The organism is Nonomuraea sp. NPDC049378 (assembly GCF_055586745.1).
In genome coordinates, this window is sequence record NZ_JBVJHP010000005.1 from 170222 (window position 1) to 226116 (window position 55895).

At 71.4% G+C, this 55895-nt stretch carries 52 protein-coding genes and 1 riboswitch (2 of these 53 running past the window's edge); of the genes, 19 read left to right on the forward strand and 33 right to left on the reverse strand.

Features of this window, described 5'->3' with window-relative positions; all coding sequences use genetic code 11:
• A protein-coding gene (locus tag ACZ6SA_RS12885) for a S1C family serine protease (RefSeq protein WP_465827962.1) crosses the window boundary here: on the forward strand, positions 1–234 show its end. Its footprint begins 987 nt before the window's first position; only the last 234 of its 1221 coding nucleotides appear in the window; its start codon lies beyond the left edge, outside the window; its stop codon occupies positions 232–234.
• Positions 235–300: 66 nt separating this feature from the next.
• Here ACZ6SA_RS12885 and ACZ6SA_RS12890 read toward each other — a convergent pair whose 3' ends face one another.
• The 8 genes from ACZ6SA_RS12890 to ACZ6SA_RS12925 form a co-directional block, all read right to left on the reverse strand.
• Positions 301–1041 (reverse strand): ABC transporter permease, encoded by a 741-nt coding sequence (locus ACZ6SA_RS12890; RefSeq protein ID WP_347643064.1) that lies wholly within the window; start codon positions 1039–1041, stop codon positions 301–303.
• Complete coding sequence (locus ACZ6SA_RS12895; protein ID WP_465827964.1) at positions 1034–1924, reverse strand: ABC transporter ATP-binding protein; 891 nt, start codon at positions 1922–1924, stop codon at positions 1034–1036. Before ACZ6SA_RS12895 ends, ACZ6SA_RS12890 begins: the two co-directional genes overlap by 8 nt.
• Complete coding sequence (locus ACZ6SA_RS12900) at positions 1921–2244, reverse strand: transcriptional regulator (protein WP_347643066.1); 324 nt, start codon at positions 2242–2244, stop codon at positions 1921–1923. The genes ACZ6SA_RS12895 and ACZ6SA_RS12900 overlap by 4 nt, the downstream gene beginning before the upstream one ends.
• Positions 2241–2864 (reverse strand): hypothetical protein, encoded by a 624-nt coding sequence (locus ACZ6SA_RS12905; RefSeq protein ID WP_347643067.1) that lies wholly within the window; start codon positions 2862–2864, stop codon positions 2241–2243. The genes ACZ6SA_RS12900 and ACZ6SA_RS12905 overlap by 4 nt, the downstream gene beginning before the upstream one ends.
• Positions 2865–2959: 95 nt before the next feature.
• Complete coding sequence (gene cydC, locus ACZ6SA_RS12910; protein ID WP_465827966.1) at positions 2960–4744, reverse strand: thiol reductant ABC exporter subunit CydC; 1785 nt, start codon at positions 4742–4744, stop codon at positions 2960–2962.
• Positions 4741–6627 carry a thiol reductant ABC exporter subunit CydD gene (gene cydD, locus ACZ6SA_RS12915; RefSeq protein ID WP_465827968.1) on the reverse strand — a complete coding sequence of 629 codons (1887 nt, stop codon included), beginning with the start codon at positions 6625–6627 and terminating at the stop codon, positions 4741–4743. Before cydD ends, cydC begins: the two co-directional genes overlap by 4 nt.
• A gap of 6 nt (positions 6628–6633) precedes the next feature.
• Entirely contained in the window at positions 6634–7398 is a 765-nt protein-coding gene (locus tag ACZ6SA_RS12920; protein WP_465827970.1) for a cytochrome d ubiquinol oxidase subunit II, read from the reverse strand.
• 14 nt (positions 7399–7412) lie between these two features.
• On the reverse strand, positions 7413–8582 hold the full coding sequence (locus tag ACZ6SA_RS12925) for a cytochrome ubiquinol oxidase subunit I (RefSeq protein ID WP_465827971.1): 1170 nt from the start codon (positions 8580–8582) through the stop codon (positions 7413–7415).
• Between the two features lie 99 nt (positions 8583–8681).
• Here ACZ6SA_RS12925 and ACZ6SA_RS12930 point away from each other — a divergent pair, with 99 nt between their 5' ends.
• Positions 8682–9017, forward strand: a complete 336-nt coding sequence (locus tag ACZ6SA_RS12930; protein WP_465827973.1) for a helix-turn-helix transcriptional regulator — start codon at positions 8682–8684, stop codon at positions 9015–9017.
• A 13-nt stretch (positions 9018–9030) separates the two neighbouring features.
• On the opposite strand, the gene ACZ6SA_RS12935 is transcribed toward ACZ6SA_RS12930, so the two are convergent.
• Positions 9031–9702, reverse strand: coding sequence for a permease prefix domain 1-containing protein (locus ACZ6SA_RS12935; RefSeq protein ID WP_465827974.1), 672 nt, complete (start codon positions 9700–9702; stop codon positions 9031–9033).
• 129 nt (positions 9703–9831) lie between these two features.
• On the opposite strand from ACZ6SA_RS12935, the gene ACZ6SA_RS12940 reads away from it, so the two are divergent.
• Complete coding sequence (locus tag ACZ6SA_RS12940) at positions 9832–10173, forward strand: ArsR/SmtB family transcription factor (RefSeq protein ID WP_347643074.1); 342 nt, start codon at positions 9832–9834, stop codon at positions 10171–10173.
• Positions 10151–10600 (forward strand): SRPBCC family protein, encoded by a 450-nt coding sequence (locus ACZ6SA_RS12945; RefSeq protein ID WP_443151482.1) that lies wholly within the window; start codon positions 10151–10153, stop codon positions 10598–10600. The genes ACZ6SA_RS12940 and ACZ6SA_RS12945 overlap by 23 nt, the downstream gene beginning before the upstream one ends.
• A 12-nt stretch (positions 10601–10612) precedes the next feature.
• On the opposite strand, the gene ACZ6SA_RS12950 is transcribed toward ACZ6SA_RS12945, so the two are convergent.
• Positions 10613–11812, reverse strand: coding sequence for a pentapeptide repeat-containing protein (locus ACZ6SA_RS12950; RefSeq protein WP_347643076.1), 1200 nt, complete (start codon positions 11810–11812; stop codon positions 10613–10615).
• 105 nt (positions 11813–11917) lie between these two features.
• Here ACZ6SA_RS12950 and ACZ6SA_RS12955 point away from each other — a divergent pair, with 105 nt between their 5' ends.
• Positions 11918–13624 carry an ExeM/NucH family extracellular endonuclease gene (locus tag ACZ6SA_RS12955; RefSeq protein WP_465827976.1) on the forward strand — a complete coding sequence of 569 codons (1707 nt, stop codon included), beginning with the start codon at positions 11918–11920 and terminating at the stop codon, positions 13622–13624.
• Positions 13625–13967: 343 nt separating this feature from the next.
• Positions 13968–14438, forward strand: a complete 471-nt coding sequence (locus tag ACZ6SA_RS12960; RefSeq protein ID WP_347643078.1) for a hypothetical protein — start codon at positions 13968–13970, stop codon at positions 14436–14438.
• Positions 14439–14441: 3 nt separating this feature from the next.
• Here ACZ6SA_RS12960 and ACZ6SA_RS12965 read toward each other — a convergent pair whose 3' ends face one another.
• Positions 14442–14798: an AraC family ligand binding domain-containing protein gene (locus tag ACZ6SA_RS12965; RefSeq protein WP_347643079.1), complete on the reverse strand. Its 357-nt coding sequence runs from the start codon at positions 14796–14798 to the stop codon at positions 14442–14444.
• A gap of 124 nt (positions 14799–14922) precedes the next feature.
• Entirely contained in the window at positions 14923–16191 is a 1269-nt protein-coding gene (locus tag ACZ6SA_RS12970; protein ID WP_347643080.1) for a prenyltransferase/squalene oxidase repeat-containing protein, read from the reverse strand.
• Positions 16192–16389: 198 nt separating this feature from the next.
• Here ACZ6SA_RS12970 and ACZ6SA_RS12975 point away from each other — a divergent pair, with 198 nt between their 5' ends.
• Together ACZ6SA_RS12975 and ACZ6SA_RS12980 are read left to right on the forward strand one after the other, a co-directional pair.
• Complete coding sequence (locus ACZ6SA_RS12975) at positions 16390–17091, forward strand: endonuclease/exonuclease/phosphatase family protein (protein ID WP_347643081.1); 702 nt, start codon at positions 16390–16392, stop codon at positions 17089–17091.
• 69 nt (positions 17092–17160) lie between these two features.
• The gene (locus ACZ6SA_RS12980; RefSeq protein ID WP_347618937.1) at positions 17161–17535 is read left to right on the forward strand and encodes a thioredoxin family protein; all 375 of its coding nucleotides are present in this window, start codon (positions 17161–17163) and stop codon (positions 17533–17535) included.
• A 48-nt stretch (positions 17536–17583) separates the two neighbouring features.
• Here the strand turns inward: ACZ6SA_RS12980 and ACZ6SA_RS12985 are convergent, their stop codons facing one another.
• The 3 genes from ACZ6SA_RS12985 to ACZ6SA_RS12995 form a co-directional block, all read right to left on the reverse strand.
• Entirely contained in the window at positions 17584–18390 is an 807-nt protein-coding gene (locus ACZ6SA_RS12985) for an SAM-dependent methyltransferase (RefSeq protein WP_443151475.1), read from the reverse strand.
• 183 nt (positions 18391–18573) lie between these two features.
• A complete protein-coding gene (locus tag ACZ6SA_RS12990) occupies positions 18574–19911 on the reverse strand; it encodes a class II 3-deoxy-7-phosphoheptulonate synthase (RefSeq protein ID WP_347643083.1) in 1338 nt (445 codons plus the stop codon).
• Positions 19912–19992: 81 nt separating this feature from the next.
• A complete protein-coding gene (locus tag ACZ6SA_RS12995; protein ID WP_465827981.1) occupies positions 19993–21198 on the reverse strand; it encodes an FAD-dependent oxidoreductase in 1206 nt (401 codons plus the stop codon).
• A gap of 171 nt (positions 21199–21369) precedes the next feature.
• On the opposite strand from ACZ6SA_RS12995, the gene ACZ6SA_RS13000 reads away from it, so the two are divergent.
• Complete coding sequence (locus tag ACZ6SA_RS13000) at positions 21370–22164, forward strand: anti-sigma factor (protein ID WP_465827983.1); 795 nt, start codon at positions 21370–21372, stop codon at positions 22162–22164.
• A 61-nt stretch (positions 22165–22225) separates the two neighbouring features.
• Here ACZ6SA_RS13000 and ACZ6SA_RS13005 read toward each other — a convergent pair whose 3' ends face one another.
• From ACZ6SA_RS13005 to ACZ6SA_RS13040, 8 genes are all read right to left on the reverse strand, one after another.
• Positions 22226–23203, reverse strand: coding sequence for a phosphotransferase family protein (locus ACZ6SA_RS13005; protein WP_347643086.1), 978 nt, complete (start codon positions 23201–23203; stop codon positions 22226–22228).
• A 15-nt stretch (positions 23204–23218) separates the two neighbouring features.
• The gene (locus tag ACZ6SA_RS13010) at positions 23219–24217 is read right to left on the reverse strand and encodes a LacI family DNA-binding transcriptional regulator (protein ID WP_347643087.1); all 999 of its coding nucleotides are present in this window, start codon (positions 24215–24217) and stop codon (positions 23219–23221) included.
• Entirely contained in the window at positions 24198–25607 is a 1410-nt protein-coding gene (locus ACZ6SA_RS13015; RefSeq protein WP_347643088.1) for a GH1 family beta-glucosidase, read from the reverse strand. The genes ACZ6SA_RS13010 and ACZ6SA_RS13015 overlap by 20 nt, the downstream gene beginning before the upstream one ends.
• The gene (locus ACZ6SA_RS13020) at positions 25604–26434 is read right to left on the reverse strand and encodes a carbohydrate ABC transporter permease (RefSeq protein WP_347643089.1); all 831 of its coding nucleotides are present in this window, start codon (positions 26432–26434) and stop codon (positions 25604–25606) included. The genes ACZ6SA_RS13015 and ACZ6SA_RS13020 overlap by 4 nt, the downstream gene beginning before the upstream one ends.
• A complete protein-coding gene (locus tag ACZ6SA_RS13025) occupies positions 26431–27387 on the reverse strand; it encodes a carbohydrate ABC transporter permease (RefSeq protein WP_443151469.1) in 957 nt (318 codons plus the stop codon). The genes ACZ6SA_RS13020 and ACZ6SA_RS13025 overlap by 4 nt, the downstream gene beginning before the upstream one ends.
• A gap of 57 nt (positions 27388–27444) precedes the next feature.
• Positions 27445–28785 carry an ABC transporter substrate-binding protein gene (locus ACZ6SA_RS13030; RefSeq protein WP_347643091.1) on the reverse strand — a complete coding sequence of 447 codons (1341 nt, stop codon included), beginning with the start codon at positions 28783–28785 and terminating at the stop codon, positions 27445–27447.
• 269 nt (positions 28786–29054) lie between these two features.
• On the reverse strand, positions 29055–29738 hold the full coding sequence (locus ACZ6SA_RS13035; protein ID WP_465827987.1) for a YoaK family protein: 684 nt from the start codon (positions 29736–29738) through the stop codon (positions 29055–29057).
• Between the two features lie 121 nt (positions 29739–29859).
• The gene (locus tag ACZ6SA_RS13040; protein WP_465827989.1) at positions 29860–30492 is read right to left on the reverse strand and encodes a TetR/AcrR family transcriptional regulator; all 633 of its coding nucleotides are present in this window, start codon (positions 30490–30492) and stop codon (positions 29860–29862) included.
• Between the two features lie 102 nt (positions 30493–30594).
• Here ACZ6SA_RS13040 and ACZ6SA_RS13045 point away from each other — a divergent pair, with 102 nt between their 5' ends.
• Together ACZ6SA_RS13045 and ACZ6SA_RS13050 are read left to right on the forward strand one after the other, a co-directional pair.
• Positions 30595–32316 (forward strand): ATP-binding cassette domain-containing protein, encoded by a 1722-nt coding sequence (locus tag ACZ6SA_RS13045; RefSeq protein ID WP_465827991.1) that lies wholly within the window; start codon positions 30595–30597, stop codon positions 32314–32316.
• A complete protein-coding gene (locus ACZ6SA_RS13050; protein WP_465827993.1) occupies positions 32313–34160 on the forward strand; it encodes an ABC transporter ATP-binding protein in 1848 nt (615 codons plus the stop codon). Before ACZ6SA_RS13045 ends, ACZ6SA_RS13050 begins: the two co-directional genes overlap by 4 nt.
• An 85-nt stretch (positions 34161–34245) precedes the next feature.
• Here ACZ6SA_RS13050 and ACZ6SA_RS13055 read toward each other — a convergent pair whose 3' ends face one another.
• From ACZ6SA_RS13055 to ACZ6SA_RS13065, 3 genes are all read right to left on the reverse strand, one after another.
• Positions 34246–34932, reverse strand: a complete 687-nt coding sequence (locus ACZ6SA_RS13055; protein WP_465827995.1) for a C40 family peptidase — start codon at positions 34930–34932, stop codon at positions 34246–34248.
• A 12-nt stretch (positions 34933–34944) separates the two neighbouring features.
• A riboswitch (cyclic di-AMP (ydaO/yuaA leader) is annotated at positions 34945–35081 on the reverse strand.
• 117 nt (positions 35082–35198) lie between these two features.
• The gene (locus ACZ6SA_RS13060) at positions 35199–36149 is read right to left on the reverse strand and encodes a Gfo/Idh/MocA family protein (protein ID WP_465827997.1); all 951 of its coding nucleotides are present in this window, start codon (positions 36147–36149) and stop codon (positions 35199–35201) included.
• A 19-nt stretch (positions 36150–36168) separates the two neighbouring features.
• Positions 36169–36990 carry an aldo/keto reductase gene (locus ACZ6SA_RS13065; protein ID WP_465827999.1) on the reverse strand — a complete coding sequence of 274 codons (822 nt, stop codon included), beginning with the start codon at positions 36988–36990 and terminating at the stop codon, positions 36169–36171.
• Between the two features lie 97 nt (positions 36991–37087).
• Between ACZ6SA_RS13065 and ACZ6SA_RS13070 the strand changes: the two genes are divergently transcribed.
• A complete protein-coding gene (locus ACZ6SA_RS13070) occupies positions 37088–38044 on the forward strand; it encodes a hypothetical protein (RefSeq protein ID WP_465828001.1) in 957 nt (318 codons plus the stop codon).
• On the forward strand, positions 38041–39231 hold the full coding sequence (locus tag ACZ6SA_RS13075) for a DUF6716 putative glycosyltransferase (protein ID WP_465828003.1): 1191 nt from the start codon (positions 38041–38043) through the stop codon (positions 39229–39231). Before ACZ6SA_RS13070 ends, ACZ6SA_RS13075 begins: the two co-directional genes overlap by 4 nt.
• Positions 39232–39279: 48 nt before the next feature.
• Here ACZ6SA_RS13075 and ACZ6SA_RS13080 read toward each other — a convergent pair whose 3' ends face one another.
• The 5 genes from ACZ6SA_RS13080 to ACZ6SA_RS13100 all read right to left on the reverse strand — a co-directional run bounded on the left by ACZ6SA_RS13080 (position 39280) and on the right by ACZ6SA_RS13100 (position 46650).
• Positions 39280–40524: a polysialyltransferase family glycosyltransferase gene (locus ACZ6SA_RS13080; RefSeq protein WP_465828005.1), complete on the reverse strand. Its 1245-nt coding sequence runs from the start codon at positions 40522–40524 to the stop codon at positions 39280–39282.
• On the reverse strand, positions 40521–41555 hold the full coding sequence (locus ACZ6SA_RS13085) for a glycosyltransferase family 2 protein (protein ID WP_465828007.1): 1035 nt from the start codon (positions 41553–41555) through the stop codon (positions 40521–40523). Before ACZ6SA_RS13085 ends, ACZ6SA_RS13080 begins: the two co-directional genes overlap by 4 nt.
• Positions 41556–41567: 12 nt before the next feature.
• Complete coding sequence (locus ACZ6SA_RS13090) at positions 41568–43604, reverse strand: N-acetylneuraminate synthase family protein (RefSeq protein WP_465828009.1); 2037 nt, start codon at positions 43602–43604, stop codon at positions 41568–41570.
• A gap of 143 nt (positions 43605–43747) precedes the next feature.
• On the reverse strand, positions 43748–45091 hold the full coding sequence (locus ACZ6SA_RS13095) for a sensor histidine kinase (protein WP_465828011.1): 1344 nt from the start codon (positions 45089–45091) through the stop codon (positions 43748–43750).
• A gap of 53 nt (positions 45092–45144) precedes the next feature.
• Positions 45145–46650, reverse strand: a complete 1506-nt coding sequence (locus tag ACZ6SA_RS13100) for a glycoside hydrolase family 13 protein (protein WP_465828013.1) — start codon at positions 46648–46650, stop codon at positions 45145–45147.
• Positions 46651–46954: 304 nt separating this feature from the next.
• On the opposite strand from ACZ6SA_RS13100, the gene ACZ6SA_RS13105 reads away from it, so the two are divergent.
• Both ACZ6SA_RS13105 and ACZ6SA_RS13110 read left to right on the forward strand, forming a co-directional pair.
• Positions 46955–48202 carry a right-handed parallel beta-helix repeat-containing protein gene (locus tag ACZ6SA_RS13105; protein WP_465828015.1) on the forward strand — a complete coding sequence of 416 codons (1248 nt, stop codon included), beginning with the start codon at positions 46955–46957 and terminating at the stop codon, positions 48200–48202.
• Positions 48203–48237: 35 nt separating this feature from the next.
• A complete protein-coding gene (locus tag ACZ6SA_RS13110; RefSeq protein WP_443155092.1) occupies positions 48238–48537 on the forward strand; it encodes a hypothetical protein in 300 nt (99 codons plus the stop codon).
• Between the two features lie 6 nt (positions 48538–48543).
• On the opposite strand, the gene ACZ6SA_RS13115 is transcribed toward ACZ6SA_RS13110, so the two are convergent.
• Positions 48544–49110, reverse strand: a complete 567-nt coding sequence (locus tag ACZ6SA_RS13115) for a TetR/AcrR family transcriptional regulator (protein WP_465828017.1) — start codon at positions 49108–49110, stop codon at positions 48544–48546.
• Positions 49111–49165: 55 nt separating this feature from the next.
• Here ACZ6SA_RS13115 and ACZ6SA_RS13120 point away from each other — a divergent pair, with 55 nt between their 5' ends.
• Entirely contained in the window at positions 49166–52288 is a 3123-nt protein-coding gene (locus ACZ6SA_RS13120; protein WP_465828019.1) for a bifunctional cytochrome P450/NADPH--P450 reductase, read from the forward strand.
• A gap of 62 nt (positions 52289–52350) precedes the next feature.
• Here the strand turns inward: ACZ6SA_RS13120 and ACZ6SA_RS13125 are convergent, their stop codons facing one another.
• A complete protein-coding gene (locus ACZ6SA_RS13125) occupies positions 52351–53430 on the reverse strand; it encodes a serine hydrolase domain-containing protein (RefSeq protein WP_347647287.1) in 1080 nt (359 codons plus the stop codon).
• Between the two features lie 202 nt (positions 53431–53632).
• Here ACZ6SA_RS13125 and ACZ6SA_RS13130 point away from each other — a divergent pair, with 202 nt between their 5' ends.
• The 3 genes in view from ACZ6SA_RS13130 to ACZ6SA_RS13140 are tightly spaced (at most 50 nt apart) and all read left to right on the forward strand, a layout consistent with a single transcriptional unit that may run on beyond the window.
• Positions 53633–54256 (forward strand): ACT domain-containing protein, encoded by a 624-nt coding sequence (locus ACZ6SA_RS13130; RefSeq protein WP_347647288.1) that lies wholly within the window; start codon positions 53633–53635, stop codon positions 54254–54256.
• A 50-nt stretch (positions 54257–54306) separates the two neighbouring features.
• A complete protein-coding gene (locus ACZ6SA_RS13135) occupies positions 54307–54819 on the forward strand; it encodes a MaoC family dehydratase (RefSeq protein ID WP_443155089.1) in 513 nt (170 codons plus the stop codon).
• Between the two features lie 36 nt (positions 54820–54855).
• Positions 54856–55895 carry the 5' portion of an acyl-CoA dehydrogenase family protein gene (locus ACZ6SA_RS13140; protein WP_347647290.1) on the forward strand. It continues 124 nt past the right edge of the window, so 1040 of the gene's 1164 nt are visible here — the first part of the coding sequence; it begins with the start codon at positions 54856–54858; its stop codon lies off the right edge, out of view.

Below are 55895 nucleotides of genomic sequence, written 5' to 3' on the forward strand. Positions count from 1 at the left end.
ACCGGCGACGTGCCGGGCGCCCTGGTCCGGCAGGTCACGGCGGGCAGCCCGGCGGAGAAGGCCGGTCTGCAGGAGGGCGACCTCATCACCAAGATCGCCGGCAAGGCGGTTGACGGCGGAGATACTGTGGTGGGACAGGTCAGAGGTTTCAAACCCGGCCAAGAGGTCAAGATCACATATATGAGGGACGGCAAGGCCGGCGAGGTCACCGTCACCCTCGAAGAGAAAAAATAACAAGGACCCCCTCATGGACGGGTGTGCCGTTGAGATCGCTGCGGACTCGGCGGCACACCCCCCATATCAGGAGAATCGGCGGCCCTCGTCGCGGCGGTAGGCCCATCCGGCGGCCACCGCCGCGGCCACGGTCCACACGGCCAGCATGACCACCGAGACCAGGTCAGGGCTGGAGCCCGCCGTCACCGCCCACAGCAGCTCGGCCGCGCCCCTCATCGGCGTGTACGGCGAGACGACCCCGATGAAGTCGGGCAGGTAGGCCGGTGGCACCAGCAGCCCGCCGAGGATCGCGAGCGGGAAGAACAGCAGCTGCGACACCGCGATCACGGCCTTCGACGGCAGCACGTAGCCGAGGAACAATCCCATCAGCATGAACGGGATCCCGCAGGCGACCAGCACGCCCAGCCCGGCCAGCAGCCTGAGCGGCGTGATCGTCGCCTCCGTCAGGAACGCCGCCACCAGCAGCACGGGCACCACCGAGGCGAGCATGACGGCCAGCGTCGACACCATCCGCCCGGCGAAGCGCGGGAACGGGCCCGCGGGAAGCGTGCGCAGGTAGGCGTTCCACGGTTGCTCGCGGTCCGTGGCGACGGCGATGCTCAGCCCGATCAGCGCGCCGGACGTCGCGCCGAAGAACATCATCGACGCCGATGCCATCGTGGCCGCCTGGGCGTGGTCGCCCGCCATCGGCACCACGAACGCCACCATGGAGATGGCCGGGAACAGCGCGCTGGCCAGGAGCCCGATGGGCACCCTGATCTGCTCGGTCATGAGATAGCGGGTGTGGGCGGCGACCATGCTAGACATGCGCGGCCTCCTTCGAGGTGATGGCGAGGAACGCCTCTTCGAGCGTGGTGGGCTTGATCTCGAGACCGGTGAACGGCGTGCCGCCCGTCACGAGCTCGACGACCAGCCGGTCGGGGTCGGTGGTCACCAGGCTGACCCGGCCGTCGCCGTCGCGCTCGGCGCCGAGCACACCCGGCAGCCGCGCCACGTCGGGCAGGTCGGCGGTGAAGGAGACGCGCCGCACCCCCACGATGTCGCGTACGGACTCCATCGTGTCGTCGGCCAGCACGCGCCCGTGGCCCACCACGACGACCCGCCTGGCCAGAGCCTCGATCTCCTCGATGTAATGGCTGGTGACGAGCACGGTGCCGCCCTCGTCGTGGAAGGAGGCGATGCCGTCCCACAGGGAGCGCCTGGCCTCGACGTCGAGCCCGGTCGTCGGCTCGTCGAGGAAGACCAGCTCGGGGTTGCCGGTGAAGGCCAGCGCCACGGCCAGGCGCCGCTTCTGGCCGCCGGACAGGCCGCCGACCTGCCGCTTGACCAGGTCGCTCAGGCCGAAGCGGGACAGCAGCTCGTCCTTGTCGCAGGGCTCGGGGAAGTGCGCCGAGACGAAGTCGACGATTTCCCCGACACGTGACGTCTCGGGCAGCCCCGTCTCCTGCGGGGTCACGCCGATGCGGCGCCGCACGGCCGGGTCCTGCGGCGAGCCGCCGAACAGCGTGATCGTGCCGGAGGACGGGCGGCGCAGCCCCACGAACAGGTTGATGAGGGTGGACTTGCCGGCGCCGTTGGGGCCGAGCAGCCCGACCAGCTCGCCCGCGCGGATGTCGAGCGAGACGCGGTCGAGCGCGAGCACGTCTCCGTAGCGGCGGGTGACCTCGGCCGCCTGGGCGAGGACGGTCATGTAACGCCTCCAGCGTTGTCGAGCAGGGCGCGAATCGCCTTGGTGTATTCCTCGAAGGCCAGCCGCCCGCGTCTGGTCAGCGCCACGAACGTGACGGGCGTGCGGCCCTTGTGCGTCTTGGTGATCCGCACGTATCCGGCCTCCTCCAGCTTCGTCAGGTGCACCGACAGGTTGCCGGCGGTCATGCCGAGCAGCTCCTTCATGGAGCCGAAGGCCATCTCGTCGCCGTCGGCGAGCACGTTGAGCGCGGCGACCACCCGCAGCCTGGCCTGCGCGTGGATCACCGGGTCGAGATCGGGCAGTGCCTTGTCCCCGCTCACCTCTCGCGCCGCCGCAGCCAGACGCCCGCCACGATGAATCCGCCCCCGAGCAGCACGGCCGTCAGCAGGGCGTGCCAGCCCGCGCCGAGCAGCACGCCCAGCGCGTTGACGGCGGCGACCCAGGCCCCGACGAAGAACATCGGCCAGTTGAGCCAGATCGCGCCGCCGGCCATGTGCAGCACCGCCACCACCAGCAGCGACGTGCCCGCCCAGAGCAGGCCGGTCTCGTCGGGCGGCAGCAGGGGGCCAAGCCTGGAACAGATGACGACCATGAGCAGCATGCCCGCCATCCACGCGTAGCCGAACATCGCGCCGCGGGCCGAGCTCTCGCCCCGGACGAGGCTGTTCATCCGCACGATGCCGAACGCCGCGATCGCGCCCGCCACCATCTGCGCGGCCATCAGCACCGCCAGCGCCTGCATCTGGGAGATCGGCGCGTACGCCCGCTCGTCGAGCCCGTAGTGCAGGAAGAACGCGGTGAAGCCGATCAGCCAGGCCACGCCCCAGGGCATGTAGAGCAGCAGCGGGTCGCCGGAGAGCCATTTCGTGGTGGCGGTGCGCTGCTCCTCGATGACGCGGAGCATCTCCTCGGGGCTCGGCGCCCGGTCATCGTCTACCAATGCAAACTCCTCGATGTCGCAAACTGGTTTGTAGCTTAAACCAGATTGCCATGCCAACTCCACCCCGGGGAGCGGGCGTTCGGAGCGGTGCCGGCCTAACGCCTGGTCAGGACCTCGGACTCCCACAGATCCCGGTAGTAGCCGGGTACGGAGACGAGCTCGTCATGGCGGCCTCGCTGGATGACGCGGCCCTCGTCGAGCACGACGACCTCGTCGACCGCCTCCAGGCCCTTGAGCCGATGCGTCACGAGCAGCGTGGTGCGGTCCCTGGTCACGTCGAGCAGGTCGGCCATGAGCCGGTCGGCCGTCTCCTCGTCGAGCGCCTCAGCGGGCTCGTCGAGCAGCAGCACGGGAGGGTCGTACAACAACGCCCTGGCCAGGGCCAGCCGCTGCAGCTGCCCGCCGGACACGGTGGTGCCGTCCTCGCCCAGCTCCGTGTCCCAGCCGGTGCGCTCGACCCACGCCTCGAGCCTGGCATCCCGTACGGCGCGCCGCAGGTCCTCGTCGTCCGCCTCGGGGCCCGCGAGACGCAGGTTGTCGCGCAGGCCTGCACGGAAGATGTAGGGGTCCTGGGTGAGCCCCGTCATCAGCGTCCGCACGTCGTCACCGGCGAATTCGCGCAGGTCGGTGCCGTTCACCGTGATCGTGCCCGACTCCGGCTCCGCCAGGCGCATCAGGGCGGCCAGCAACGTGCTCTTCCCTGCCCCGCTCGGCCCGACGACCGCGACCCGCTTGCCGGGCGTGAGCCGCAACGACACCCCGTCCAGCGCCGGCCGGCCGCCGGCGCCGCCCGCCGTGCCCCGGGAACCGGGCGGCCTGGGGGTGTGTTCACCGGCTGCCGGAGCGGCGCCGGGGGACGACGGGACACCGGACGGGGGCGCCTCCCTGGCGGCGTGGCGCACCACCAGATCGTCGATCTCGACGGTCAGGGGTCCGCCGGGCACCGGCGCGGGTGCGGCGGGCTCGCCGACCGCCGGTTCGGCGGAGCGGACCTCGCGCAGCCGCCGCAGCGCGGCCGTGATGCCCGTCATGCGCTCGCCCGCGGCCGCCAGGGGCAGCACCGGCTCGAAGGCCACCAGGGACGTCAGCGCCAGCACCGCCGTCCCGACGGAGCCGGCGCCCGCCCCCTGGGCGAGCAGGACGACGGCCGCCACCGTCAGCCCCTGCACCAGGGTGCCTCCGGCCAGGGCGGCGGCATGGACGCGGGCCTGGCGGCGTTCGAGTGCGGCCAGGGACTCGTCCGCGGCCAGGGCCCTGGCCAGCGCCGCGTCGTCGGCGCCGTAGGCGGCCAGGTCGGCGGCGCCGTGGACGAGGTCCGCCACCCGCCCCGCCAGCGCCGCCCTCGCCGGGGCGATCCTGGCCGACCAGCGGCGCGCGGCGGCGGCCGTGCCCGCGGGCAGGACCACGCCGGCCAGCACCAGGCCGGCCACCAGCACCAGCGCCGCCACCGGCAGGATGGTCAGCCCGATGACGACGGCGGCCAGCCCGGCCATCGCGGCCGCCGCGGCGGGCAGCAGGCAGCGGACCAGCAGGTCCTGCACGGCCTCGGTGTCGTCGACCATGCGGCTGAGCAGGTCGGCGCCGCCGTGCCGGGGGCGCTGCGGCGGGATCAGGGCCCGGTAGAGCCGCTCACGGGTGCCCGCCTGGGCGCGGAGCGCGACGTCGTGACCTGTGAGCCGTTCGGCGTAGCGGAAGACGCCCTTTCCGGTGGCGAACGCCCTGGTCGCCACGATCGCCACGCTCAACGCGGCCAGCGGCGGCTGTTCGGCCGCCCTGGTGATCAGCCACGCGGCGGCGGCGATCAGCCCGAGCCCCGCCAGGTCGGCCGCCGACCCGGCCAGTACGGCCCAGGCGAGCCGCGTCCCCATGCGCCGGTTCATCGCCCGCCCTCCTCGCGCCGCACATCCGCCACCCGCCGGCCACCCCGAGCCGCCTCGTCCGCCCCGCGTCCTGAGGGGACGCCGGTCGCGTCCGCGATCCCGCCCCTTGAGGGGACGCCGGTCGCGTCCGCTGAGGGGACGCCGGCCAGGTCCGCCGCCCCGCCTCCTGAGGGCATGCGGGCCGCGTCCGCCGTCGCGGCGGGGCGGGTGGTGTCGGAGACGACGCGGCCCTCGTGGACGCGCACGACACGGTCGGCGAGGTCGATCATCGCGGGGCGGTGCGCCACGATGACGGCCGTACGGTCCCGGGCCAGGTCCGCGGTGGCCGCCACCACGGCGGCCTCGCTCCGCCCGTCCAGGCGGGCCGTGGGCTCGTCGAGCAGCAGCACGGAGGCGTCAGGACGGCAGAAGGCCCGCGCCAGCGCGATCCGCTGCCGCTGGCCCGCCGAGAAGTCGGCCCCGCGCTCGCCGACCACGGTGTCGAACCCCCTCGGCAGGTCGGCCACGAAGCCGGCGTGCGCGGCCGCGGCGGCCCTGCGCACTTCATCGAGGGAGGCCGACGGCGCGCCGAGCCGGATGTTGCCGGCCACGGTGGTGGCGAACAGGTGCGGCCGCTGCGCCACGAACGCCAGCCGCGCCCGCCAGCTCGCCAGGTCGAGCTCGCGCAGGTCCGTGCCGTCGATGAGCACCCGTCCCTCGGACGGATGGACGAAGCCGAGGATGAGGTGGAGCAGCGTGCTCTTGCCCCCGCCGCTCTCGCCGACGAGGGCGACCCGCTCGCACGGGCCGATGGTGAGGGAGACGTCGTCGAGCGCGGCGCCGTCCCGGCCCGGGTAGCGGACCGTCACGTTCTCCAGCCGGATCTCCGGCGCGCTGGCCGCCGACGGAGCCCCGGACCCGGGCGTGCCCGTCTCCGGGGACGTTGCCGGGCGGCGTACGGGGTCGCCGGAGGCGGAACGGTCGAGCACGGCGAAGGCCGCGTCGGCGGCGGCCACCCCTTCCATGGACGCGTGGAACCGCGTCCCCATCGCCCGCAGCGGCAGGTACGCCTCCGGCGCCAGCAGCAGGACCAGCAGGGCCGTCGTCAGGTCCAGCGACCCGCCCAGCAGCCGCAGCCCGATGGGCACCGCGACAAGCGCCAGCGACAGCGACGCGCACAGCTCCAGGACCAGCGACGACAGGAACGCCACCCGCAACGTCCGCATGGTGGCGCTCCGGTGGGCGTCGGCGACCTGCCGGATGACGCCCGCCTGGTAGCGGGCCCGGCCGAACGCCCGCAGGGTGGGCAGCCCGCGCACCACGTCGAGGAAGTGGCCGCCGAGCCGCGACAACGCGAGGTACTGGCGCTCGGTGACCGCCTTGGTCGTCATGCCCACCAGCGCCCCGAAGACGGGGATCAGCGGCAGCGTGACCAGCACGATGACCGCGCTGGCGAGGTCGGCGGCGAACAACCGGACGAGCACGGCCACGGGCACGACCGCGGCGACCGCGACGGCGGGCAGGTAGCCGGTCAGGTAGGCGTCGAGCCCGTCGAGGCCGCGCCCGGCGAGCGTGACCAGCTCGCCGGAGCGGTGCGCGGCGAGCCTGCCCGGTCCCAGCTCGCGCAGGCGTGCGAGCAGCCGGTGGCGCAGCGCCGACTTCACGCCGGTCGCGGTGCGCCCGGCGAAGACACCCTGCGACCAGGCAAGGAGCGCGCGTACGCACACCACTCCCGCGAGGACGGCCAGCGCGGCGGCCGTGAACCTGCCGGACAGCACCCCGGCGAGGAGTTCGGCCTGCACCAGCACGAGCAGCCCTGCCAGCACGGCCGCGGCCAGGGTGACGGCGAGATGGCGGCGGACCGAGCGCTCGGCCCGCATGAGCCGCAGGAGATCCTTGTGCACGTGCCCTCAGAAGAACGACGGGAACCGGAAGGCGTCCTTACCTGGACGGAAAGTCCGCCATACCCATACTTGCGCGCCGAGCATGATGGGTGCGAACGGCAGCACCATGAGACTGAGCACATTCAGCGTGGCGGGGGGCGCGCTGTGCCCCAGCAGGTACGGCATCGCGCCCGCCAGCACCCCCAGCGCGGGGATCGCGGCGACCAGTCCCGTTCCCAGCAGCGCCCGCCCCGACCGCGTGCCGCCGAACTCGCCCGGCGTGCGCCAGGCGAGGAACGTCCATCCGTGCAGGGCGAACAGCAGCGTCATCACCACGCCCAGCAGCACCCCGAGGGGGTGGATGGGCGGTGACGCGAACCCGGTGGCCGCCGCGTACAGGGCCATTCCCCAGCCGAACGAGAGCCCCAAGGACCCGAACGCGATCGCCGCGTCCCAGAAGCCCCGCCACGCGGAGCCGTCGAGCCTGCGCCGGAACCACAGCCCGGCGTCGCGCACGACCCAGCTCAGCAGCATGGCCACGACCAGCGGGTACAGCCCGAACAGCACCTCGCCTTCCAGGAGCGGGTAGACCCCGAACAGGGTTCCGGCGACGGCGACCAGCCACACCTCGTTGGCCAGCACGTACGGGGCCACGGCGGCCACCATGCGGTCGCGGGTCTCCCGCGTCCTGCCGAGGACCGGCAGCAGCAGCCCCACGCCCAGGTCGAAGCCTTCGAGGGCGAAATAGCCGGCCAGCAGCACCGTGAAGAAGACGAACCAGATCACTTCCATGGGTCACGCACTCCTCAGTAGCTCAGCGCGGGGGATCGCGGCTCGTCCGCCGCGGCGGCGCCCAGGGCGGGTTCGCGCGGTCCCCGCCTGACGATCCGGGCGATGAGGACGTAGTCGACGACGGCCAGCAGCCCCAGCACGGCGGTGAAGGCGACGAGCGAGGCCGTGACCATGCCCGTGGTCAGCCCGGGCGACATGGCGTCGGCCACGGTGAGCCGTTCCCGGATCATCCACGGCTGACGCCCGACCTCCCTGGCCGCCCAGCCCAGGATCGACACGATGAAGGGCAGCGGCGTCATCAGCATCAGGATCGGGTGGGTCCAGCGCCACTTGTGCAGCACGCCGGCCATCGGCAACATCCCGAGCAGCACGACCAGCGCGAGCAGATGCCCGGCCTCCATCATGAGAGCGAGCGGCAGCGCGGCGCCCACGTTGCCGTCGAACTTGCCCTCGGCGACCCCGCCGAACTGCGCGTAGCCGAAGCCCAGCGTCACGAGGATCCCGATGGCCGCGGTGTACACGCCCATGCGCATCGACCGGGTGAAGAACTCCAGCTCCTTGGTACGGCGCCGCAGCTGGTACGCGCTCGCGCCCACCAGCACCATGCCCCCGGTGAACAGCCCGGCCCCGAGCACGTGCGGGAAGGCGAAGATCAGCGCCTTGTTGGTGAGCAGGGCGCCGAAGTCGGTCAGCACCATCCGGCCGCCGCTCACCACGGAGCCCGCCGGGTTCTGCAGGAAGGAGTTGGCCACCATGATGAAGAAGGCGCTCGCGTACGCCGTCAGCGTGACGAGCCAGATGCACGCCACGTGCGCCCACGTGGGCAGCCGGCCCCACCCGAAGATCCACAGCCCGAGGAACGTGGATTCCAGGAAGAACGCCACGAGGGTCTCCATGGCCAGCGGCGCGCCGAACACGTCGCCCGCGTGGTGGGCCAGCCCGCTCCACGCGAGCCCGAACTGGAACTCCATCACCAGCCCGGTCACGATGCCCAGCGCGTAGTTGACGACGTAGATCTGCCCCCAGAAGCGCGTCATTCCCTCGTGCACCGGCCTGCCCGAGATCGCCCATCGCGTGTGCATGATCGCCACCAGTGGCGCCAGTCCCAGCGTGAGCACGACGAACAGGAAGTGCAGGCTGCCCGTCACCGCGAACTGCGTGCGGGCCAGGTCGAGTACATCCATCACGACTCCGTTGTTGTGCTGCCTACTCTAGACAGCCTACATATAGACAGCCTACATGTAGGCTGTCTATATGCGAGACGGATGTCTAGGATCGGAACCATGAACCCGGACGCGCTACGCGGACACATGGACGCGCTGCTGCTCTCCGTGCTGGAGCGGGAGCCGCTGCACGGCTACGCCATCATCGAGGCGCTGCAGGAACGCAGCGGAGGCGCGCTCAACGTGCCGACGGGCACCGTCTATCCCGCGCTGCGCAGGCTGGAGCGCATCGGCTACCTCGCCAGCGAGTGGGCGACCGTCGGCGGCCGCAGGCGCCGCACCTACCGGCTCACCGGCGCGGGCAGGAAGCAGCTCGAGGGCGAGCGCTCGGCCTGGCGGGAGTTCACGCAGGTGATCGGCGGCGTCCTGCGCGCGAACGCCGTCGCGCCAGGGTGAGAGAGCGGGCGCGTCAGGCGGCGGGCGGCCGCGGGGCGCGGGTGATGCGCATGCACCGGGCGGCGCAATAGATCTGCATCCCCCACACGGCCCAGGTCACCAGGTTGGCGAGCATGGCGGGCAGGGCCTCCAGGCTGTTGGGGTCTTTCGTGCCGTAGGAGAGCACCAGCCCCAGGCCGCCGGTGATCGGCAGCGACGCCCACACGATCCACCCCAGCGACCTCGTCACGAGCCGGGGCCTGTGGACCCACCGGGCGCCCCGGCTGAGCGCGAACAGCGCGATCCCGCCGTACGCGCCGGTGGCCAGCTGGACGCCGTCGAGCAGCAGCGAGAGCGTGTGGTACCACTCCGGCTGGTAGGTCCAGGTGTCGTCGCTGGGCGGGTAGAGGCGCCACAGCAGAGACCACATGAGCACCGTGATCGGCAGGCCGGCGAACAGCAGGACGCCGAGCCGCCGGCCGGCGGATGCGGTCAGCTCGGCCTGGTAGCCGGGAGCGATCCTGGCGACCTCCCCGAACTCGGCCACCGCGGCCCGCTCCGCCTCGGCCCGGTCCAGGCCCTCCGACTCCAGCGCGTCGGCGGTGTCGGTCAGGCTGTCGCGTGCTTCGACGACCAGGTCACGCTTCAGGCCGTGCGGGCCGGCCAGGGCGCGGTCGAGATCGGCCACGTAGTCGTCGATACGCATGAGGTCAAGTCTAGGGAGTGAGAACCCGGGGGCCCATCCGGGATTTCCCCGATGTTTCCCAGGGCGGGCTTGATATGTAGGAAAAATCCTACGTATAGTGTCCGACATGCTGATCTCTCCCGCCCAGACATGACGCCCGACCACGTGTTCACCGCGCTGGCCAGCCCGGCCAGGCGCGAGCTGCTCCGCCTGCTGCGCGACGAGGGCGCGCAGCCCGCGGGCCGGCTGGCCGAACGGTTCGACATGAGCAGGCCCAGCGTGTCGGAGCACCTCCGGGTGCTCAGGGACGCGGGGCTGGTGTCGGAGACGCGCAAGGGGCGCGAACGGCACTACCGGCTGGAGGCGGCGCCGCTCATGGAGATCCGCGACTGGCTCAGCCCGTACGAACGGTTCTGGCGGGAGAGGCTCGCCACCCTCACGACCGTGCTCGACGAGATGGAGGACGACGATGCCCCACGACACGACGGCTGACGACCTGCGCGCGATCAGGGTCGACCAGTTCATCGCGCACCCGCCCGCGAAGGTGTGGCGCGCGCTGACCGAGCCCGAGCTGGTCGCCCGCTGGCTGATGCCCAACGATTTCAAGCCGGAGGTCGGGCACCGGTTCACGTTCACCACGGAGCCCAAGAAACAGGTGGGCTTCGACGGCGTCGTCCACTGCGAGGTGCTGGAGATCCGGCAGGAGCGGCTGCTGAAGATCAGCTGGAGCGACGGCAAGCTCGCCGACTGGACGGTCACCTGGCGGCTCGTGCCCGAGGGCAGGGGCACGCGGCTGTTCCTCGACCACGAGGGCTTCGACCCGGACGACGAGCTGCAGCAGCTGTCGCGCCGGATCATGGGCGGCGGCTGGCGCAACGCCGTCTTCCGGGCCATCACCGCCGTCGTGGACGGGCTCTGAGGGGCCCGCGGCCTACGACCACCAGCGATGGCCGGCCAGGCGGCGCATCTCCACGGCGGCGGAGGCGAAGTCGGCGGAGGTGGCGTGGTCGCCCTCGGACAGCCCGGCGTAGAGGGCGGCCAGGTGGGCCGGCGTCGCGGCGGGATCTCCCTGGTCCGCGCGCATGGTGCGCTCGTCGGCCAGCGCGCGGCGGCGGGAGAACCAGCGCACCATCGGCCGGCGCAGGCTCACCCGTACGCCGCGCGGGGTGAGCGCGAACACGCAGTCCTTGACCCGCACCCCCGAGGGATGGGCCAGCCCGGCGAACCGGCACGCCGACAGGTCCAGCCCCGACAGCGCCAGGTCGCCGGCGTCCACCCGGCGCAGCGAGGTCAGCGTGGAACTGCCCGTGCCCGTCACGACGGCGGGGCCGCGCAGCACCGCGCCCTCCAGGTCGGCCTGCGAGTCGGTCAGCCGCAGCGTCGTCGGGCCCGACACCGACACTCCGCGCAGGTCCACGCCGCAGCGGGCGACGACCACGTCGAGCAGGCCGTCCGCGCGGGCCCTCGCCGCCGAGAGCCGGCCGGTGGCCGACAGGTACGCGTCCGCCGCGAAGTGGGCGGCGTCGAACCCCGCGTTCCCCATGACCTTGCGGAACGAGAGCGTGCGGCCGAAGCGCGTCCCCCTGAAGGCGGCTCCCCCGAGCCTGGCGCCGTCGAAGGCGGCGTACCCGTCGAACCTGGCCCGCTCGCACGACAGCCCGTGGCCGAACACGGCCTGGCTGAACAGCGCGTCGCGGGACATCAGCGACCGGTCGAGCGAGACGTGCCCGCGCACGGTGACGCCGTGGAAGGAGAGCTCGCGGGCGAACCTGGCGCCGGCCAGCGACACGTTGCCCTCGAACCGGGCGCCGAAGAACGAGGCCAGCCGGTCGAACCTGGCCTCGTCGAGCGACACGTCGCCCGCGAACGTCACGCCCGGCAGCCGGACGTCGCCGGTGAACCGGGCGCGGTCGAAGCGCGCCCGGCCCGGCCTGCCGCCGGCGGCCTCCATGACCTGGGCCAGCAGTTCGCCGGTGACGGTCGTGCCGCGCAGGTCGAGCAGGCGGCCGGGGCGCAGCTCGCCCAGTGCTTCGGACAGGCGGTCAGGGGAGAGGTGGGCGAGGCAGTGGCCGGCCGGAGGGACGGCGACCCCGGTGCAGCTGACGGAATGCGCGCAGGTGACCCAGTCCATGGGGTCGTCATACCCGCGACGGCGCATGTCAAGGTTCGATGATTTAACGTTCTATCCACTTTTATGTGGAAAAATGCGGGCCAATTACCCTCTATTGTGCCGGACATGCGCGCTTTATCCCGAGCATCCCTGACCGCCCTGATCGTGGCGGCCATGCCCGCGGCCCTCCTCGCGGCGCCGGCCACACCGGCCCTCGCCGCGCCGGCCGCTCCCTGCGACACCCCCGCCACGCACCGGATCTCCCAGGTCCAGGGCGACGGCGACGCCACCCCGCTGGCTGGCCGGACCGTGCGGGTCGAGGGCGTCGTCACCGGCGACTTCCAGCGGACCGACCAGCTCGGCGGCTTCTTCCTGCAGGATCCCCGGCCGGACGCCGACCCGCGGACCTCCGAAGGGCTCTTCGCGTACGCGGGGGAGCCGGTCAGGGACGTCAAGCCCGGCGACCGGGTGCTGGTCACCGGACGGGCCACCGAGTTCAACGGGTGGACGGAGCTGTCGCCGGTCACCGCCGTGGACGTGTGCGGCACGGGACGCGTGGCGGCGCGGCCGTACCGGCTGCCCTCCGGTGAGCTCGAGGCCGTCGAGAACACCCTGCTGACGTTCCCGCAGCCGCTGACCGTCAGCGAGCACTACAACCTGGGCCGCTACGGCGAGGTCACGCTCTCCGCCCAGGGCAGGCTCTACCAGCCGACCGACCGGCCGGGCGTGGACCCGGCGCGGAACGCCCGCCGCTCGCTGCTCGTCGACGACGGCTCCACCAGGGAGAACCCGGCCACGCTGCCGCCCGTCGTGCGCGCCGGCGACGTGGCCTCCGGGCTCACGGGCGTGCTCGGGTACGGGTTCGGCGCGTACCGGCTGCAGCCCACGAAGCCGATCGCGTACAGGCCCGCCAATCCGCGCCCGCGCAGGCCGTCCCCGGTGGCCGGGAACGTGAAGGTGGCCTCGTTCAACACCCTCAACTGGTTCACCACGCTCGGCTCGCGCGGGGCGGGCGACGCCGAGGAGCAGCGGCGCCAGCTGGCCAAACTGGTCGCCGCGCTCAAGGGCCTGGACGCCGACGCGGTGGCTCTCATGGAGGTCGAGAACAACGGCCAGACCGCGCTCCAGGCGCTCGTGGACGCCGTCAACGCCGAGGTCGGAGCGGGCACGTACGCCGCGCTCGCCCACCCCCACCCGGGCACCGACGCCATCCAGGTGGGCCTGATCTACAAGCCCGCCAGGCTGGCCCCGGTGGGGGAGCCCCGGGCGTCGCGGGACGCGGTGTTCAGCCGGCCGCCGCTGATCCAGACGTTCCGCGGGAAGAGCGGCGGGCGGCCGTTCACGATGGTGGTCAACCACCTCAAGTCGAAGGGCAGCTGCCCCTCCAGCGGTCCCGACGCCGACCAGGGCGACGGCCAGGGTTGCTGGAACGCCACCCGCGTCGCCCAGGCCCGGGCGCTGCTCGGCGTCGTCGCGGACCTGCCAGGCCCGATCGTGCTCGGCGACCTCAACGCCTACGGCGAGGAGGACCCGATCAGGACCCTCGAGAAAGGCGGCCTGACCAGCGTGACCAAGAAGTTCGTGCCCGCGCGGCAGCGCTACAGCTACGTGTTCGACGGGCTCGCGGGCGAGCTCGACCACGTGCTCGTCGGCGGGGAGCTGCGCAGGAGGGTGACGGGCGCGACGATCTGGCACATCAACGCCGACGAGCCCCGCATCCGCGACTACAACACCGAGTTCAACCCGCCCGATCTCTACCGGCCGGACGCCTACCGTTCCTCCGACCACGACCCCCTGGTCGTCGGGCTGACCTTGCCCGGCGGCGGACGGTAAAACAGCAGAAGGGGGACAGCAGATGATATTTGGCAAACTGTCCCCCTTTTCTAGCTGTGTGAGGAGTCGTAATCTCAACGCAAGGGGATCTTACTGACGTCAAGAGGGTTTGATGGGCGGCCACGCGTTCAATCGCCTCACGAGTTCACCGGTCACCGGCGCCTACCCTGTGAGCGCGGAGGCTCTGTCGCCCGAGAGGGCCCACGCCGTGCTGCGGATGGCTCTCGGAAATCTCGCCGGTGACGCGGAGCAGCGGAAAACGGTGGCGGCGCGTTCGTACGCGCATCCGAATGGCTTCGACCGGATTTCGTTGCACCGCGAGCCCCAAGGGCTGGAAGTCCGGGTGCATCTCTGGTGGGCCGGCGTTGTTTCGGACGAGACCATTCATAATCACGCATGGGATTTCAGCTCGCTCGTGCTGTCCGGATCGTTGCGCTTCCAGTTGCTGCACCGGGCGCGGGAAGGCGAGACCTACGACTGTTACGAGTCCACGATGCCGCCCGGCGGCGTGCTGGGCGACTACGGTTTCGCGCGGACCGGCCGCGTCTCGCTCGGCGTGTCACTCGACGCGGAGGTCACGGCGGGGTCGTTCTACCGGATGCACCGTGACACCTATCATCGTGTGCTGGCCGCGCCCGGGCGGGATCCGATGACCGCCACCATGGTGGTCAGGGGCCCGGTGCGGCGGAGCTTCTCGCACGTGCTGGTGCCCTCGGGGACGCGGATGCCGCCGTCGCGGTCGATGCGGCACCTCGCGGAGGGCGAGATCATGGACAAGCTCGGCTCGCTGCTCGACGTGCTCACCGGAGCGTGAGCGTCAGTCCTCGTCGTCGAAGACCCGCTCCTGCGCAGGCCCCCACGGCGGCGTCGAGGTCAGCAACATCTTCAGCGCGTCGCCCTCGTAGGTGAACTTCGTGCCTCTCGGAATGGTGACGAGATTGCCCTGCTTGCAGTTTTCCTGCCGGTTTTCGATGTGGAACGTCCCGTGGCCCTCGAGGACGTAGTAGACGAAGTCGCACTCCAGTTGGCACAACCACGCGGGAAGGCGGCCGTCGATCTCGATGATGAGGTGGTTGCTGCTCGTCACCGCGCTGCTCGACTCGAAGAGTTTGCCCCTATGCCCGAGTTTCTGGAAGCTCCATTCGTGCGGCTCGAAGAACACGTGGGTGCTCATCCTCACCTTCCCGGTCCGTGGAGGGCTGTGAACCTGCCGGTGCTCCACTGGGAGCCTAGGCCGTGCTCTGACCGCGCGTGGCCGAACGTACAAACCTAAATTCTTTCATCTTCGAACGCGGTTATCAATGAACCTCGCGTTCGCCGGCCTTTCCTTTGTGGATCCGCTTGCCGAGCCAGGCCAGAGCGAGGCAGAGGCCCGCCCACAGGACGGAGCTGATGAGGTTGGTCCAGATGCCCTCGACGTCTATCTTGAATCCGGTCAGGACGGCCGACAGTACCGGCTGGATGAATTCCCATGTTTGGGCCACGGACAAAGCGCCGAAAGCCAGGTAGAGAAACGATTCGCGTGTCCATGCGGCCAGCCGGCGTGCCGCGCTCGCCCGCTCGGCGGCCCGCCGGGTTTCCACCGTTCCAACCGGCCGCGTGCGGCGGATCTCCAGCCATTTCGTCAGCGCGACCATGACCTGCGTGGTACACCAGACGAACTCCGTCGGGTCGTACTCCTCGAAGAGCCAGGCGCCGGAGGGGCGCTGGCGCTCCATCAGATAGCGCACCGCCCGCTCCGCCGCCTCCTGGCAGCGCGGATCGGAGGGAAAGTCGGTGAGGGCGAGCAGGGCCCAGCCGGTGCCGAAGTGCACACACCGGCACGGCGTGCGGTCCAGGGCGGCCGTGAACCACTCGTCGTAGCTGTTCTCCCACGACCCGTCGGCCTTCTGCCGATCAAGGAGGTACGTCACGCCCTCCCTGACCCAGTCGAAGTCCTCCGGCACCCCGGCCAGCCGTACGGCGTGCAGGACCTGCGCCGTCGTGGCGGCGTTGGGGGCGGCGCCGACCGTGATGCCCCAGCCCTTGCTCTCGGGCTCCTGCATGTGCCGCAGCCGCGTGGTGATCTGCCCGCGGATGTCGTCCAGGCGGTCCTGCAGGGACAGCGCCCAGAGGGTGAGCGCCGTGGGCAGGGTGCGCGGGTTGCCGATGTCGTCCTTCGTGGTGGCCGCGGCGCCCTGCTCGTCCACGCACTGGCGCAGGTAGTCCACGGCCCGCCGGACGTGCTCGTCGTTGCCGCAGTGCCAGCCCATGTCGCGCAGCGCGATGACGACCCACGCGGTGGCCTCGGCGGGGGAGTACTTCATCTCCCTGGCGGGAAAGCCGCCGTCGGGGTTCTGCCGGCCGCGTAGCCAGCCGGCCGCGCTGGTCAGCATCTCCGAGGTGGGCTCCGCCTTCATCGCCAGCATGCCGCGGATGCCGTCGAGCGTCCCGCCCCACTCCGTCGGATCCTCGTCGACGTGGTGACCCCACCCGGACGAGGCCGGCGAGGACTTGTAACACGATCGCAGCCACTGCTCCGCCCGGCGCAGGCCGCGCTGGACGTCAGGCTCCTCCTGACCCACCACTCCAGGCATGTTCCCCCAAGCGGTACACGATTGACCTCATATCCTTTTATCGCGGCAATGAGGGCTGGCGTCACAAGGATGCTCAATCGGTTGGAGTGTCCTCCCGGCGTGTCGCATCGTAGGCTTGCTCGCATCCGGACGACGACGGAGTCGTCCGGTGGACGACCCCCATACAGAAGGCGGCGTGCAATGGCGCACGTGAATCAACCGCCGGCGCGCGGGTTGCGCGTCGGGACATGGAACGTCCGGGAGGGCTGGAAGGGCGACGGAGACGACACGGGCACGCACGACGTGGTGCGGCTGATCCAGGAGCTGGACCTGGACGTGATCGCTCTCCAGGAGGTGCCCTTCCGCGGCGGTCGCTCCCCGATGCTGGAGTCGATCGCCGGGCAGACCCCGCTGCGGCACGTCGCCGGCCACGTGCTGTCGCAGGCGATGCACGTGCCGGGCTCCGCCGGCATCGCGCTGGCGGCCAGGCTCCCCCTCGACGGCGTCAACCGCGTCATCCTGCCCAACCCCGAGCTGGCCGCGAACGGCCTGCGCTCCTTCGACAAGGGCCTGATGACCGCCCGGATGGCCTGGCACGGCCGCATGATCGCGGTCGCCGCCCTGCACATGGTGCCCTTCGGACGGTTCGGGCGCCGGGCCGAGGACCCGGCCTTCAGCCACATCTGGGACCGGGCGGGCAAGGAGATCGAGCGGGTCATGCTGCCCCTCACGTTCGTGGGCGGCGACTTCAACACCTCCAGGCGGGACCTGCTCGACCTGCCTCTCGAGCCGGTTCACTCGACGGGGCGCGACGCCGTGCTGCACAGCGAAGGGGCGCGTGCGGTGACGCTGAAGACCGTCGAGACCTTCTCCGACCACCCCGCCCAGGTGGTGGAGTTCGCTCTGGCGTAGAGCCGGAATCACCGGGCAGGGTAATGAGTTCTATCCGTCACAGACGTACCAACGAACGAGGAGCCTTTTGTGGCGACCATCGAAGTGACAGAGAAAACCTTCAACGACATCGCCGACAAGGGGATCGTCCTGCTCGATTTCTGGGCCGAGTGGTGCCCTCCGTGCAAGAAGTTCGGACCGATCTTCGAACAGGCGTCGGAGAAGCACGACGACATCACGTTCGGAAAGATTGACACTGACGCGGAGCAGGGGCTCGCGCAGGGGTTCGACATCACCTCGATCCCCACGCTGATGGCCATCCGCGACGGCATCGTGGTCTTCGCCCAGGCGGGCGCCATCCCGGCTCCCGCGCTGGAAGACCTGATCAGGCAGGTTCGGGCGCTCGACATGGACGCCATCAGGGCGGAGCTCAACGAAGAGCTGAAGAACGCCCAGAAGAACTGACCCTGGCGAGCCCCGCCGGTACCGGCGGGGCTCTCGCGCGCCGGCGGGCTAGGGCTTGCGGCCGACTCCGACGTACCCGAAGGTGATGCCCTTGCCCGGGTCGCCCGGGTCGTCCGTGCGCCAGTCGTACGGGTGCACCAGCCCGGGCTCGGCCAGCTCATAACCGTCGAAGAAGCGCAGGATGTCCTCGCGGGTGCGCAGGTTGAGCGCGGCCGTGGCCGTGCGGTAGACCTCCAGGGCCTGCGGGGTGATGTCGGGCGTGGGGTCCACGGCGTGGCTGACGACCAGGTGGCTGCCGGGCGCGCTCGCGTCCCGCAGTTTCGCCACCACCTCGTGGGCGAGCTCGTCGGGGACGAAGTGCAGCACGGTCAGCATCAGGAACGCCACCGGCCGGTCGAAGTCGACCAGGCCGTCCAGCCTGTCCAGCAGCGTCTCCGGCCGTCGTACGTCTGCCTGGAGGAAGTCCACGTCGTCGCGGCGGGCCAGCAGCGCCCTGCCGTGCACGCACACCACGGCGTCGTAGTCGACGTACACGACGCGCGCCTCCGGGGCGATCTCGTGCGTGTTGCCCTGGGTCGGCAGGCCGGCTCCGAGGTCCACGATCTGCCGCGTGCCCTCGTCCACGAGATGGCGTACGGCGCGGCGCAGGAACGCCCGGTTCGAGCGGGCGGCCTCCTTGGTATGGGGGAAGTTCTTGAGGATCTGCTCCGCCGCTGCACGGTCGGCCGCGAAATTGTCCTTGCCGTCGAGAAAGTAGTCATACATTCGCGCGACGTTAGGGACGTTGGGGTCGACCCCCTCGGGGGCATCATCCACGTTTTTCTCCCGAAATTTCGCCCTGTTTGCGGCGATCATAGCGGGGTAAACGCCCGAAATCTCCGGAAAACGGGATGACCGAGAGCGCTATTGAGACGCATGTCACGTTCTGTGACAGGCATGCCCGGCGCGGTGCGCAGGCGAAAGCCCGGCCGCCCCGCGACGGGACGGCCGGGCCGCTCGTGTCCGGTGCCGTAAAGGGGCCGGACGCGTGGTCAGGGGTCAGCCGCGGTAGAGCTCGGCCACCTCGAAGGCGAGGTCGAGCGACTGGCTGCGGTTGAGCCGCGGGTCGCAGGCCGTCTCGTAGCGCGTGGCGAGGTCGGTCTCGCCGATCTCGTGGCCCCCGCCCACGCACTCGGTCACGTCGTCGCCGGTGAACTCGATGTGGATGCCGCCCGGATGCGTGCCGAGCGACCTGTGCACCTCGAAGAAGCCGGCCACCTCGTCGAGCACGTCGTCGACCCGCCGCGTCTTGTGGCCGCTCGGCGCCTCGAAGGTGTTGCCGTGCATCGGGTCGCAGATCCAGGCCACCCGGGCCCCCGTCGCGCTGACCTCCTTGACCAGCGCGGGAAGGGACTCGCGGATCTTGGAGGCGCCCATCCGGGTGATGAACGTGAGCCGTCCCGCCTCGTTGCCGGGATTGAGCTTCTCGACGAGCGAGACGGCCTCCTCCGGCGTGGTCGTGGGGCCGAGCTTGACGCCGATCGGGTTGCGGATGCGCGAGAAGAAGTCGACGTGCGCGCCGTCGAGCTGGCGGGTGCGCTCGCCGATCCAGACCATGTGCGCCGACACGTCGTAGGGCAGGCCGGTGCGGGAGTCGATGCGGGTGAGCGCCCGGTCGTAGTCGAGGATGAGCGCCTCGTGCGAGGAGTAGAACTCCACCGTGTGGAACTCCTCGGGGTCGGCCCCGCAGGCCCGCATGAACGCCAGCGCCTGGTCGATCTCCCTGGCCAGCTTCTCGTAACGGCGCCCGGCCGGTGACTCGGCGACGAAGTCCTGGTTCCAGGCGTGCACCTGGCGCAGGTCGGCGTAGCCGCCCTTGGTGAACGCGCGCGCGAGATTGAGCGTCACGGCCGAGGAGTGGTAGGCCTTGAGCAGCCGCCACGGGTCGGGCCTGCGGGCCTCGGGCGTGAACTCGACGCCGTTGACCATGTCACCGCGGTAGGCGGGCAGCTCCACGCCGTCGCGGATCTCGGTGCCCTTGGAGCGCGGCTTGGCGAACTGCCCGGCGACCCGGCCGATCTTCACGACCGGCACCTTGCCCGCGTAGGTCAGCACGATCGCCATCTGCAGCAGCGTCTTGAGTTTGTTGCGCACGTTGTCGGCGGTGGCGCCGGCGAAGGTCTCGGCGCAGTCGCCGCCCTGCAGGACGAACGCCTCGCCGCGGGCCACGGCGGCCAGCTGGTCCTTCAGCTGGTCGCACTCGCCCGCGAAGACGAGTGGGGGCAGGCCGCCGAGCTCGGCGACGACCTTGTCGAGCTCACCGGGGTCGGGCCAGTCGGGCTGCTGCGCCGCGGGGAGGGCTCGCCAGGAATCGAGATCCACGAGATTGCTGCTCACGAGATACGAGGGTATTCCACTGCGTCGGCCCCACCGACCCCATTGTCCACGTTGTGAGAAGGCAGTTGTCCGGATACGGGCTCACAGCGGCGGGCTTTCCCTGACGTACACGTGCTCGGGACGCACACCGAGCCCGACGAACCGCGGGATCACCCGGTTGACCAGCGGGACCTTCGTCAGGTCCGTGGGCAGCCCCGACGGGTCGAACCGGCGCGACAGGGCCGGCCGGATCACCAGGTTCTGGACCAGCCGCTGGGCCGCCTGCGTGACCCTGGTCGGCGCCATCCGCCTCCGCTGCACCAGGTGCAGCGTCGGCTCGGGGACGGGCGCGCCGGACCTGAGCGAGCCGGCCAGCAGGTTGGCGGCGGCGACCGCGTCCTGGACGGCCAGGTTGATGCCCACCCCGAACACCGGCGACATGGCGTGCGCGGCGTCCCCGATGCACAGCAGCCCGGGCCGGTGCCAGCGGCGCAGCCGGTTGAGCTTGACCGTGAGCACGCTCACGTCGTCGTAGCCGCCGATCCCGCCGGTCCGGTCGGCCAGCCACGGCAGCAGCCTGGCCACCGGCTCGCGCAGCGCGTCGATGCCACCGCTCACGAGCGCGGAGTATCCGCCCTTGGGAATCAGGTACGCCAGCTGCCAGTAGGTCTCCCGGTTGATCGCGACCATCATGTTGCCGCTCGAGATCCGCAGGAACGTGTCGTCACGATCCCCGTCGTTCCTGGGCAGCGCGAACCACACCACGTCCATGGGCGCCCTGAGATCCTCGGGCACGAGCCCGGGCCGCTCGCGCAGCGTCGAGGAACGCCCGTCGGCGGCCACGGTCAGGGCTGCCCTGATCTCGTGCTCGCCGGACGCGTCCCGGTAGCGGAGCCCCCGCACGGCGTCGCCCTCGCGGACCAGGTCGTACGCCTCGGCGTTCATCAGCAGCCGGAAGTTCGGATATCTGCCGGCCGCCGACGTGACGAGGTTGAGGAACTCCCACTGCGGGACGAACGCGATGTAGTCATACTTGCCCGGCAGACCGCGCAGGTTCGCCAGCCTGATCTCGCCGGTGTCGGTGACGATGCCGACCTCGTACGCCTTCCTGTGCGGGAGGCGCAGGAACTCCCGCGCCAGCCCCAGCTCGTCGAGCACCTGCAGGGTCGACGGGTGGATGGTGTCGCCCCTGAAGTCGCGCAGGAAGTCGCCGTGCTTCTCCAGCAACGTCACCTCGACGCCCGCCCTGGCCAGCACCAGCGCGAGGACCGCGCCCGCCGGCCCGCCGCCCGCTATCACGCATCCCATGAGCCATCACCCGGTGAACCAGAAGAGCCGGGGCCGTGGGCATCCGACATGCCCGGGCAACCGAAGTACATGCGTGAGCCGCCTCTCTCACAGGGGAGTGGACATTGACTTCCTTCCCACGCCCGCAGGCGGGACATCCCCGGACCGGGATCTCCAGCGAAGGAGGAACCGATGGACGACGACCTCCACGCCCTGTCCGGCGCCTACGCCGTGCACGCGCTGCCGTACGCCGAGGAGGTTCTGTTCGAGGACCACCTGCGCGCGTGCCCCGGCTGCGCGGCCGAGGTGCGGCACCTGCGTGAGACGGCCGCCTGGCTGGCGGAGGCGGCGGCCGAACCCCCACCCGCCACCCTGCGCGCCCGCCTGCTGGCCGCCGCACACCGCCGCACCAGCCCGCAGGAGGGCCCTCGCGCCGGTCCGCCGGAGGATCGCCGCGCCGGGTCGCGTGAGCGCCGCCGTACCGGTGCGCGGGAACGCCGCCGTACCGGTCCGCCGGACGGGTGGCGGCGGTCGAAGGTGCCGGCAGGGCTGGCGGCGGTGTGCGCCGCGGCCGCGGCGGCGTTCGGGGCGGTGGCCGTCGACGCCCGCCGCGACCTCGGCGACCTGACCGCCAGGACGGGGGAGGTCGCCGCCGTGCTGGCCGCGCCCGACGTCCGGACGGTGCGCCTGCCGGTCTTCACCGGCGGCACCGGCACGGTGGCGGTCTCGCGCTCCGCGGGACGGATGGTGTTCACCTCGTCGGGGCTGCGGGACCTGCCCGACTCCCACGACTACGAGCTGTGGCTGACGGGGCCGGAAGGCGCACGCCCCGCCGGGCTGCTCGACCGGGCGGCCGGCGGGGTGACCGTGCCCGTGGTGGCCCCGCTGGAGGGCGGGCGGCGGGTGGCGCTCACCGTCGAGCCCGCGGGCGGCTCCGAGAGGCCCACCACGCGCCCCATCATGGTGGCCCGCCTGCCCGCCGCCTGAACGCGCGGACCCCGCGCGCCCCGACGGCGCGCCACGCGCGCGGCCGGGCCGGGCTTTCCCGTCAGCCGTGGGAGAGGCGGCGCAGGACGACGTCCAGCGCGGACAGCGAGCGGTCGCGGACCCTGGCGTACTCCTCCTCCGGATACTGCCGGGGCCCGTTCTCGACCAGCAGGATCAGGTAGAGGTAGGCGCGGTAGAGGTCGAGCCGGGTCAGCGCCGAGGGGGTGAGCTCCAGCGGCGTCACCTCGCGGTAGCCGGCCAGCAGCGGATCGTCCTCGCGCAGCTCACCGAAGATCGTCGGGGTGACGAACTCGGCGATCGGGTCGCCCCAGAAGGCTCGCTCGTGGTCGATGATGGCCTGGATCCTGGGCGGGCCGCTCAGGTCGAGGAAGACGTTGCCCGCCCACACGTCGAAGTGCACCAGCCGGGGTGTCGTCACCTCGCCGAGCACCGGAGAGGCGGCCTCGAACACGGCCATGAGCTCGGCCGCCGGGCGCGGCAGCGGGGCGGGATAACGTTCGGTGTCGCCGAGCAGCGCGGCCACCATCGACAGGAACGCCTCGCGCCACGTGGCGCCCACGATGCCGGCGTGCGGGTAGCCGAACACCTCGCCCGTCACCGTGTTGAACCTGGCCAGGTGGCGGCCGAGCTCCCTGCGCAGCGCGTCCTCGCCGTCGGGCTTGACGTCGTTCCACGACACGCCGTCGAGGGCGCTCAGCATCAGGTAGTCGCCGCCGAGCACCGGGTCGTCGAAGCCGGCCCGCAGCAGTGACGGCACCGGGACGCCCGCCTTGAGGGCGTGCTCGTAGGCGGCGGCCTCCATGCGCAGCAGGTTGCGTTCGTAGCTGAGCTGGTCGAGCTCGGGCGGCGGCGACAGCTTGAGCACCACCTCGCGGCCGTCGTCGAGCGCGAGCCGCCAGACCGCGTTGGCGAAGCCGTCGGTCAGCTCGGTGGCGGACGCGACGCCCGCGCCCAGCGCGCGCCGGGCCAGCGCGTCGAGCTCGGCCGCGGATAACCGGCGCTTCGTCCTGCTGTCCACGAGAACCCCTTCCCCTCAGGCGGACTCCCTGCGCACCAGGTGCGTGTCGAGAATGACGACGGGCTGGCGCAGCTCCTCGCCGTTGATGCGGGCGACGAGCAGCCGGGCCATCTGGCGGCCCATGGCCTCGGTCGGCTGGTGGACGGTGGTCAGCGGCGGGTCGGCGCTGAGCGCGGCCTTGGAGTCGTCGAACCCGATCACGGCCACGTCGCCGGGGATCGACCGCCCCGCGGCCTTGAGCACGCGCATCGCGCCCAGCGCCATCGGGTCGGACGCGGCGAAGACCGCGTCGAGCTCGGGATGCGTCCGCAGCAGCTCGGCCATCGCGACGGCCCCGCTCTGCTCGGAGAAGTCGCCGTAGGACACCAGCTCCGGCAGGCCCGAGGGCAGCAGCGCGTCCCGGTAGCCGGAGAGCCGGTCGACGCCCACCCCCATGTCCTGCGGGCCGGCGATCGCGGCGATCGCGCGGCGGCCGAGGCTCAGCAGGTGTTTGACCGCCTGCCGGGCCCCGGCCCTGTTGTCCATGTCCACGTAGCTGTAGGGGTCGAGGCCGACGGGCCGGCCACCGAGCACGGTGGGCACGCCCATCGCCTCCAGCCGGCCCGGCAGCGGATCGGCGCCGTGCAGCGACAGGAGCAGCACGCCGTCGACGTGCTGCCCCGTCAGGTAGTTCTCGAGTCGCTCGTGCTCCTCCGGCGACCTGGCCATGGCCAGGATCAGCTGCAGGCCGGTCTCGGCCAGCGCCGAGCCGATGCCGCGGATGGTGCCCGCGAAGTACGGCTCGTCGAAGACGCGCAGCTGCGACTCGGACACCACCAGCGCCACGGTGTCCGTGCGGCGCGTCACCAGCGCCCGCGCCGCGCGGTTGGGCACGTAGCCCAGCTCGCGTATGGCCAGCTCAACGGCCTCGCGGGCCCTGGCGCTGACGTTCGGCGAGCCGTTGATGACTCTCGACACCGTGCCCCGGCCCACCCCGGCCCGAGCCGCGACTGCCTCAAGAGTCGGTCGGTTCATGTCGCCTATTCTGCCGGATGATCTCCGAGTACCAGAGCGCGCTGTCCTTGGGCAGCCGTTCCAGCGTCTCGTAGTCCACCCGAACCAGGCCGAACCGCTTGCCGTAACCCCAGGCCCACTCGAAGTTGTCCATGAGCGACCAGGCGAAATAGCCCTCCAGGGGCACGCCCGCGTCGATGGCCTGCTTGCAGGCGCCGAGGTGCGCCTCGACGTACGCCCGCCGCTCGTGGTCGTGCACGCGGCCGTCGTCGAGCACGTCGTCGAAGGCGGCCCCGTTCTCGGCGATCACCATCGGGATCGCGGGGTAGTCGCGGGCCACCCTGGTGAGCACCTCGACCAGGCCGGACTCGTCGATCTCCCAGCCCATCGCCGTCGTCGGACGGCCGCCGTTGACGAACGACACGTGCTCGCTGCCGACCCACGGCGACCCCGTGTCCGTGGGGGCCGCGGCGGCCGACTGGGCGCCGCCTGGTGCTCCCGAGACCGTGAAGCGGCTGTAGTAGTTGACGAGCAGCACGTCGATGGGCGCGTTGACGATCTTCATGTCGCCGGGCTGGACGAAGTCCATCTCGACGGGCAGGTCGGCCAGCACGTCCTCCGGATAGCTGCCCAGCAGCAGGGCGTCCAGGAAGAACCGGTTCTGCAGGCCGTCGATGCGCCGGGCCGCGTCGAGGTCCTCCGCGCTGTCGGTGGCGGGCGTGACCGCGTACAGGTTCACGCTGCCGCCGACGCGCCGGGCGCCCATCGCCTGCACGGCCAGGCCGTGCGCCAGGTTGAGGTGGTGCGCGCCCCTGATCGCGTTCTCCGGTTCGCGCCTGCCAGGAGCGTGCTCGCCGGAGGCGTAACCGAGGAACGCGGCGCACCACGGCTCGTTGACGGTGCTGAACGTGTGCACGTGGTCCTTCAGCGCCTCGTGCACCGTCGCCGCGTAGTCGGCGAAGCAGTAGGCGACGTCGCGGTTGGGCCAGCCGCCCCTGTCCTCCAGCTCCTGGGGCAGGTCCCAGTGGTAGAGGGTCAGCCAGGGGTCGATGCCGTGCTCGCGCAGCTCGTCGGTGAGCCGCTTGTAGAAGTCGAGGCCCTTCTGGTTGATCCTGCCGGTGCCGGCCGGCTGGATGCGGGGCCAGGAGACCGAGAAGCGGTAGGCCGACAGGCCCAGCCGCGCCATGACGGCGACGTCGTCCTTGTACCGGTGGTAGTGGTCGATGGCCACGTCCGCGTTGTGCCCGTTGAGCACCCGTCCCGGCTTCCTGGTGAAGGTGTCCCAGATGGACCGCCCTCGCCCGTCCTCCTCGACGGCCCCCTCGATCTGGTAGGCCGAGGTCGCCGCGCCCCACGCGAAGCCCGCGGGGAAGCGCAGCCCGGTACGCGTCTGTTCCTCTTGTGTCGTCACGCCTTGACCGCACCTTCCATGAGTCCGCCGACGATTTGGCGGCCGAATGCGACGAATACTGCGATGAGCGGGATGATGGACAGCGCCGTTCCCGCGAAGATCAGCGAGTACTCCGTGGAGAACCTCGCGTTGAGCGAGTTGATCGCGATCTGCACGGTCGGGTTGTCCTGGTTGAGCACGATCAGAGGCCACATGTAGTCGTTCCACATGAGCATGAACGTGTTGATGCCGAGCACGGCCATGCCGGGCCTGACCGCGGGCAGCACGACGTTCCACCAGATGCGCAGCGTGGCGGCGCCGTCGACCCGGGCGGCCTCGACCAGCTCCATCGGCACGGACTGCCGCGTGTACTGCGTCATCAGGAAGACACCGAACCCGTTGAGCAGGTACGGCAGGATGACCGCCTTGAGCGTGCCCGTCCACTCCAGGCTCACCATGAGCCGGTAGAGCGGGACCACGCCCATCTGCTGCAGGGGCACCGCCATCGTCAGCAGCACGAGCAGCAGCAGCGCGTTGCGTCCCTTGAAGTTCAGGTTGGCGAACGCGAAGCCGGCCAGCGTCGAGATGATGATGACGGAGAGGGTGACGACGCTCGCCACGATGAACGAGTTGGTCAGGCCGGCCACGAACTTGGCCTCGGGGTGGTTGAGCACCGCGATGATGTTCTGGCCCAGGTTCCCGCCCGGCAGGAACTTCGGCGGGGAGGCCACCGCGTCGGAGTTCGTACGCGAGGCGATGACCAGCATCCAGTACAGCGGGAAGGCCGACAGGAAGATGGCCAGCCCGAGCAGGACCCTCGTGAGGACGGACGGTTTCCAGATGGTCATCGCGTGCCCCCGATCCTGCGCACGAACAGGAAGTTGATCGCCGCTCCGATGAGGATCAGCAGGAACAGCAGCCAGGCGGCCGCGGAGGCGTAGCCGTAGTCGAACTCGCGGAAGGCCTCCTTGTAGACGAACATGGCCACCGTCTGGAACTGGCCCTGCGACCCGCCGTCGGGATTGCCGTTGTAGAACGTCATCGGCTCCGAGAACAACGTCAGGCCGCCGATCGTGGAGTTGAGCACCACGAAGATCATGGTGGGGCGCAACATCGGCAGCGTGATCTGCCAGAACTGCCTGCGCTGGGAGGCGCCGTCGATGGAGGCGGCCTCGTACAGGTCGCGCGGGATCGTCTGCATGCCGGCCAGGAAGATGATCGCGTTGTAGCCGGTCCAGCGCCAGTCGACCATGGTGGCGATGGCGATCCATGACGGCACCCGTTCGGCCCGCCAGTTCGTGTTCTCGACGCCGAACATGCCGAGCAGCCAGTTGACCAGGCCCCAGTCGCGGGCGAACAGCTGGGTGAACACCACCGCGACGGCGACGACCGACGTGACGAGCGGCAGCAGCACGCTCATGCGGATCGCCAGCCGGAAGCGCAACCGCTTGTTCAGCGCGTTGGCCAGGAACAGCGCCAGCAACATCTGCGGGACGGTGGCCATGACGAACATGGCCACCGTGTTCACCGTGGCGCGCCAGAAGTCGTCGTCGCCCAGCAGCGCGGTGTAGTTGCCCAGCCCGGCCCACTCGGTGGTGCCGGTCAGGTCGTAGTCGTACAGCGAGTAGTAGAGCGTGAACGCCAGCGGGAACAGCCCGAAGGCGGCGAACAGCAGGAAATACGGGGACACCAGTGCGTACGGCATCGCCTTGACGTCCAGGCGGGAACGCCAGCGGCGGCCGGGCGGACGGGCGCGGCGATTACCGCTCCGCGTCGCCCGGGGAAGGGTGTCGATGCTCATAACAGACCTTTCACGGCAACGTGCCCGGCCCGCCGCGGGGCGGGCCGGGCGGGGAGATCAGCCCGCGGCCTTGACCGCGTCGTCGACCAGTTGCTGCCAGGCCTTGCCGTAGGGGACCGAGCCGTCGTCCATGCCCTGAATGACCGCCTCGGTGGCGTTCTTGACCTGGGCGTGCTTCACGCCGAGGAAGACCGGCTGGAGGCTGGCGGCGGACTTGGCGAAGATGTCACCGATGGGGGCGTCGTTGAAGTACTCGTTCTTCGCGCCCTGCACCGCCGGGTCCTGCTGGGCCTTGGTGTTGCTCGGCATGTTGCCGAAGTCGGTGAAGACGCTCGCCTGGGTCTGCGCCTGCGTCAGGTAGTCGGCGACCATGGCCGCTTCCTTCGGGTGCTTCGACTGCTTGGGCACGGCCAGCCAGGAGCCGCCCCAGTTGCCGCCGCCGCCGGGCACCGCGGCCACGTCCCACTTGCCCTTGCCGTCGTCACCGGCGTTGCCGCTGACCGCGCCGAGCATCCAGGACGGGCAGCCCAGCGTGGCGAACGCGCCCTTCTGGGTGCCCGTCGCCCACTCGTCGGTGAAGTTGCGCAGCTTGGCGGTCAGGCCGTCCTGGCTCAGCTTCTGCACGAAGTCGAACGCCGTCCTGACCGCCGGGTTCTTGTCGACGATGAGGTTGTTGTCCTTGTCGAAGTAGGAGACGTTGCCGTTCTTGGCCGCCTCCTGGTACAGCACCACCTGGTACAGCGTGTTGGTGCCGTCGGCCCACTTGGTGTCCTTGACCTTCGACTGGAACCGCTTGCCGACCTCGAGATATTCGTCCCACGTGGGCCACAGCGCGCTGACCTCGTCACGGTCGGTCGGCAGCCCGGCCTTCTCGAACAGGTCCTTGCGGTAGCACAGGCTCATGCCGCCGATGTCGGTGCCCAGGGCGAACAGCTTGCCGTCGGGGGCGACACCGTTCTCCCACTTCCACGCGGGGTAGTCGGCCTTGCGCGACTCGAGGCCGTGCTCCTTCAGGTCGGCCCACCACTCGGTGCGCGCCTTGGCCAGGCCCATGCCGCCCTCGTCGATGCCGACCACGTCGCCCGCGCCGCTGCCGGCCTGCAGCCACTGGATCATCTGCGGCCAGTACTGCTGCTCGAACTGGTCGGTCAGGTTCTCGTGCTGGATCTGGATGTCCTTGTGCTCGGCGTTCCACTTCTCGACGGCGTTCTTGTAGCCGAAGTTGGTGCCGCCGCCGAACGTCTGCACGCGGATGGTGACCGGTCCCGCAGGGGCGGACGATGCCGGCGCGCCGCTTGACTCGGAAGTGCCGCCGGAACCGCACGACGCCACGGTCAGCGCGACCGCGGCCAGGGCCGAGGCCGCGGCGAGACCGCCGCGACGCTTGCTGATCATCATGGTGGACCCCTTCTCGGGTGAATGTGTTGGGGAGAGCACCGCGGCCTCGGGTTCCGCCGCGGTGGGAGTGTTTGGGAGCGCTCCCACAAAGGGTGCACTTGCCCGCTCTGTGCGTCAATCCCGCGAAACGCAACCGTTACCAATGGTGCGGTTTATCACTGTGTAACCGGATTTATGGCCTCAAACCTCGCAAAGACCCGATTGGGAGCGCTCCCACCACAAGAGACATCTTTTGTGTCGCATCAAGGGCATGTCGCCGGGCCTGCCCGTCACCGCGTGGAGCGGGCGGCGAAGGCGACGACGGCGAGCAGGACCGTGGCCGCGGCCAGCGCGGGCACGGGCCCGGCGGCGACGTGCAGCGCGGCACCGCCCAGCGCCCCCAGGAACATCGCGGCGATACCGGCGGCCCGGCGCCGGGCCGCCCGCCCCGGGCCTTCGGCGAAGAGCGCGGTGAGGGTGGTGGTCAGAACGTTCGTGTTCATGTCGGGCACCGCCAGCTCGCGTACGGACGCGCTCTGTATGCCCATGCCGCCGGCGAGCAGCGCGATGAGCGCCGCCTGTGCCGGCGGCTCGCGGAATCCGGCCAGCTGGGCCGTCACCAGGGCGACCGCCACGAGCAGAGCGTGCACGGCGGTGAGCAGGACGAACGCCCGGCGCTGGTCCGTCACCCGCCCGGTCGCCCGTCCCGTGGCCCAGGCGCCCGCCGTGAAGGACAGCAGGGCCACCGGCGGCCCCCACAGGGACAGCCGCTCCTCCCCGGCCAGGGCGAAGCCCACGAAGACGATGTTGCCCGTCATGTTGGCGGCGAAGACGCCGTGCAGGCCGAGAAAGCTGACGGCGTCCACGATCCCGGTCACGACGGTCAGCAGGACCAGCAGGGCGGGCACGGTGTCGTGCGGGTTCGCGCCAGGAGGGAAGAGCCGGTCGGCGAACCACCGCAGCCCTCTGCTCACCCGCTCGCCCCGGCCGGCCGGCCGGGGGTCTCTCCCGTGCTCGTCGCCGGGGCGGGACCTCTCGACTCCGTCACAGTTGGATACTCTCCGTAACCGCGCGGCTCCCGCAAACCCGACACGCTCAGGAGCGTGACGGCGTCGTGCGATAGAGATCGTCGACGGCCGCCAGGACACGCTCGCGGGCCGCGCCCGCGGGGACGACGTCGATGAGCACGTACGCGGCCAGCCCTTCGGCCAGCGCCACCAGGGCGGGCGCGGACCGGCCGGGGTCCACGGCGGCGGCGATGCGCCCGGCCCGCTGGTCGGCGCGGATGAGGTCGGCCATCTGGCGGTGGAAGCCGTCGTACAGCACCCGCAGCCGGGCCGCGATGCCCTCCTCGGCGAACGCGAGCGCGTGGAAGGACTGCCGCACACGCATGTGGGCCTCGGTCGCGGGGTCGTGGGGGATGAGCTCGGTGAGCACGGTGACGAGCACGACGCGCGGCTCGGCCGCGTCGAGGTCCTGGCCGACCCGCTGCCTGATGCGGGCGCTGCTCTGCTCGTTGCCGCGCTCGAAGGCGGCCTCGACGAGCTGGCGCTTGGCGGGGAAGTAGTGCTGGACGCGGCCGGGCGAGATGCCGGCCTGGGCCGCCACCTCGCTCAGCGACACGGCGGCGAGGCCGCGGTCGGCGACGATCGCGAGGACGGCGTCGGCGATCTGCCTGCGCCGCTCCTCGTGCTGAGCTCCTGGTCCACGGGTGCGCCGGTGCGCCATGCCATCCCCTCTTATCGATGTGATCACATCGGTTTGACCGGTTCAGTGTAGCCGGGATACGGTCGTGCGCATGGCAGATCAATGCGATCACATTGGATTGGTGTGAGGGCGGTCCGGCTCGCCCGGCTGCTGCCGCTGGCCGGCTCCCGCCGCCTGCTCGCCCTGGGAGTGCTCAGCGCGGGCGCGGCGGTGCTCGGACCGCTCAGCACGATCCCGCTCGGCCTGCTGATCGACCACGGCGGCGCGGCGCAGGTGATCGCGCTGCTGCTCGTGCTGCTGGGGCAGGAACTCTGCACGGCGCTGCGCGAACCGGCCGGAGCCGCCGTCGCCCGGCGCGTCGACGGCGTGCTGCGCGCCAGGGTGCGCGCCGCCGCGACGGCCATGCCGCTGGCGCGCCTGGAGCACCCGCGGGTGCAGGCCGACGTGCGGCTGGCGCTGACCGGACACCGCGGGCGGACGGCGGGCACGGCGGCGGTGGCGCTGGCCGGCGAGGCGAGCAGGGCGACGTCGGCCCTGTTCGGCGCCGTGGTGCTGGCCGTGCACGTGTGGTGGATGGCCCCGGTCGCGCTGGCCCTGTCGATCGCGCAGAACCGGCGCATCACCGCGATGCTGGTCGGCCCCGGCGGTGCGGAGTCGCTGGCCGACAGCCCCGAGCAGGTCATGCGTCTGCGCCGGGCCGGCTACCTGGCCGAGCTCACCGGCGGTCCCGGCGCCGCCAAGGAGATCCGCGTCTTCGGCGTGGACGGTTTCCTCATCGGCCGCTACGTGACGGCCATGCGCGCGTTCCTGACCCCGCAGACGCGCGGGCGCCGCGCCGTCGTGCGCGGGTACGCGGCCGTGCTGGGGCTGCAACTGGCCGGGGCCGCCGCGACGTTCGGGACGCTGGCCTGGCTGACCGCCGCGGGCGCGCTGGGGGCCGCCGCCCTGGCGCAGAGCGTGCTGGCGGCCCTGCTGGTCTTCGCGTACGGTGCGGGCGGCCACCAGATGTTCGAGATCGCCCACGGGAGCAAGCCGTACGAGGCGACCCTGCGCCTGCTCCACCCCCCTCTCAGCGCCACGCCGGCGATCGCCGGGCCTGCCGACCGCGACGGCGAGGGGCCCGGGCTGGTCAGGGTGACGTTCGCCTACCCCGGCCGCGCGGAACCGGTGCTCAAGGAGCTCGACCTGCGGGTGCGGCCGGGGGAGCGGCTGGCCGTGGTCGGGCTGAACGGCGCGGGCAAGACCACCCTGGTCAAGCTGCTCACCGGCCTCTACACCCCCCAGAGCGGCACCGTCAGCGCCGCCGGGGACGCCGCCGTGGTCTTCCAGGACTTCGCCCGCCACCCGCTGCCGCTGCGCGACAACGTCCGCCTGGGCGCGCCCGCGTACGCGGGGACGGACGCCGACGTGCTCGCCGCGCTGGCCGCGGTCGACGCGCTCGACCTGCTGGAGGTGCTTCCCGGCGGGCTGGACACGCCGCTGTCGCGGTCGTTCACCGGGGGCCGTGACCTGTCCGGAGGGCAGTGGCAGAAGGTGGCGCTGGCCCGGGCCGTGTACGCGCTCGACGCGGGCCGGCGGATCCTGATCGTCGACGAGCCCACCGCCCATCTGGACGCGCGGGCCGAGCAGGAGGTGTTCGAGCGGCTGCTGGACCGCACGCGCGGGCGCACCCTGGTGCTCATCTCGCACCGGTTCGCCACCGTACGGCGGGCGGACCGGATCGTCGTCCTCGACGGCGGCGCCGTGGCCGAGCAGGGCGGTCATGCCGAACTGCTGGCTCTGGGCGGCCGTTACGCGCGCTGGCACCGCCTCCAGACCGCCCTGATCGCGCAGGCGGGCCGGTGACCGCGACCCTCCGTACGCTGCTGACCCTGGCCTGGCGCACCGACCGGCGGGCCTTCCTCACCCTGGCCGCCTTCCTCGCCCTGGGCGCCGTCAGCCAGGGCCTGGTCGGCGTCTTCCTGCGGGCGCTCACCGACGCCGCCACCGCCGGCCACGGCGCGCAGGCGTCCCTGTGGGGCCTGGCGGCCGGAGCCGCGCTGGCCACCGGTGTGGCCCTCGGCCGCGCGGAGCTGGCGCTGATGGAGGAGCTGGCCGAACGCATGGGTCTGTCCGTGCAGGAGGAGATCCTCACCCTCACCTCGGGCGTGCCCACCATCGAGCACCTGGAGCGGCCCGCGTACCTGGACAAGCTGGCGATGTTGCGCGACGAGAGCCGCCAGCTGTACTTCGCGGTGTGGGCGCTCGCGCTGGTCGCCGAGCACGCCGTGCAGATCGGGCTCGGCGTCGTGCTGATGGCCGCCGTGCATCCGCTGGTGACGCTGCTGCTGGGCGGCGCCGTGCTGCCGTCGCTGCTGGTACGCGGCCGCGCGGCCCGCCACGTCGACGCGGCCACCGGGCGCACCGCCGAGACGGCCCGGCTGGAGCGGCACCTGTCCGAGTCCGTCACCACGCCGAGGACGGCCAAGGAGATCCGGATCAGCCGCGCCGCGCCCGCCCTGGAGGCGATGGCCGCGCACCGGTGGGAGGAGGTGTCGGCGGGGTTGTCGCGGGCCGGGGTCCGGGCCGCGCTGCTCACGTTCGCGGGGTCGGGCACGTTCCTGGCCGGGTACGTGTCGGCGCTCGGCTGCGCGGCCTGGCTGGCCGCCCAGGGACGGGCCACGGCGGGCGACGTGGTCCTGGTGGCCACGGTCGGGGTGCAGTTCGTCACCCAGGCCTCCCGGCTGGCCTTCCACCTCGGGTCGGTGGCCGCGGGCCTGCGCGCCGCCGCGCGGCTCGCCTGGCTCCGCGCCTACGCCCGCACCCACGACCCGGCCTTGGCGGAGTCCGGCGACGACGCACTCCGCGCCGGGACGAGGGCGCCCACGAGTGACCACGGCCGCGAACGCGTCGCCCGCGGGGCCGAGCCGCCTGAGAGCTTCGCGCGGGGCATCACGCTGCGGAACGTGACGTTCACCTACCCCGGCACCACCCGGCCGGTGCTGCGCGGGATCGACCTGAGCCTGCCCGCCGGCGCGACCGTCGCGCTGGTCGGGTCGCACGGCTCGGGCAAGACCACCATGGCCAAGCTGCTGTGCGGCCTCTACCAGCCCTCCGGCGGCGAGATCCTGCTGGACGACGTCCCGCTGCGGGACGTGCCGGCCGTGCGCTGGCGGCGCAGGATCAGCGCCGTGTTCCAGGACTGGGTGCCGTTCGAGCTCACCGCCGCCGAGACCGTCGGCATCGGCGACCTGCCCCGTATGGACGACCGCCCCGCCGTGGAGCAGGCGCTGGCGCGGGCCGGCGCCGCGGACGCGGTGTCCGATCTGCCCAGGGGCCTGGACACCGAGCTGGGCGACAGCTTCGAGGGCGGCGTGACGCTGTCCGGCGGGCAGTGGCAGAGCCTGGCCCTGGCGCGCGCGTCGATGCGGGAGGAGCCGCTGCTGCTCGTGCTGGACGAGCCGACCGCCTCCCTGGACGCTCCCGCCGAGAGCGCCGTCTTCGCCCGGTACGCGCAGGCCGCCCGCCGCCACCGCGCCGCCATCACCCTGCTCATCACCCACCGCTTCCCGACGGTGCGCATGGCCGACCTGATCGTGGTGCTGGACGGCGGGCGGATCGCCGAGCAGGGCACTCACGGCGAGCTCATGGCCCGCCAGGGCCGCTACGCCGAGTTGCACGCCATCCAGCGGGCGGCGGCGGACGGTTAGGCCGCCGGCCGCCCGGGTGGCGGGGCGGAAACGCGAGCGAGCGCGCGTTCCGCACGGGACGCGCGCTCGCTCGCGGTGATCGGGGTCAGGCGGCGTACTCGGGGTAGCCGTAGCCGACGACCTGGGACTTCGGACGGGTCCGCTCCTCGACCTTGCCGTTGCCGGTGTTGCCTTCGATCGTGGAGATGGTGCCGTCGCCGTTGTCCTTCACGACGAAGCCGACGTGCTGGATGTCGGTGATCTTCTTGCCGCCGTCCCAGGAGAAGAACACCACGGCGCCGGGCTTGGCCTTGGTGCCGAAGCGGTCGTTGGCGGCGAACCACTTGGCGTGGGTGACGGTGTAGGCGTCCCAGCCGATCTGCGGGCGGGCGCCGGTCTGCTCGCCGACCCAGGAGACGAACATCGAGCACCAGGCGGCGTTCAGGTACGCGGCCCGGTTGCCGCCGTCGCGGGCGATGGTCTCGGCGGCGCGCCGCGAGTCGGCGTACCACTTCTGGTACGGGGTGCCGCCGCCGGCGGCGTTCTCGGAGGTGCCGACCTGGGACTTGGCGAAGTCCAGCACCTGGGAGGCGGTCACGTTGACCGTGGTCTCCTTGGCCGCGCGCTTCTTGGAGTCGGTCACCGGGGAGACGGCGGCCGGCTTGTCCGCGGGCGGGGTGTCGGCGTTGGCCGCGGCGACGTTGACGCCGAGGGCCGAGGCGAGGACGCTGGCGCCGAGCGCGGCGCAGGTGATGGTTCGCTTGGGGATTGCGGTAAGACGGAACGTGGCCATCGAGGGGGTAACTCCTTGCTTCCATGCCGCTTACCGGGTTAGCTGACGGGTTCGGGCGTGGAAGCTGCCCTACGGCACCGGAGTGCCGATTCACCCCAAAGGACTTGGGTCCCCGGTTCCGCGTGATGCGGATTCAGCGGTCACAGGACGATCCTGTGATCTATCGTGCGATGGTCAGACATAGCCGGACAAACCGGACGTATGCCGTAAGATGCCCCACAAGGTAATACATGAGGCAAGAGGATTACAACTGCATAAAGGCCCAGCTAGGCCAGTTGCCGGCGAGCGTCGGCCAGAAGCCCTGACATGGCAAGGGATTCGTCAAGGGGCATGATCGGGGATTCGGTCCTGCCCTCGGCCGTGGCGGCGCGGACCTCGCGGAGCTCACCGGCGTATCCGTTGTCGGCCGGATCGAGCACATGCTCTTCCGGCTCCATGGAAGGCCCGGTGAGGACGATCCGCTCCGGCGCCCAGAACGGCGCGTGGATGTCCGCCCGCATCCGCGTACCTACAACACAGGCCTGGTTCGGGTAATTCCCCAGCAAGGAGGTTTCCACGAAAGCCCGCCTGCCGCCGGGATAGAGCAACACCCCGCCCGCCTCCGCGTCAACCCCGCTCGGCGCCAGGGAGCCCGTCATGCGCAGGCCGGTGGGCATGCCCAGAAGCAGCTGGGCCAGGCCGAACGGGTAGACCCCCAGGTCGAGCAGCGAGCCCCCGCCCAGCTCCGGGGCCCACAGCCGGTGCGCCGGATCGTACGGCATGGCGAAGCCGAAACTGGCCTGCACCGACCGGATGTCGCCGAACCGCTCGTCGGCGGCGATGAGGCGGATCAGCGGGTTGAACCGCATCCACGCTTCCATCAGGAACACGCCCGCCTCGCGCGCCAGGCGTACCATCTTCTCCGCGTCGTCCACGGTCGCGGCCAGCGGCTTCTCGCACAACACGGCCTTGCCCGCGGCGATGGCGGCCTGCGCGACCCGCAGGTGCTCGGTGTGCGGCGTCGCCACGTAGATCGCGTCCACCGCAGGGTCGGCGCACAACCGCTCATAGGAGCCGTACGCCGACTCCGCGCCCAGCGCGGACGCCAGGGCCTGCGCCCGCCGCAGATTCCTGGAGCCGACGGCGCCCACCCGCATCCCGGGCTCGGCCACGATCGCCGCTCCCACAGTCCGCGCTATGACGCCCGTCGCCGCGATGCCCCACGTGAAGTCCCGCACGCGGAAGATGCTAGACGCATCAGATCAAATTGAACGTGTCAGGATCGCCTCCGATGCGAAGGCCCCTGTTCAGCGCGCCGACGGCGGCCATGCTCTCCGGATCGAGGATGAAGTCGAACACGTCGACGTTCTCGGCGATCCGCGACGGCGTCACGGACTTGGGAATGACGACGTTGCCGAGCTGCAGGTGCCAGCGGAGCACGATCTGCGCGGGAGTCTTGCCGTGCTTGTCCGCCAGCACCGCGAGCGCCGGATCCTCGAGCAGCCCCTTGCCCTGGCCGAGCGGGCTCCACGCCTCGGTGAGGATGCCGTTGGCCTCGTGGAAGGCCCGCATCTCCCGCTGCTGGAAGTACGGGTGGAGCTCGATCTGGTTGATGGAGGGTGTGATGTCGGTCTCGTTCATGAGCCGGGTGAGCGTGCCGACGGTGAAATTGGACACGCCGATGGCCTTGGCCCGCCCGTCACGGTAGATCTTCTCGATCGCCTTCCACGCCTGTACGTACTTGTCCTGCTTCGGCACCGGCCAGTGGATGAGATAGAGATCGACGTAGTCGAGCCCCAGCCGGGCCAGGCTCTCGTCGAAGGCCTGCTCCGTGCGGGCGTGGTCGGCGTTGCGCAGCTTGGTGGTGACGAACACCTTCTCGCGGCGCAGGCCGGACGCGCGCACGGCACGCCCCACGCCCTCCTCGTTCTCGTAGGCGGCGGCGGTGTCGATGTGCCGGTAGCCGGCCTCCAGCGCCGTCGTCACCACCTGCTCGGCCTCGCCGGCAGGCACCTGCCAGACGCCGAAGCCGAGTTGCGGGATCTGCACGCCGTCCGTGTTGAGCATGAGCGAGTTCATGGCCTCCATTGTTCACGCACCGTTTCTGGCCGCTTAAGGCGGCCGGGCTAGCTTGAAGCGGTCGTGAACGCGCCATCACCCGGCTGGGAGGACTGGAGTGGTCGAACAGGCGTCGGCCTGGGTGGAGTCACCGCTCCAGATGCTGTGCGCCGTCGAGGCCCACCACGCCGGGCTCCTCGGGACCGCCACGGCCGTCGTGCCGCGGGCGGGGCTGCGCCCGCTGACGGCGACCCGACGGGAGCTGCGTGCTCTCGGGCTGCCCGACGGGCTCGAACTGGCCGAGCCGCGCGAGAACATGCCGAGACGACTGCACGCCGTCGGCGACGCCTTCTCCGGCAAGGTCCAGCTGCGCTGGCTCACCTCCGGCACCGGCATCACCTCGGGACGCATCGTCATCGTCGACGACGGCCTGGCCACGCTCCGGCTGCTGGAGCTGCTGGCCGCCCGGCCTTCGCGGCCGCTGCTGCGGGCCCGCGCCAGGCCCACCGTGGCGCGCTCGGCGCTCGGCCTGGCCGCCGCGCTGCGGCTGCGCATGAGCGAGGTCTCCGTCTTCACCGCGCTGCCCGTGACCGGCGAGCTCGCCGCCGCCGTCCGCCGTGCCGGTGTCGACCTCGTACGCCACGACTTCGCCTGGTTGCGCGCCCAGCCGCCCAGCGCGGAAGGGCCGGACGAGCGCACGATCGTGCTCGGCACCTCGCTCGTCAGGAACGGCCTCGTGCACCGCGACCACTACCTGCGCTGGCTGAGCGAGCTGGCGGCGCGGGAACCGCTCGCCTACTACCCGCACCGCCGCGAGGACCCGGTGGACGTGGCCCTGATCCGGGAGCGTCCCGGCATCACCGTGCACGACGCGGGCGTGCCCGCCGAGCTGGCGTTGCGCGGGCTGGACGCGGGCCAGCGCGTCCTCAGCCTCCCCTCGACGGCGATCACCTCGCTGCGGGTGCTGCTCAGCCCGCGCGGTGTCGCCATCGAGCCCGTGAACGTTCCCGATGACTGGTGGACCAGCAGGGCGGAACCTGCCCTGCGCTCGCATTTGACTGGAGTGTCTGGGTGAGAGTGCTGGCGGTTGCCGACTCCGACTCGTACCTGAAGTGGGCGGCCTGCCTGCTCGGCGACCTGCCCACCGGGAGCGTGACGGAGCTGGCGGTGGTGCGCACGCCGATCGCGCCCTCGCCCGAGCAGATCGCCGCGGCGGTGAGCGGCCCGATAGAGGGCCGGGCGGGCCGGGGAGAGGCGCCGCCGGTGCTGTCGGCGCGGTCGGTGCGCAGGCTGGCCGAGCGCACGCAGCCCGACGTGATCCTCGTCGCCTGCACGGGCCCGGTCGTGGACGTGCTGGTCTCCGAGGTGTTCGCGGGGCTGAAACCGAGGCCCGTGTTCGTCGGCGGGCTGCCGGGCATCTCGGTGCCGGCCACGGAGAAGGCGTGGGTGTTCCGCAGCGGCTGCGACCTGTTCGTGGTGCACAGCGAGCGGGAGGTGGCCGAGTTCCGCGACATCGCCGGCCGGCTCGGCGGGGGAGGGGCGCTCGGCCTGGCCAGGCTGCCGTTCCTGCGTCCCGACGCCGTGGCCGAGGGCGGGAACCGGATCGTGTTCGCCACCCAGGCCAAGGTGCCGCGCCCGCGCGAGGAGCGCGAGCGCGTCCTGCTGGCGCTCGCCGAGCTCGCCGGGCGGCGGCCGGAGCTCGACGTGGTGGTCAAGCTGCGCGCCCTGGAGGACGAGCGGCAGACGCACAACGAGCGCCACCACTACCAGCGGTTGTGGCGGGAGATGGGCGAGCCCGGGCGGCTCGCCTTCGCCGCCGGGCCGATGCACGACCACCTCACGCGGGCGGCCGGGTTCGTCACGGTGAGCTCGACGGCGGCGCTGGAGGCGATCGCGCTGGGCGTGCCCTCGCTGGTGCTGAGCGACTTCGGCGTCAGCGCCGAGCTGATCAACCTGGTGTTCGAGGGCAGCGGCCTGCTGGGCACGCTGGACGACCTGGCCAAGGGCGACTTCCGCACCGCCTCGGCCGAGTGGTGCGCGGCCAACTACTTCCACCCGCCGGAGCGCGACGCCTGGGCGGGGCTGCTGGCCGGGCTGGTGAGCGACCGGCCGGGCACGCCCGCCCGGTCGCTGCTGGACGGGCCCGAGCACGCCGCCGCCCGGCGCAGGGCCCGGCTGCGGGTGGAGGTCCATCCCACGATGTTGCGAGCGGGCTACCGCGCCAAGCGCCGCATGCGCCGCTATCTGAAGGCCCTGTCCTAGCAGCCCTGTCCTAGCAGCCCTGTCCTAGCAGCGCCGTCCTAGCCGGGCTCAGATCGTTGATCTGAGCTTCCTGCGCAGCCTGGTCAGCGCGCCGGACCTGGCGGGAGGGGCCACCAGGTCCAGCGCCTCGAGCCGCCTGCGCTTGAAGTAGCGGGCGTCGAACGTGATGGCGTCCGGCCGCAGCTCCGGATAGGTGCCTGCCTGCATGCAGTAGCCCACGGCCCGCACGAGGCCGGGCAGGTCCACGGCGGGCGGCTCTTCGATCACGCCCTCCGCCGACAGCCGGGGCAGCAGCGCGTCCACGATCGTGACCGGGACCCTGTTGCTGTTCTCGTACGGCGTCAGCCGCTCCAGCACCATGCCGGTGCCGTACGACGCGACCCGCAGCCCGAAATAGCGCCGCGCGGTCACCAGCCCGGTCGAGAAGCAGCCCACGACCAGCTCGGGCCGCAGCGCCGCGAAGCACACCTCGGCGGGCACGCTCTCGGCGGCCACCGACAGCTCCACCCCCAGAGGCCCGGCCGCGGCACGCAGGAGCCTGGCGTGCCGGCGCCCGGCGGCAGGGTGCGGTTTGAACACGACGTGGGTGCAGCCGCGGGCGGCCAGCGCCGCCAGCATCGTCTCGTGCAGCGCCGCCTCCTCCTCCGGCGTGACGATCTCCAGCGCCGACAGGTACTGGCCGAGGATCACCGCCTGTCCGGCGGGCGGCCCGGGCGCGGCGGCGGCCACCTCGTCCAGCACCGACAGGAAGCGCTCGCCTGGCAGGAGCTCGGGCGCGACGCCGTACTCGCTGAGCAGCAGCGGCGTCAGCCCCGGCACGAGGTCCAGGTGGAGCAGCCGCCCCACGCGGCGGAAGATCTCGGCGGGCAGCGGGTCGCGGGTCGGGCCGTAGCTCATCAGCCCGTCGGAGTAGACGGTGATCGGGCAGTCGCGCACCAGCCCCGCGATCGTGCGGGCGGGCGGCACCGCGATCGACTCCACCACCAGCTCCTCGACTCCGTCCAGCCCCCAGCGGGAGCGGATCAGACGCTCCATCATGGGCACCTCGACGACCCGCGCCCGCCAGTCGGACGGATGCAAGGGGGCGATGAGCTCGTTCCACGAGACGACCTCGTCGAAGCGGCCGCGCAGCGGCGCGAAGCCGGGCGCCCCGTCGAGCGGCGTCGCCACCTCGGGCACGGCCGCGTTGTTCGACACCACGAGCACACGCCGGCCGGTTCCGAACCGGCCGTCGTCGACGGCGGCGGCCAGCGACATCGCCCCGAACAACGTCGAGGCGTAGAAGACCTTCACGGGGGCTCCTCCCGGTCATGGCGGACCCGGCTGTGCCGGCTGAAGGGCCGGCTGAAGGGCCGGCTGAAGGGCGGGCTGGGGGGCGGGCTGGGGGGCAGGCCGGGCACCAGGGCACGCAGCAGCGCCTCGCGGTCGCGGGCCATCCCCGCCACCGACTCCGCCACCAGTTCCGGGGGCAGCCCGCCCACCATCCCCGCGCCGCGCTCCTCGAAGCGGGCGCGCAACCCGGGCGTGAACCGGTCGCCGATGTCCAGGTGGTGGGCCAGCAGCGCGCAGAAGTTCCGCACCGCCTTGGGCAGGAACTCCGGCTCCACGTCCTTGAAGACCAGCTCGAACGCGTCGAAGAAGTGCAGCTGGCGCTCGTCGCCCACCTGCGTCAGCGATCCGGAGACCATGCGCCGGTAGAACACGCCGGCCAGCGACACGACCGCGAACGTGGCGGCCTCCCTGTGCAGCCGCCAGATCCACGGACGGTCCTCGGCGGTGTGCAGCGAGCCGGGGAAGTGCAGCAGGTCGCCCAGGGAGCGCCGGTAGATCCCGGCCCACGCGTACGGGTAGTCCACCATGGTCCGGACCCCAGCGGGCATGATGGCGCCGCGCGCGTCGAGCACCGCGCCCCTCGGGGTGGCCAGCGGGGCCCGGTGCACGACCCGCTTGCGGCCCTCGACCTGGACGTGGTCGGTGCGGACGAAGTCGCACCCGAGCCCGTCGACCGCCTCGACGAGCCGCGCCAGGTAGCCGGGGGCCAGCCAGTCGTCGCCGTCCAGATACGTGACGTACCGGCCCGACGCGGCCGACAGCCCCGTGTTGCGCGCGTCGGCCAGCCCGAGGGGAGCGCGGTTGCGCACCAGGCTCAGCCCGGGCAGATCGAGGAGGAAGTCCTCCACGATGTCGCCCGTGGCGTCCTCGGACCCGTCGTCCACGACGATGAACTCGAAGTCGTGCCGGGCGTTGCGGCGGAGCGAGGCGAGCGCGTCGGCGATGAAACGCTCGCCGTCCCGCACCGGCACGATGACGGAGAGATTGATCACTGAGCGGACCGGTCAGACGGTCACCCGGCGCAGGCGGGCCTTGGGGGCCTGCTCGCCGGGGAAGACGCGCTTGACGCCGTCGCCCATGGCCTGCTCGATGATGCGGATGTCGCGTACGAGGTGCTCAAGGCCCGCCGGCTCCAGGGAGGCGGCGTGGTCGGAGCCCCACATGGTCCTGTCGAGCGTGATGTGCCGCTCGACGCAGACCGCGCCGAGCGTCACGGCGGCCAGCGAGATCTGCAGCCCGCGCTCGTGCCCGGAGTAGCCGACGGGCACGCCGTAGCGCTCCTTGAGCGTGGTGATCGTGCGCAGGTTCGCCTCCTCGGGAGGCAGCGGGTACGTGGACGTCGCGTGCATCATGATCAGCTTCTCGGTGCCGAGGATCTCGACGGCCCGGTCGATCTCCGGCAGCGTCGACATGCCGGTCGACAGGATGACCGGCTTGCCGGTGGCGGCCAGGACACGCAGCAGCTCGTGGTCGGCGACGCTCGCCGAGGCCACCTTGTGCGCCAGGACGTCCATCTCCTCCAGGAACTCCACCGACGGCACGTCCCATGGGGAGGCGAACCAGTGCAGCCCTCCCTCGTCGCAGTATTTCGCGATCTGGCGGTACTCGTCGTGGCCGAACTCGGTCCGCTCCTTGTACTCCAGGTACGTCATCTCGCCCCACGGCGTCTGCCGGATCTGGCCCTTCTGCTCCTCGGGCACGCAGATCGCCGGGGTGCGCTTCTGGAACTTGACTGCCTGGCAGCCCGCGTCGGCGGCCACGTCGATGAGGCGGCGGGCGAGGTCGAGGTCGCCGTTGTGGTTGATGCCGATCTCGCCGATCACGTAGACGGGCTCGCCGTCGCCGACCGGCACGTCACCGATCGCCACCGGGCCGAGCCTGCGCTCGGTTCTCGCCTCGGCGACGGGTGCCGCGGGGCGGGCGGCCACGACCCGGTCGCACAGCTCGCGCACCGCGCCCGACCCGCCGGGCCTGGTCAGCACCACGCGGGCGGCGGCGCGCACGCGCGGGTGCGCGTCGGGCGTCGCGACGGGCCAGCCGACCTCGGCCATCGGGCCGAGGTCGTTGACGTCGTTGCCGACGTAGGCGACCCTGGCCGGGTCGAGACCCTCGATGTTCAGCCAGTCGCGCAGCACGGTGCGCTTGTCGGCGAGCCCCTGCAGCACGGGCACGCCCAGCTTGCGGGCGCGGGCCGCCACCACCGGGTTGCGCTCGGTCGACATCACCAGCACCTTCACACCCGAGCGCCTCAGCAGCGACACGCCCATCCCGTCGGAGCGGCTGACCAGCACCATCTCCCGGCCCTCCGAGTCGACGTAGGCGCGGTCGTCGGTGTGCACGCCGTCGAAGTCGGTGATGACCGCGTCGACGTCGATCGGCTCCGGCTCGTCGAGGAACGGGGCCAGCGCACGGACCAGCTCCAGGTCCTCGGGGTCGTCGATCTCGACGGCGTGCTGCGGCGGCACCGGCTGCACGGCGACCTCGCCGAAGAAGCGGTGCCCGCGCTCGCGCAGGCCGGAGGTGCGCATGACGTAGAAGGCGCCGTTCTCGCGGAACTGGGGTTCGCGGTCCTGGCGGCGCGGCCTGACGGCGGGGTCGTGGTTGACGCCCCCGCCGGTGGCCGTCCAGAGGAACTCGTGCGTCGGCAGCCCCGACACGACCGAGTCGGCCTGGCCGTCCAGCACCTTGCGCACCGCCGCCGACAGGTCGGCGGGGTCGATGAACGCGCTCGTGCACTGGACGAGCACCACGACCTCGGGGTCGGCGCCGAGGGCGTCGAGCGCGTGCAGCACCGCCGACTCGCTGGAGGCGGTCGAGCCGCTCAGCTCCTCGGGCCGGTCGACCACGGTCGCCCCCGCCTGCCTGGCGGTCTCGGAGATGCCCGCGTGGTCGGTGCTGACCACGACCTCGTCCACGAGCTCGGCGCGCAGGCACGCCCGCACGGCGCGGGTGACCAGGGGCACGCCCCCGACCAGGGCGAGGTTCTTCAAGGGAACGCCCGCCGAACCTCCGCGGGCGGGAATGACGGCCAGGACTCGCACGGTGGGTCTCCTCGGTACGTCGGATTGCACCCAGAAGCTAGAAGGCCGGGTTGAACGGCCAGCGTCACCGTCATTAACTTTCCATGGGGATCCGGTAGAGCGACTCTGGCCGGCCCACGGGTGGTCCGGACGGGGGCGCGCCGTCACTGCGCGAGCGGAAGCCGCAGGACGAACCTCGCCCCGCCCGCGCGGTCCTCGACGGCGATCCGGCCGCCGTGCGCCATCGCCACGTCCCGCGCGATGGCCAGGCCCAGCCCGGTGCCGCCCGCGTCACGGCTGCGCGCCGCGTCCAGGCGGGTGAAGCGTTCGAAGATGCGCTCGCGGTCCTGCACGGCTATCTCCATCCCGTCGTTCTCGACGGCCAGCACCGCCATGCCGTCCGCGCGGGAGACCGTGACCAGGACCCGGGACTCGGCGTGCCGCTGGGCGTTGTCCAGCAGGTTGGTCAGCACCCTGCCGAGCTGGACGCGTACCCCTTCGACCACCACCCCCTCCGCCAGCTCCACCTGGACGGGCACCTTGTCGGAGCGGGTGGCCAGCTCCTGGCGCACCAGCACGGCCAGGTCGACGTCCTCCTTGGCGGCGTCCACCTGGGATCCGATCCTGGCCAGGAGCAGCAGGTCGGTGATGATGGCCTCAAGGCGGTCGGTGTCGCGCAGGCTGCCGCTCACCAGCGACTCGACGTCGGTGTCCTCCGGGTAGAGCTGGGCGCTCTCGAGCTGGGCGCGCAGCCCGGCGATGGGGGTGCGCAGCTCGTGCGAGGCGTCGGAGGCGAACCGGCGCTGCTGCTCGGCGGAGCGCTCCAGCCGGGCCAGCGTGTTGTTGACGGACCGGGCCAGCTGGGCCAGCTCGTCGTCGCCCGGCGGCTGCGAGACCCGGTGGCTCAGGTCGCCGGCGCGGACGGCGTCCAGCTCGGCTCGCATGATCGCCACCGGCCGCAGCGCCTTCCCCGTGACCAGCCACGTGGTCCACGAGGCCAGCGCGATCAGCACCGCGACCTGGACGAGGACGATCACGTCGAGAACGCGGGTGTCGAGCACGTCGGGACTCCTGCGGCCGGCGTACACGACGGGGGAGTCGGCGAAGATGGTCACCCGTACCGCCGACAGGTGCACGCACTCGCTCGGCAGGCAGTTCGTGGTGCTGATGTCCTGGGTCTCCTGCGTGGGGCGCACGTCGCTGAGCGGCGGCAGGTTCCTGGCCGCGTCGCTCGTGGCGAGGACCTGCCCGTTGGGGCCGACGACCTGGATCAGGTCGACCGACGGGTCGACCACCGGGATGGCGGCGCCCGCGGGGAGCGCGCCGCCGCGCATCTCGGCGGCGATGCGCTCGGCGGTGTCCCTCGTCGACTGGAAGACGCTCGCCTCGATGACGGACCTGGCCACCACGATGCCGACGATGGCGAGGGGGATGAACACGAGGGCGGCAACGGCCGTCGCGATGAGGGTCACGCGTCCGCGCAGGGACCTGGCCCACCAGGGTGCCATCCCCTGAGGTTACCGAGCGTGATTGCCGCTATATGTCGGGTTAAGACAAAGATTCACCCAACCGTGGAGCGCTGGATCCAGACCGTGGTGTCCGGCGGGACGGAGCCGTCGCGCGGCAGCGGCCCGCTGGACAGCAGCACCTCGCCCGTCACGTCGGGACGCACCGGCTCCTCGCCCGTGTTGACCACCACGACCAGGCCGGGGTCGCGCTCGATGGCCAGCACGTCCTCGGGGGAGTCGAGCCACGCGAGCGTCCCGCCGCCGAGCGCCGGGTGCTCCTTGCGGATCCGCAGGGCGGCCCGGTAGAGGTTCAGCGTGGAGCCGGGGTCGTCCTCCTGGGCCTGCGCCGACAGCGCCGCCCACGAGGCGGGGATCGGCAACCACGGGTCCGTCCAGCCCATGCCCCCGGAGCCGGTCCACGGGATCGGCACCCGGCAGCCGTCGCGGCTGTCGCCGCGGCGCAGGAACGCCGGGTCCTGGCGCAGCTCGTCCGGCAGGTCGAGCACCTCGGGCAGGCCGAGCTCCTCGCCGTTGTAGAGGTAGGCCGAGCCCGGCAGGGCCAGCATGAGCAGCGTGGCCGCCCGGGCGCGGGCCAGGCCGCCGTGGCGGGTGACGTGGCGCGGCTTGTCGTGGTTGGACAGCACCCACGTGGTGGGCGCCCCGACCAGCTCCGCCTCCTTCAGCGACTTCTCGATGACCGTACGGAACGACTTGGCGTGGAAGTCGGCCAGCATGAAGTCGAAGTTGAACGCCTGGTGCAGCTCGTCCGGGCCGATGTAGCGGGCCAGCCGCTCCGGCGAGGACACCCACGCCTCGGCCACCGCCATCCTGCCGCCCGGGTAGGAGTCGAGGATCGGCCGCCACTCGCGGTAGATGTCGTGCACGCCGTCCTGGTCGAAGTACGGCACCTGCTCCCCGCCCAGCATCTCGGCCTGGCGCCCGTCCTTCGCTCCCACGTCGGGCAGTCCGGGGGCCTTGACCATGCCGTGCGCCACGTCGATGCGGAAGCCGTCCACGCCGCGGTCGAGCCAGAACCGCAGGATGCCCGTGAACTCGGCGCGCACCTCCGGGTTCTCCCAGTTGAGGTCGGGCTGCTCGGGCGCGAAGAGGTGGAGGTACCACTGCCCGTCCTCGACCTGGGTCCAGGCGGGGCCGCCGAAGATCGACTCCCAGTCGTTGGGCCGGTCGCGGAAGATGTAGCGGTCGCGCAGCCCGGCCTGGAACCACGGGTGCCGGTCGGAGGAGTGGTTCGGCACGAGGTCCACGATGACCCGGATGCCGGCCTCGTGCGCGCCGGCGACGAGCGCGTCGAAGTCGCCGAGCGAGCCGAACATGGGGTCCACGTCCCGGTAGTCGGCCACGTCGTAGCCGCCGTCGGCCATCGGCGAGGTGTAGAAGGGGCTCAGCCAGATGGCGTCCACGCCCAGGCGCGCGAGGTAGGGCAGCCGGCCGCGCACGCCTTCGAGGTCGCCGACGCCGTCGCCGTCGGAGTCGGCGAAGCTGCGGGGATACACCTGGTACACGACGGCGTCGCGCCACCAGTCGTCATTGCCGAGCATGTCTGTCCTTCCCCCGGATGTCCCGAGATGTCGGGATGGTCTGGTGAAGGATGCCGCGATCGTTCTCCGGCGGTCAAGTGCAACTTGCGGAAAGTTGCAGAGATCACCGTCCCGCGCTGGAACGGCCGGTCGCGAGGTCAGAAGGTGTGGGGATCCCGTCGCGCATTGCGCAAGTTCTTGCGGTCCCGGCGGAACCTCCAAGGAGGCTGCGGATGTCAGCGCGCATGTGGCATCCCGCCCCTTGATCACGCTACGGTTGCCCTCTGCCGTGGTCAGCATTTCAACTAGATAGTGGTGTGCTCGCATGAGGGTGTTGCCCGTAGCCGTCATCGTCTCGCTCCTGCCGGCCGCGCCGGCAGCGGCTCAGGCCCACGCCGGAACGACGTATTACGTCGACTCCCGGTCGGGCGACGACGCGGCCGCCGGCACCAGCGCGAGCACCGCGTGGAAGTCCCTCGACCAGGCGATCTCCGACCTCAAGCCCGGCGACACCGTCAGCGTCAGGCGCGGCAGCGGCTTCACCGCCCCCATCACCCTCACCGCCAGCGGCACGAAGGCCCAGCCGATCACCATCACGACGTACGGTTCCGGGGCCAGGCCCAGGATCAGCGGCTCCGGCGGCGACTGCGTCGTGGTCGAGGGCCATCACTGGCGCATCAGCGGCCTGCGGGCCTCCGCCTGCCGCTGGGCCGGCTTCCGGCTCGACGGCGACGACAACGAGCTGATCGGTGTGCAGGCCGACAAGAACATCGCCGGCGCCTTCGTCACGCCCTCCGGCGCCCGCAACACCATCCGCGACAGCGTCTTCACCGACAACAACCGGATGAGCGTCAACGACAAGGGCGGCGACAACGACTCCGGCGCCTTCGGCGTGCTGCTCAACGGCGACGACAACGTGGTGACCCGCAACACCATCACCGGCAGCTTCGCCAGGAGCGAGGACTACGGCACCGACGGCGCCGCCGTCGAGGTCTTCGGCGGCGACCGCAACCGCGTCACCCACAACACCGCCAGCAACAACGAGACGTTCACCGAGCTCGGGGCCAAGAAGGGCAAGACCGCCACCGGCAACGTGTTCGCCTTCAACGTCGTGACCTCCTCCCGCAAGCGCGGCTCCTTCCTCATCACCCGCGGTCCCCGCCACATCGTCGGGCCGGTCAAGGGCACGGTCGCCGTGCACAACTCGGTCTACCTGCCGGCCCGCGACACCGTCGGCTGGTCCTGCCACGACGGCTGCGCGCCGTCCATCCTGAAGCTGCGCAACAACGTGATCGTCGTCGGCGGCGAGACCGGCTTCGAGGACGGCAAGGGCGCCGACGAGGGCGGCAGCGTGTACAAGGGCCGCAAGGCCAGGTTCAAGCTGGGCCCGAAGTCGGTCATGGCCGATCCGAAGTTCACCTCCCGCACCGACCTGCGCCCTCGCGCCGGCTCCCCGGCGCTCGGCCGCGGCATCGTCCTGCCCCCGTCGTGGTACGGCGGCAAGGCCTTCGCCAAGGACATGAAGGGCAAGGCGCTGACCGGTTCGCCCGACGCGGGGGCGTACCAGCGCTGACCCGCGCCATCGGCGCCGGGTCTAGAGTGAGCGACGTGCTGCACGATGTTCGCGGGCCTCTGGTGAGGCAGCTCGCCGAGTCCGACGCTCCACGCCATTACTGGCACATGGGCGACGAGGACGGTCGGGCCTGGTTGTTCGAGAGCGTCGAGGGCGACGGCGAGCACTGGGCGGTCAGGCAGGTGGAGGTGGGCGCCGACCGGGCGGCCCGCCGCTACTGGTGGCGGCGGCTGCAGGACGACGACGGCTTCCTGACCGACCAGCCGCTGGAGATCTGGGAGCTCACCGAGATCACCGAGGCGGCGTTCGAGGCCGTCTGGGCCGCCGCCGGCTGAGCCCGCCTACCGGGCGGAATAGCTCGCCAGGCCATTGATCATCAGGTGGACGGCCGTGTCGAGGGTGCGGGCCGTCTCGTCGGGGTCGTCCGGCACGTGGCCCTGGATCTCGGCCGTGATCAGCCCTGTGACGAACGCGTGCAGCACGTCACTCGTCCTGCGCAGCTCGGGGTCCGGCACCCCGGCCTGCCGCAGGATGCGGTAGAGGGTCGTCCAGATCACCAGCGTCCTGTCCTCGATGATCTCCGGGTGGGCGTGCAGATAGGTCCACATGGCCGGGTGGCTGCGCGCGTGCCGGTAGTAGGCCAGGGCCAGCGTCCTGAGCTGGCCCTGCCAGGAGGTGCCGTCGTCCGGCGGGAGGTGCACGCGCTGCTGGATCGTGGCGCAGATCAGCCGGATCAGCGCGTCCTTGCTCGCCACGTGGTGGTAGAGCGACATCGGGTTGACATCGAGCTCGGCCGCCAGCTTGCGCATGGACAACCCCTCCACGCCGCCCTCGTCTATGAGGCGGAGCGCCGTCGAGCTGATCTCTTCCAGTGTCAGGGGCGTTCCTCTGCGCGCGCTCACAGCCATACGCCGTATGGTAGCGTCCGCCATACGGTGTATGGCTACTCAAGGGAGCTCTCTCATGGCACGCATCCCCGCCCCGCCGGGCCTGCCCGTCGTGGGCAACACGCTGCAGATCCCCTCGCACTCGCCGGTGGAGCACTTCGTCAAGGTCGCCTCCCGGTACGACGAGGGCATCTTCCAGCTCGAGATCGCCGGTCGCACGCTCGTTCTCGTGTACGACCCGGATCTCGTCGCGGAGGTGTGCGACGAGAGCCGGTTCGTCAAGCGCATCGGGCCGCCGCTGTCGATCGTGCGCGACTTCGCCGGCGACGGGCTGTTCACCGCCGACCGGGACGAGCCCGTCTGGGGACAGGCGCACCGCATCCTGATGCCGGCCTTCAGCCAGCGCTCGATGAAGGCGTACTACCCGCAGATGCTCGAGGTCGCCGAGCAGCTCGTCGCGTCGTGGGCCGGCCGCCAGGGGGAGGACCTGCCCGTCGCCGACGACATGACCAGGCTCACCCTGGACACGATCTCGCTCACCGGCTTCGGCTACCGCTTCCACTCGTTCGACTCGCCCGAGCTGCACCCGTTCCTCACGGCCATGGGCGGCGCGCTGACCGAGGCCATGCTGCGCAACCAGCAGCTCCCGTTCGTCACCAAGCTGCAGCGCAGGCGCGAGGAGGCCTATCGCCGCGACATCGCCACCATGCAGGAGCTCGTCGACGACGTGATCAGTCAGCGCCGTTCCGGGAGTTCGGCGGGCTCGAAGGACCTGCTCGGGCTCATGCTGGAGGCGTCCGACCCGCGCAGCGGCGCCCGCCTGTCCGACGAGAACATCCGCGACCAGGTCCTCACCTTCCTGATCGCCGGGCACGAGACGACCAGCGGCCTGCTCTCCTTCGCCCTGTACAACCTCCTGCGCGAGCCCCACACCCTGGCCCGCGCGTACGACGAGGTGGACCGGCTGCTGCCGGACGACGAGCCGCCCTCCTACGAGACGATCATGAAGCTCGACGTGATCCCCCGCGTCCTGGAGGAGACGCTGCGCGTCTGGTCGCCGATCCCGCTGTTCGCCGTGAGCCCGATCGGGAACACGGCCGAGAACACCACGATCGGCGACTACACCCTGCCCGAGGGCGCCAGGGCCGGCGTGCTGCTGCCGGCCTTGCACCGCCACCCCAAGGCGTGGGACCGGCCCGGCGAGTTCGACATCGACCGCTGGCTGCCCGAGCAGAAGAAGGACCACCACCCGGCGGCGTACAAGCCGTTCGGCAACGGCGAGCGGGCCTGCATCGGCCGCCAGTTCGCGCTCACCGAGGCCAGGCTCGCCCTGGCGCTGATCCTGCGACGCTTCGCCGTGTCCGACCCGAGCGTCTACCGCATGAAGATCAAGCAGACGCTCACCCTCAAGCCGGACGGCTTCACGCTCAGGGTCCGCGAGCGCCGCGCCCACGAGCGGGCGGTCGTGGCCGTTCCGCAGGAGCGGCAGAGCGAGCAGCAGGAGATCGCCGTCACCGGCGTCCCCCTCACCGTCGCGTACGGCTCCAACCTCGGCACCAGCGCCGACCTCGCCGAACGCCTGGCCGAGCGGGCGGGGCGGGCCGGGTTCGCCACGACGCTGACGGCGCTGGACGAGCTGACGCCGCCGGACGAGGGCCTGCTCGTCGTGGTCGCCTCCTCCTACAACGGCAAGGCCCCCGACAACGCCCAGCGCTTCGACGCCCTGGAGTCGCTGCCCGACATGTCCGGGGTGCGGCTGGCCGTGCTGGGCTGCGGCAACACGCAGTGGCCCACGTACCAGGAGTTCCCCAAACGGGCGTACGAGAAGCTGACGGCGGCGGGCGCCGTGCCGCTGATCGAACGCGGCGAGGCCGACACGGACGGCGACTTCGACGGCGACGTGTCGGCGTGGACGGCCCGGCTGTGGGAGGCGCTGGCAGCCGAGTACAGCGCGCCCACCGCGGGCGCCGGCCCCCGCTACGAGATGGAGGTGCTCAGCGAGACCGAGGTCCGGCCGGCGGTCGTGTCCGAGCGGGCCTTCCCGCTGACCGTCGTCTCGACCGCGGAACTGACCGGCGACCCCGCGGGACTCTGGGACTTCTCGATCGAGGCGCCCCGCCCCGGCGTGCGCTCCATCGTGGCCAGGCTGCCCGAGGGCGTCACGTACACGGCGGGCGACCACGTGGCCGTCTTCGCCAAGAACGACCCCGAGCTGGTGGAGTGGGCGCTGGGCCGCCTGCGCGTCCCCCGGGACCGGGTCGTACGGCTGCGCGCCGTCGGAGCCACCCACCTGCCCGTCGGCACGCCGGTCACGGCGGGCCTGCTGCTGACCGAGTTCGCCGAGTTGCAGGAGGTGGCCACCAGGTCCGACCTGGAGGCGATGGCCGCGCACACCGGCTGCCCGTGGACCCGCGGCCAGATCGCCGAGCTCACCGCGAGCTACGCCGACGAGATCCTCGCCAAGCGGGTCTCCCCGCTTGCCCTGCTCGACCGCTTCCCGGCGATCGAGCTGCCGCTCCCCGCCTTCCTGGAGATGGCCGGGCCGATCAGGCCGCGCTACTACTCGGTCTCCTCCTCGCCGCTGGCGGATCCCGGCCTCGTCCGGCTCACCGTCGGCCTGGTCGAAGGGCCCGCCTGGTCCGGCTCCGGCACCTACCACGGCATGTGCTCGGCCTACCTGGCGGGGCTGAAGGAGGGCGACGTCTTCTACGGCTACGTCCGGGTCCCCGCGCCGCCGTTCCGGCTGCCCGAGGACCCGGCCACGCCGGTGATCCTCGTCGGCCCCGGCACCGGGTTCGCGCCGCTGCGCGGCTTCCTGGAGGAGCGGGCGCTGACCGGTGCGACCGGGCGGGCCACGGTGTTCACCGGCTGCCGCCATCCGGACCACGACCAGCTGTACGCGGGCGAGCTGGCGGCCTGGGCCGCGTCGGACGTGGTGACCGTGCACGCCGCGTACTCCGCAGTGCCGGGGCATCCGTACCGGTTCGTGCAGGACGCCATCGCCGCGCGCGCGGACGAGGTGTGGGAGCTGCTGGAGCAGGGCGCCCACGTCTACGTCTGCGGCGACGGCCTGCGGATGGCGCCGGCCGTGCGGCAGGCGCTGCTGGACGTCCACCGCCGGGCGACCGGCCGCGACGGCGCGGCGTGGCTGGCCGCGCTGGAGGAGGGCGGGCGCTACCAGCAGGACGTCTTCGCCTGACCCCGGCTCGGTGGCGCGCTCCGGCTCCGCGTCCGCGCGCCGACGCTCCCGAAGGCCCTCGGTCAGCAGAACGCGGTGTCCAGGGCCTTCTGCAGGGCGTCGGCGGAGGCCGTCTCGCTGTAGGGGTTGCCGGACATCACGAGCGTGCGGCCGTCGTCCGAGCGCAGCGCGTACGTGATGTAGCCGAAGACGCCGCCGCTGTGGCCGTGGACGCTCTTGCCGCACGTCAGGTCGAACTTCTGCAGGCCGAGCCCGTACCCCATGCCGTCGGCCACCGGCTGCGTGGTGCGCATCTGCTTGAGCGCGGACGTGCTGGTCAGCTTCCCGCCCAGCAGGGCGTCGAGGAAGCGGGCCAGGTCGGCCGTGGTCGAGATCATCTCGCCTGCGCCGTACTCCAGGGACGGGTTGATCCGGGTGGCGTCCACCACCTTGCCCTTGTGGACGGCGTAGCCGCGGGCGTGCGGCTTGGGCATCGACTGGCGGTGCCCCGGCAGGGACGTGCGGGTCAGGCGGAGGGGTCGCAGGATCCTGGCGGTGATGGCGTCGGCGTACGAGCCGCCTGTCAGCTTCTCGATCAGCATGGCGGCCACCACGTAGTTCGTGTTGGAGTAACGCCAGCCCTTGCCCGGCTTGAAGTACGGCGGCTTGGACAGCCCGACCGCCAGCAGTTCCTCCGGCGTCTGGTCGTAGCGCGACTCGACCGGCCGGAAGTCGCGCACCGACCAGCCGGGGATGCCCGCGCCCGCGTAGTCGAACAGCCCGCTGGTGTGATTCAGCACCTGCCGCACCGTGATCGGGCTGCCCTCGGGCAACGCGCCGGGCAGGTGCTTGGAGATCGGGTCGTCGAGTGACAGCTTGCCCTCGTCGGCGAGTTGCAGCACGACGGTGGCCACGAACGTCTTGGTCACGCTGCCGATGCGGAAATGGCCTTCGGGGTCGGCCGGTTTGCGCGAGACCACGTCGCGGTATCCGGCGGCGGCCGTCCAGTCCTTTCCCTTGTCGCTGACCCGGACCAGGGCCGCGGACAGGGCCTTGGCCTTCACCAGGTTGTCGAGCTGTCGTTCGAGTGACGCGAGACGGTCGTCCGCGGGTGCGAGAGAGGTCAGGACGAGCGAAAGAGCGGCTATCTTCAGGGAAATCATGGGGACGACTGTAGAAATCAGGGGAGGACCCGGCCATGCGGTCCGCCATACGATGACCTGCGGAAAACCGCAATACGCTTTATCGACAATCCGGACTTAACGCTGCATGCTGGGATATATACCGCAGCATGTGCGACACATCCGTGGAACATGCCCGACATCTCTCCACGGCACTGTGGGAGCCTCTGGAAAGGGGGGCGCGATGCTGCTGCGACTGAGGGTGTCTCTTCCGGACAGGCCAGGCGGTCTGGGGCAGATCGCCAAGGCGCTGGGGGCGCTGGGAGCCGACATCCTGCAGGTCGTCGTGCTCGAACGCGAGTGCGGCCGCGCCGTGGACGACTTCACCGTCTCCTGGCCGGGCCCGATCACTCCGTGCGAGGCGAGCGAGCGGCTGTCCTCCATGCCCGGCGTACGCGTGGAAGGGGTCTGGCAGACCAAGGAGATGCCGGGATCCGCCCCCGACTACGACCTGTTGATGCACGTCGCGGCCGAGCCCGCACGAGGGTTCGCGACGCTGGTGGACGCGCTGCCCGGGCTGTGCGGGGCGGAATGGTCGGTGGCCGTGGCCGACGGCGCCGTGCGGCACGCCTCGCTGGCCGCCCCCGCCGAGTTCGACCCGCCCGAGCGCCCGCCGCGGGCCATCACCGTCGACGCCCGCGAGCTGCGGCTGATGTTGCTCCCGGTGCTCACCCAGGGCCTGCACGTGGTGGTCGCCAGGTCCGGCGGGCCGGTGTTCCACCGCGCCGAGGTCGAACGCGCCGCGCGCATCGTGGACGTGGTCGCCACGCTCGCCGCCCGGCCCACGTCCGTACGCGCGGGTCATTGACCGGGCGATCACCTCGTCACTAACGTGATCGGTGCGAACAGGAGCCGCTCTTGACCGTTCACGAGCCCAGCATCGGCCGCTACTACGAAGACTTCACCGTCGGGGACGTCTACCAGCACCCCATGGGCCGCACGATCAGCGAGGCCGACAACACCTGGTTCACGCTCCTGACCATGAACACCAACCAGAACCACTTCAACGCCCACTTCGCCGCCAGGGCCCCCACGGGCAAGATCATCGTGAACTCCGGCCTGACCGTGGCCATCGTGCTCGGCCTCTCCGTCATCGACGTCAGCCAGACCGCGATCATGAACCTCGGCTGGGAGGGCATCCGGCTCACCCATCCCGTGTTCGTGGGCGACACCGTCTACGCCGAGTCGAAGGTCACCGCGAAACGGGAGTCGGGATCGCGCCCGTACGCGGGCATCGTCACCTGCTACACGCGCGGCCTCAACCAGGACGGCGACGAGATCATGTCGTGGACGCGCACCGTCATGGTCTACAAGCGCGACGCGCCGCACGACAAGGACTACTTCCCGCGGGCCAGGAGCGGCCCTCTCTGACGGCCCCTTCGACGGCCCCTTGACGGATCGAGAGCCATGGACTTCGAGCTGACGGACGAGCAGAAGGCGTTCCGCGAGACCCTGCGGGCGTTCGTGGACAAGGAGATCCAGCCGGTGGCCATGGAGTGGGAGCACTCCGGCCGATACCCGGCCGAGATCATCGAGAAGATGAAGCAGATGGGGCTGTTCGGCCTCAGCGTGCCCGAGGAGTACGGCGGGATGGGCGCCGACATGGTCTCCTTCGCCCTGGTCTTCGAGGAGATCGCGCGCGGCTGGATGGGCGTGGCGGGCACCATCGGCTCCCATTCGCTGGCCTGCTGGATGATCGCCCGCCACGGCACCGAGGAGCAGAAGAGCCGCCACCTGGCCGACCTGGCCGGCGGCGTCCGCCGCACCGCGATCGCGCTCACCGAGCCGGGCGCGGGCACCGACCTGCAGGGCATCCAGACGCGTGCCGTACGCGACGGCGACCACTACGTCGTGACCGGCACCAAGACGTGGATCACCAACGCCCGCCACGCCGACCCGCTGCCCGTGCTCGTCAAGACCTCGATCGAGGAGCCCGCCCACAGGGGCATGTCGGTGCTGCTCGTCGACCCCTCAGCGGAGGGCTTCAGCGTCAGCCGCGACCTGCCGAAGCTCGGCTACAAGGGCACCGAGACGTGCGAGGTGGTGCTCGACGCGGTGCGCGTGCCGGTGTCCTGCCTGCTCGGAGGCGTCGAAGGGCGCGGGATGCAGCAGGTGCTCGGCGGGCTGGAGATCGGCCGCGTCAACATCGCGGCCCGTGCCGTCGGCGTCGCCCAGGCGGCCTACGACGCGGCGCTCGCCTACGCCCGGGAGCGCACGGCCTTCGGGCAGCCGATCGCGGACTTCCAGGCCATCCAGCTCAAGCTCGCCGACATGGCCACCGAGATCCAGGCCGCCCGCCTGCTCACCTACTGGTCGGCCGCGCGGGCCGACAGGGGGGAGCGGGTGGACATGGAGGCGGGGATGGCGAAGTACTTCGCCTCGGAGGTGGCGCTGAAGGCCTCGCTGGAGTCGATGCGGATCCACGGCGGGTACGGCTACTCGCAGGA

What these genes read in the sequence shown, in the direction of transcription:
- ACZ6SA_RS13125 (WP_347647287.1), bottom strand. Translation starts at nt 53,430, where the DNA reads ATGATTTCCCTGAAGATAGCCGCTCTTTCGCTCGTCCTGACCTCTCTC.
- ACZ6SA_RS13010 (WP_347643087.1), bottom strand. Translation starts at nt 24,217, where the DNA reads ATGAACCGACCGACTCTTGAGGCAGTCGCGGCTCGGGCCGGGGTGGGC.
- ACZ6SA_RS12965 (WP_347643079.1), bottom strand. Translation starts at nt 14,798, where the DNA reads ATGAGCACCCACGTGTTCTTCGAGCCGCACGAATGGAGCTTCCAGAAA.
- ACZ6SA_RS12925 (WP_465827971.1), bottom strand. Translation starts at nt 8,582, where the DNA reads ATGGATGTACTCGACCTGGCCCGCACGCAGTTCGCGGTGACGGGCAGC.
- ACZ6SA_RS13040 (WP_465827989.1), bottom strand. Translation starts at nt 30,492, where the DNA reads ATGGCGCACCGGCGCACCCGTGGACCAGGAGCTCAGCACGAGGAGCGG.
- ACZ6SA_RS12985 (WP_443151475.1), bottom strand. Translation starts at nt 18,390, where the DNA reads ATGATCGCCGCAAACAGGGCGAAATTTCGGGAGAAAAACGTGGATGAT.
- ACZ6SA_RS12995 (WP_465827981.1), bottom strand. Translation starts at nt 21,198, where the DNA reads ATGGGATGCGTGATAGCGGGCGGCGGGCCGGCGGGCGCGGTCCTCGCG.
- ACZ6SA_RS13120 (WP_465828019.1), top strand. Translation starts at nt 49,166, where the DNA reads ATGGCACGCATCCCCGCCCCGCCGGGCCTGCCCGTCGTGGGCAACACG.
- ACZ6SA_RS13020 (WP_347643089.1), bottom strand. Translation starts at nt 26,434, where the DNA reads ATGACCATCTGGAAACCGTCCGTCCTCACGAGGGTCCTGCTCGGGCTG.
- ACZ6SA_RS12955 (WP_465827976.1), top strand. Translation starts at nt 11,918, where the DNA reads ATGCGCGCTTTATCCCGAGCATCCCTGACCGCCCTGATCGTGGCGGCC.
- ACZ6SA_RS13055 (WP_465827995.1), bottom strand. Translation starts at nt 34,932, where the DNA reads ATGGCCACGTTCCGTCTTACCGCAATCCCCAAGCGAACCATCACCTGC.
- ACZ6SA_RS12890 (WP_347643064.1), bottom strand. Translation starts at nt 1,041, where the DNA reads ATGTCTAGCATGGTCGCCGCCCACACCCGCTATCTCATGACCGAGCAG.
- ACZ6SA_RS12895 (WP_465827964.1), bottom strand. Translation starts at nt 1,924, where the DNA reads ATGACCGTCCTCGCCCAGGCGGCCGAGGTCACCCGCCGCTACGGAGAC.
- ACZ6SA_RS12950 (WP_347643076.1), bottom strand. Translation starts at nt 11,812, where the DNA reads ATGGACTGGGTCACCTGCGCGCATTCCGTCAGCTGCACCGGGGTCGCC.
- ACZ6SA_RS13065 (WP_465827999.1), bottom strand. Translation starts at nt 36,990, where the DNA reads ATGAACTCGCTCATGCTCAACACGGACGGCGTGCAGATCCCGCAACTC.
- ACZ6SA_RS13025 (WP_443151469.1), bottom strand. Translation starts at nt 27,387, where the DNA reads ATGAGCATCGACACCCTTCCCCGGGCGACGCGGAGCGGTAATCGCCGC.
- ACZ6SA_RS12930 (WP_465827973.1), top strand. Translation starts at nt 8,682, where the DNA reads ATGAACCCGGACGCGCTACGCGGACACATGGACGCGCTGCTGCTCTCC.
- ACZ6SA_RS13105 (WP_465828015.1), top strand. Translation starts at nt 46,955, where the DNA reads ATGAGGGTGTTGCCCGTAGCCGTCATCGTCTCGCTCCTGCCGGCCGCG.
- ACZ6SA_RS13095 (WP_465828011.1), bottom strand. Translation starts at nt 45,091, where the DNA reads ATGGCACCCTGGTGGGCCAGGTCCCTGCGCGGACGCGTGACCCTCATC.
- ACZ6SA_RS12940 (WP_347643074.1), top strand. Translation starts at nt 9,832, where the DNA reads ATGACGCCCGACCACGTGTTCACCGCGCTGGCCAGCCCGGCCAGGCGC.
- ACZ6SA_RS13030 (WP_347643091.1), bottom strand. Translation starts at nt 28,785, where the DNA reads ATGATGATCAGCAAGCGTCGCGGCGGTCTCGCCGCGGCCTCGGCCCTG.
- cydC (WP_465827966.1), bottom strand. Translation starts at nt 4,744, where the DNA reads ATGAACCGGCGCATGGGGACGCGGCTCGCCTGGGCCGTACTGGCCGGG.
- ACZ6SA_RS12935 (WP_465827974.1), bottom strand. Translation starts at nt 9,702, where the DNA reads ATGCGTATCGACGACTACGTGGCCGATCTCGACCGCGCCCTGGCCGGC.
- ACZ6SA_RS13115 (WP_465828017.1), bottom strand. Translation starts at nt 49,110, where the DNA reads ATGGCTGTGAGCGCGCGCAGAGGAACGCCCCTGACACTGGAAGAGATC.
- ACZ6SA_RS12945 (WP_443151482.1), top strand. Translation starts at nt 10,151, where the DNA reads ATGCCCCACGACACGACGGCTGACGACCTGCGCGCGATCAGGGTCGAC.
- ACZ6SA_RS13100 (WP_465828013.1), bottom strand. Translation starts at nt 46,650, where the DNA reads ATGCTCGGCAATGACGACTGGTGGCGCGACGCCGTCGTGTACCAGGTG.
- ACZ6SA_RS13000 (WP_465827983.1), top strand. Translation starts at nt 21,370, where the DNA reads ATGGACGACGACCTCCACGCCCTGTCCGGCGCCTACGCCGTGCACGCG.
- ACZ6SA_RS12920 (WP_465827970.1), bottom strand. Translation starts at nt 7,398, where the DNA reads ATGGAAGTGATCTGGTTCGTCTTCTTCACGGTGCTGCTGGCCGGCTAT.
- ACZ6SA_RS13130 (WP_347647288.1), top strand. Translation starts at nt 53,633, where the DNA reads ATGCTGCTGCGACTGAGGGTGTCTCTTCCGGACAGGCCAGGCGGTCTG.